Annotated in this window: 51 protein-coding genes and 2 pseudogenes (2 of these 53 only partly in view); 34 read left to right on the top strand and 19 right to left on the bottom strand. The window is 68.4% G+C overall.

From position 1 onward, the window contains the following. A protein-coding gene (locus OCQ_RS13250; protein ID WP_009957240.1) for a nuclear transport factor 2 family protein crosses the window boundary here: on the top strand, positions 1 to 501 show its 3' portion. The gene continues 9 nt to the left of window position 1, outside the view; 501 of the gene's 510 nt are visible here — the last part of the coding sequence; its start codon lies off the left edge, out of view; it ends in the stop codon at positions 499 to 501. Positions 502 to 514: 13 nt separating this feature from the next. On the opposite strand, the gene OCQ_RS13245 is transcribed toward OCQ_RS13250, so the two are convergent. The 3 genes from OCQ_RS13245 to OCQ_RS13235 form a co-directional block, all read right to left on the bottom strand. Beyond that, positions 515 to 1411, bottom strand: coding sequence for an alpha/beta fold hydrolase (locus OCQ_RS13245; RefSeq protein ID WP_407937420.1), 897 nt, complete (start codon positions 1409 to 1411; stop codon positions 515 to 517). A 53-nt stretch (positions 1412 to 1464) separates the two neighbouring features. Continuing rightward, positions 1465 to 2865: a WS/DGAT/MGAT family O-acyltransferase gene (locus OCQ_RS13240; protein WP_014380246.1), complete on the bottom strand. Its 1401-nt coding sequence runs from the start codon at positions 2863 to 2865 to the stop codon at positions 1465 to 1467. 183 nt (positions 2866 to 3048) lie between these two features. Next, positions 3049 to 3495, bottom strand: coding sequence for a nuclear transport factor 2 family protein (locus OCQ_RS13235; protein ID WP_009954238.1), 447 nt, complete (start codon positions 3493 to 3495; stop codon positions 3049 to 3051). Between the two features lie 270 nt (positions 3496 to 3765). On the opposite strand from OCQ_RS13235, the gene mbp1 reads away from it, so the two are divergent. Together mbp1 and OCQ_RS13225 are read left to right on the top strand one after the other, a co-directional pair. Further along, positions 3766 to 3999, top strand: coding sequence for a microaggregate-binding protein 1 (gene mbp1 / locus OCQ_RS13230; protein ID WP_009954239.1), 234 nt, complete (start codon positions 3766 to 3768; stop codon positions 3997 to 3999). A gap of 91 nt (positions 4000 to 4090) precedes the next feature. Beyond that, complete coding sequence (locus tag OCQ_RS13225; protein WP_014384839.1) at positions 4091 to 6337, top strand: molybdopterin-dependent oxidoreductase; 2247 nt, start codon at positions 4091 to 4093, stop codon at positions 6335 to 6337. Between the two features lie 26 nt (positions 6338 to 6363). On the opposite strand, the gene OCQ_RS13220 is transcribed toward OCQ_RS13225, so the two are convergent. After that, positions 6364 to 7209 carry an SDR family NAD(P)-dependent oxidoreductase gene (locus OCQ_RS13220; protein ID WP_014384838.1) on the bottom strand — a complete coding sequence of 282 codons (846 nt, stop codon included), beginning with the start codon at positions 7207 to 7209 and terminating at the stop codon, positions 6364 to 6366. Positions 7210 to 7460: 251 nt separating this feature from the next. Here OCQ_RS13220 and OCQ_RS13215 point away from each other — a divergent pair, with 251 nt between their 5' ends. Next, positions 7461 to 8459, top strand: coding sequence for an alpha/beta hydrolase (locus OCQ_RS13215; protein ID WP_014382688.1), 999 nt, complete (start codon positions 7461 to 7463; stop codon positions 8457 to 8459). A 103-nt stretch (positions 8460 to 8562) separates the two neighbouring features. Next, on the top strand, positions 8563 to 11256 hold the full coding sequence (locus OCQ_RS13210; protein WP_139826551.1) for an FHA domain-containing protein: 2694 nt from the start codon (positions 8563 to 8565) through the stop codon (positions 11254 to 11256). A gap of 11 nt (positions 11257 to 11267) precedes the next feature. Here the strand turns inward: OCQ_RS13210 and OCQ_RS26795 are convergent, their stop codons facing one another. After that, positions 11268 to 11432 (bottom strand): hypothetical protein, encoded by a 165-nt coding sequence (locus tag OCQ_RS26795; protein WP_008257199.1) that lies wholly within the window; start codon positions 11430 to 11432, stop codon positions 11268 to 11270. Between the two features lie 253 nt (positions 11433 to 11685). Here OCQ_RS26795 and OCQ_RS13205 point away from each other — a divergent pair, with 253 nt between their 5' ends. The 8 genes from OCQ_RS13205 to fadD1 are packed head-to-tail and all read left to right on the top strand — an operon-like array spanning position 11686 to position 19820. Further along, positions 11686 to 12864 (top strand): acyl-CoA dehydrogenase family protein, encoded by a 1179-nt coding sequence (locus OCQ_RS13205; RefSeq protein WP_014384835.1) that lies wholly within the window; start codon positions 11686 to 11688, stop codon positions 12862 to 12864. Positions 12865 to 12885: 21 nt separating this feature from the next. Beyond that, positions 12886 to 14019, top strand: a complete 1134-nt coding sequence (locus OCQ_RS13200) for an acyl-CoA dehydrogenase family protein (protein WP_014384834.1) — start codon at positions 12886 to 12888, stop codon at positions 14017 to 14019. Further along, on the top strand, positions 14012 to 14512 hold the full coding sequence (locus OCQ_RS13195; protein ID WP_014384833.1) for a MaoC family dehydratase: 501 nt from the start codon (positions 14012 to 14014) through the stop codon (positions 14510 to 14512). The genes OCQ_RS13200 and OCQ_RS13195 overlap by 8 nt, the downstream gene beginning before the upstream one ends. 7 nt (positions 14513 to 14519) lie before the next feature. Continuing rightward, complete coding sequence (locus tag OCQ_RS13190; RefSeq protein ID WP_014384832.1) at positions 14520 to 14975, top strand: MaoC/PaaZ C-terminal domain-containing protein; 456 nt, start codon at positions 14520 to 14522, stop codon at positions 14973 to 14975. Next, positions 14972 to 16174, top strand: coding sequence for a thiolase family protein (locus tag OCQ_RS13185; RefSeq protein ID WP_014384831.1), 1203 nt, complete (start codon positions 14972 to 14974; stop codon positions 16172 to 16174). The genes OCQ_RS13190 and OCQ_RS13185 overlap by 4 nt, the downstream gene beginning before the upstream one ends. 2 nt (positions 16175 to 16176) lie before the next feature. Next, positions 16177 to 16587, top strand: a complete 411-nt coding sequence (locus OCQ_RS13180; RefSeq protein ID WP_014384830.1) for a Zn-ribbon domain-containing OB-fold protein — start codon at positions 16177 to 16179, stop codon at positions 16585 to 16587. Next, positions 16584 to 18179: a flavin-containing monooxygenase gene (locus OCQ_RS13175; RefSeq protein ID WP_014384829.1), complete on the top strand. Its 1596-nt coding sequence runs from the start codon at positions 16584 to 16586 to the stop codon at positions 18177 to 18179. Before OCQ_RS13180 ends, OCQ_RS13175 begins: the two co-directional genes overlap by 4 nt. Positions 18180 to 18200: 21 nt before the next feature. Further along, positions 18201 to 19820 (top strand): fatty-acid--CoA ligase FadD1, encoded by a 1620-nt coding sequence (gene fadD1, locus OCQ_RS13170; RefSeq protein WP_014384828.1) that lies wholly within the window; start codon positions 18201 to 18203, stop codon positions 19818 to 19820. Between the two features lies 1 nt (position 19821). Here the strand turns inward: fadD1 and OCQ_RS13165 are convergent, their stop codons facing one another. Further along, positions 19822 to 20709 (bottom strand): DMT family transporter, encoded by an 888-nt coding sequence (locus OCQ_RS13165; RefSeq protein WP_014384827.1) that lies wholly within the window; start codon positions 20707 to 20709, stop codon positions 19822 to 19824. Positions 20710 to 20858: 149 nt separating this feature from the next. Here OCQ_RS13165 and OCQ_RS13160 point away from each other — a divergent pair, with 149 nt between their 5' ends. The 9 genes from OCQ_RS13160 (at position 20859) to OCQ_RS13120 (ending at position 30748) form a co-directional block, all read left to right on the top strand. Continuing rightward, on the top strand, positions 20859 to 21956 hold the full coding sequence (locus tag OCQ_RS13160; protein ID WP_014382685.1) for a ferredoxin reductase: 1098 nt from the start codon (positions 20859 to 20861) through the stop codon (positions 21954 to 21956). Between the two features lie 16 nt (positions 21957 to 21972). Then, positions 21973 to 23376, top strand: a complete 1404-nt coding sequence (locus OCQ_RS13155) for a fatty acid desaturase family protein (protein WP_014382684.1) — start codon at positions 21973 to 21975, stop codon at positions 23374 to 23376. Positions 23377 to 23454: 78 nt separating this feature from the next. After that, on the top strand, positions 23455 to 24732 hold the full coding sequence (locus tag OCQ_RS13150) for a molybdopterin-dependent oxidoreductase (RefSeq protein ID WP_014384826.1): 1278 nt from the start codon (positions 23455 to 23457) through the stop codon (positions 24730 to 24732). Beyond that, positions 24725 to 25255 (top strand): hypothetical protein, encoded by a 531-nt coding sequence (locus OCQ_RS13145; RefSeq protein WP_014384825.1) that lies wholly within the window; start codon positions 24725 to 24727, stop codon positions 25253 to 25255. Before OCQ_RS13150 ends, OCQ_RS13145 begins: the two co-directional genes overlap by 8 nt. Before the next feature lie 438 nt (positions 25256 to 25693). Then, positions 25694 to 27307: a class I adenylate-forming enzyme family protein gene (locus tag OCQ_RS13140; RefSeq protein ID WP_014384824.1), complete on the top strand. Its 1614-nt coding sequence runs from the start codon at positions 25694 to 25696 to the stop codon at positions 27305 to 27307. After that, a complete protein-coding gene (locus tag OCQ_RS13135; RefSeq protein WP_050782779.1) occupies positions 27294 to 28067 on the top strand; it encodes a class II aldolase/adducin family protein in 774 nt (257 codons plus the stop codon). Before OCQ_RS13140 ends, OCQ_RS13135 begins: the two co-directional genes overlap by 14 nt. Before the next feature lie 19 nt (positions 28068 to 28086). Beyond that, entirely contained in the window at positions 28087 to 29355 is a 1269-nt protein-coding gene (locus OCQ_RS13130; RefSeq protein ID WP_009952383.1) for an amidohydrolase family protein, read from the top strand. A gap of 104 nt (positions 29356 to 29459) precedes the next feature. Next, the gene (locus OCQ_RS13125) at positions 29460 to 29930 is read left to right on the top strand and encodes a GbsR/MarR family transcriptional regulator (protein WP_009952385.1); all 471 of its coding nucleotides are present in this window, start codon (positions 29460 to 29462) and stop codon (positions 29928 to 29930) included. Further along, positions 29927 to 30748 carry a class I SAM-dependent methyltransferase gene (locus OCQ_RS13120; protein WP_009952386.1) on the top strand — a complete coding sequence of 274 codons (822 nt, stop codon included), beginning with the start codon at positions 29927 to 29929 and terminating at the stop codon, positions 30746 to 30748. The genes OCQ_RS13125 and OCQ_RS13120 overlap by 4 nt, the downstream gene beginning before the upstream one ends. Before the next feature lie 3 nt (positions 30749 to 30751). Here the strand turns inward: OCQ_RS13120 and OCQ_RS13115 are convergent, their stop codons facing one another. Further along, positions 30752 to 31777: an NAD(P)H-dependent flavin oxidoreductase gene (locus OCQ_RS13115; protein WP_038536483.1), complete on the bottom strand. Its 1026-nt coding sequence runs from the start codon at positions 31775 to 31777 to the stop codon at positions 30752 to 30754. A gap of 76 nt (positions 31778 to 31853) precedes the next feature. On the opposite strand from OCQ_RS13115, the gene OCQ_RS13110 reads away from it, so the two are divergent. The 3 genes from OCQ_RS13110 to OCQ_RS13100 are packed head-to-tail and all read left to right on the top strand — an operon-like array spanning position 31854 to position 35719. Continuing rightward, positions 31854 to 33455 carry an arylsulfatase gene (locus OCQ_RS13110; protein WP_041785592.1) on the top strand — a complete coding sequence of 534 codons (1602 nt, stop codon included), beginning with the start codon at positions 31854 to 31856 and terminating at the stop codon, positions 33453 to 33455. A gap of 30 nt (positions 33456 to 33485) precedes the next feature. After that, entirely contained in the window at positions 33486 to 34718 is a 1233-nt protein-coding gene (locus tag OCQ_RS13105; RefSeq protein ID WP_014384821.1) for an FAD-dependent oxidoreductase, read from the top strand. After that, the gene (locus OCQ_RS13100) at positions 34715 to 35719 is read left to right on the top strand and encodes a Gfo/Idh/MocA family protein (RefSeq protein WP_014384820.1); all 1005 of its coding nucleotides are present in this window, start codon (positions 34715 to 34717) and stop codon (positions 35717 to 35719) included. The genes OCQ_RS13105 and OCQ_RS13100 overlap by 4 nt, the downstream gene beginning before the upstream one ends. Here OCQ_RS13100 and OCQ_RS26075 read toward each other — a convergent pair. Beyond that, positions 35707 to 36547, bottom strand: a pseudogene (locus OCQ_RS26075) (sugar phosphate isomerase/epimerase family protein). The gene OCQ_RS13100 and the pseudogene OCQ_RS26075 overlap by 13 nt on opposite strands. Continuing rightward, positions 36544 to 37128: a SecDF P1 head subdomain-containing protein gene (locus OCQ_RS27345; RefSeq protein ID WP_014711728.1), complete on the bottom strand. Its 585-nt coding sequence runs from the start codon at positions 37126 to 37128 to the stop codon at positions 36544 to 36546. The pseudogene OCQ_RS26075 and the gene OCQ_RS27345 overlap by 4 nt, the downstream one beginning before the upstream one ends. Positions 37129 to 37303: 175 nt before the next feature. Between OCQ_RS27345 and OCQ_RS13085 the strand changes: the two genes are divergently transcribed. The 7 genes from OCQ_RS13085 (at position 37304) to OCQ_RS13055 (ending at position 45686) form a co-directional block, all read left to right on the top strand. Continuing rightward, on the top strand, positions 37304 to 37987 hold the full coding sequence (locus OCQ_RS13085) for a TetR/AcrR family transcriptional regulator (protein WP_014384818.1): 684 nt from the start codon (positions 37304 to 37306) through the stop codon (positions 37985 to 37987). Positions 37988 to 38237: 250 nt separating this feature from the next. Then, entirely contained in the window at positions 38238 to 39443 is a 1206-nt protein-coding gene (locus OCQ_RS13080; RefSeq protein ID WP_014382673.1) for a cytochrome P450, read from the top strand. Beyond that, on the top strand, positions 39440 to 40276 hold the full coding sequence (locus OCQ_RS13075; protein WP_008257146.1) for a mycofactocin-coupled SDR family oxidoreductase: 837 nt from the start codon (positions 39440 to 39442) through the stop codon (positions 40274 to 40276). The genes OCQ_RS13080 and OCQ_RS13075 overlap by 4 nt, the downstream gene beginning before the upstream one ends. A 33-nt stretch (positions 40277 to 40309) precedes the next feature. Continuing rightward, the gene (locus OCQ_RS13070; RefSeq protein WP_009952401.1) at positions 40310 to 41278 is read left to right on the top strand and encodes an enoyl-CoA hydratase/isomerase family protein; all 969 of its coding nucleotides are present in this window, start codon (positions 40310 to 40312) and stop codon (positions 41276 to 41278) included. 19 nt (positions 41279 to 41297) lie between these two features. After that, entirely contained in the window at positions 41298 to 43649 is a 2352-nt protein-coding gene (locus OCQ_RS13065; RefSeq protein ID WP_014384817.1) for a CaiB/BaiF CoA transferase family protein, read from the top strand. Next, the gene (locus tag OCQ_RS13060; protein ID WP_014384816.1) at positions 43646 to 44407 is read left to right on the top strand and encodes an SDR family NAD(P)-dependent oxidoreductase; all 762 of its coding nucleotides are present in this window, start codon (positions 43646 to 43648) and stop codon (positions 44405 to 44407) included. Before OCQ_RS13065 ends, OCQ_RS13060 begins: the two co-directional genes overlap by 4 nt. A gap of 19 nt (positions 44408 to 44426) precedes the next feature. After that, positions 44427 to 45686, top strand: a complete 1260-nt coding sequence (locus OCQ_RS13055) for a hypothetical protein (protein ID WP_014384815.1) — start codon at positions 44427 to 44429, stop codon at positions 45684 to 45686. Positions 45687 to 45688: 2 nt separating this feature from the next. Here OCQ_RS13055 and OCQ_RS13050 read toward each other — a convergent pair whose 3' ends face one another. From OCQ_RS13050 to OCQ_RS13020, 7 genes and pseudogenes are all read right to left on the bottom strand, one after another. Beyond that, a complete protein-coding gene (locus OCQ_RS13050; protein ID WP_014384814.1) occupies positions 45689 to 47053 on the bottom strand; it encodes an HNH endonuclease signature motif containing protein in 1365 nt (454 codons plus the stop codon). A gap of 153 nt (positions 47054 to 47206) precedes the next feature. Then, on the bottom strand, positions 47207 to 48325 hold the full coding sequence (locus OCQ_RS13045; RefSeq protein ID WP_041784984.1) for a M24 family metallopeptidase: 1119 nt from the start codon (positions 48323 to 48325) through the stop codon (positions 47207 to 47209). Further along, on the bottom strand, positions 48315 to 49550 hold the full coding sequence (locus tag OCQ_RS13040; protein WP_014384812.1) for a M24 family metallopeptidase: 1236 nt from the start codon (positions 49548 to 49550) through the stop codon (positions 48315 to 48317). The genes OCQ_RS13045 and OCQ_RS13040 overlap by 11 nt, the downstream gene beginning before the upstream one ends. Beyond that, positions 49547 to 50719, bottom strand: coding sequence for an amidohydrolase family protein (locus OCQ_RS13035; RefSeq protein WP_014711720.1), 1173 nt, complete (start codon positions 50717 to 50719; stop codon positions 49547 to 49549). Before OCQ_RS13035 ends, OCQ_RS13040 begins: the two co-directional genes overlap by 4 nt. Positions 50720 to 50746: 27 nt before the next feature. Continuing rightward, positions 50747 to 51705: pseudogene (locus OCQ_RS13030) on the bottom strand (SDR family oxidoreductase). Beyond that, on the bottom strand, positions 51699 to 52922 hold the full coding sequence (locus OCQ_RS13025) for a cytochrome P450 (protein ID WP_014380226.1): 1224 nt from the start codon (positions 52920 to 52922) through the stop codon (positions 51699 to 51701). The pseudogene OCQ_RS13030 and the gene OCQ_RS13025 overlap by 7 nt, the downstream one beginning before the upstream one ends. A 20-nt stretch (positions 52923 to 52942) precedes the next feature. After that, positions 52943 to 53641 (bottom strand): TetR/AcrR family transcriptional regulator, encoded by a 699-nt coding sequence (locus tag OCQ_RS13020; protein ID WP_014382662.1) that lies wholly within the window; start codon positions 53639 to 53641, stop codon positions 52943 to 52945. Positions 53642 to 53779: 138 nt separating this feature from the next. On the opposite strand from OCQ_RS13020, the gene OCQ_RS13015 reads away from it, so the two are divergent. Both OCQ_RS13015 and OCQ_RS13010 read left to right on the top strand, forming a co-directional pair. After that, positions 53780 to 54256, top strand: coding sequence for a nitroreductase family deazaflavin-dependent oxidoreductase (locus tag OCQ_RS13015; protein ID WP_009952415.1), 477 nt, complete (start codon positions 53780 to 53782; stop codon positions 54254 to 54256). 313 nt (positions 54257 to 54569) lie between these two features. Beyond that, positions 54570 to 55694 carry a class I SAM-dependent methyltransferase gene (locus OCQ_RS13010; RefSeq protein WP_014384808.1) on the top strand — a complete coding sequence of 375 codons (1125 nt, stop codon included), beginning with the start codon at positions 54570 to 54572 and terminating at the stop codon, positions 55692 to 55694. Here OCQ_RS13010 and OCQ_RS13005 read toward each other — a convergent pair. The 3 genes from OCQ_RS13005 to OCQ_RS12995 form a co-directional block, all read right to left on the bottom strand. Beyond that, positions 55691 to 56149, bottom strand: coding sequence for a DUF2231 domain-containing protein (locus tag OCQ_RS13005; protein ID WP_014384807.1), 459 nt, complete (start codon positions 56147 to 56149; stop codon positions 55691 to 55693). The genes OCQ_RS13010 and OCQ_RS13005 overlap by 4 nt on opposite strands. Positions 56150 to 56190: 41 nt before the next feature. Next, entirely contained in the window at positions 56191 to 56826 is a 636-nt protein-coding gene (locus tag OCQ_RS13000; protein WP_014382659.1) for a hypothetical protein, read from the bottom strand. Positions 56827 to 56945: 119 nt separating this feature from the next. After that, a protein-coding gene (locus OCQ_RS12995; RefSeq protein WP_036396576.1) for a SigB/SigF/SigG family RNA polymerase sigma factor crosses the window boundary here: on the bottom strand, positions 56946 to 57671 show its 3' portion. It continues 84 nt past the right edge of the window; the window shows 726 of its 810 coding nt (coding positions 85-810); the start codon falls outside the window, past its right edge; the stop codon is at positions 56946 to 56948.

Raw genomic sequence — 57671 nt, 5'->3', positions numbered from 1 at the left:
GCCGACGAACTGTTGACACGGCTGTGCCGACTCGAGGACGAACGCGATATCGCCCGATTGATCGCGTCCTACGGTCCGGCGGTGGACGCGGGGGACGCCGACGCCGCGGCGCGGCTCTGGGCGACCGATGGCGGCTACGACGTCGAGGGTTGGCAGATGCACAGCCGGGCCGACGTGCGCGCCATGGTCAGCTCGGCCTCCCATCAGAAGCTGGTGGGTGGTGGTTGCTGCCACTTCGTCGGACCGGCGGTCGTGACGGTCGCGGGAGATTCGGCGGTGGCGGTCAGCGAATCGCTGGTTCTCGTGCGCGACGGCGAGAGTTACCGCGTATGGCGCTGCACGGCAAACCATTTCGAGTTGCGGCGCATCGAGAACCGTTGGCGGATCACCAAGCGTACGAGCCGTGTCCTCGATGGCAATCCCGGGGCCCACGCCTTGCTCACCGCGGGCCTGGCGGGTGCACCGGCACCGACATTGGGCGCCGGGGGAGACGTGGATTGAGGACGGTCCCGCGCTAGCCGCGCGAAAGGAACGTCAGCACAGTGCTTTCGAAGGCCTCCTTGGCCTCGATCATCGCCCAGTGCCCCGAGTTCGGGAAGATGTGCAGCTCCGCGTTGGGAATGGTGCGCATCGGGATCAGGGCCATGTCTGGCGGGCTGACCCGGTCGTCGCGTCCCCAGGTCAGCAGGGTGGGCGCGGTGAGCTTGTGCATGGTCGCCCACGGCAGCGGCCGGTCGGAGGCGGCCAGCGCGGCGTTCATCCCGGCGAACGCCGCCTTGCCGTACATGCGCCGCGCCGCGGCCAGGGTGTCGGGGTCGGTGGCCAGCTGCCAGCGCTCCTCGATCAGCTGCTCGGTGACCAACCCCTGGTCGTAGACCATCGACTTGAGCCAGTCGACCAGGCGCTGGCGCGTCGGGTCCTCGACGAATTCCTGCAGCAGCCGGATGCCTTCGCTGGGGCTGGGGCTGAAGATGTTGGTGCCGATCCCGCCGATGGTCACCAGCCGACCGACGCGTTCGGGATTGTGGGTGGCGAAGTTGATGCCCACACCGCCGCCCATCGAGTTGCCCACGATGTGCACCTTGGCGACGCCGAGCGCGTCCAGCAAGGGCGCGACGGTGCCGAACGCGGTGACCATCGGGTGTCCGCCGAAGTCGTCGCTGACCCCGAACCCGGGGAATTCCAGGATCAGGCAGCGGAATCGCTCGGCGAAGGCGGGCAGCACGCCGCGGAAGTTGCGCCACCCGGTGACCCCGGGCCCGGACCCGTGCAGGAACAACAGCACCGGTGCGGAATCGGGGGCCCCGCTGTCCCCAGTGTCGTAGTAGCGCAAAGCGCCGTTTTCCGTGCTGATTTCGCGCAGGTCTTGCTCTGCGAGAGGCTGTCGAAAAGTGTCTGCCACGGGTGTCACCCTGCCATGCCGCGGCGCCGAGGGGGGATAGGGTTCCGCTGAACGGGCGGCGGTCAGGTTCGGCCGCGGACCGGCGCGCTCGAATTCATCAGCTCTTTGAGGGCGACGGGGAAGGCGTCGGCCAGGTCCCAGAGGTCGGCCACGAGGTCGGGGCAGGAAATGATGCCGACGCCGAGACGGCGGCCCAGCGACATCACGGTGATGTTGAGCCCGGCGCCGGCGATGATCGGACCGAGCGGGTACATCGCGTCGAGCCGGCAACCCAAGAAGTAGAGCTGGTCTCGCGGCCCGGCCACGTTCGACATCACCAGGTTGTGCGGCGGCTTCTCGGGCAGCGGTATGCGGGGCAGCAGCTTCATCGCGGCACCGAACATGGTCTGCCCGGCCACCTGCGTCCAGTCCTGCAGCAGGGTCGGTCCCATCGCGGCGGCGTGGTCCTTGGCCGCGGCGTTCCCGCCGGCGATGCGGGTGAGGCGTTCGGCGGGGTCGGCGATGTGGGTTTCGAGCCGGCACAGCATCCAGGTCATCTGATTGCGGCCCGGTCGAGATGACTTGCCGCGCACGGACACCGGCACGCTGGCGACCATCGGAATATCCGGCAGGGCGTCGCGGTCCAGAAGGTACTGCCGCAGCGCCCCCGCGCACATCGCCGTCACCACGTCGTTGACGGTCACCCCGAACCGCTGTTTCACGGTTTTGACGTCCTCGAGGTCCACGCTCGCCAGGGCGATGTTGCGGCGTCGGGTGAAGCGGCCGTTGAACGCCGTGGGCGGCGCCGCGAACGGGGCCGCCATCGTGTGGCCGCCGGCGCGGGCGCGCAGGACCGTTTGCGCCAGCGTCAGTGCCGTGGCAGGCACCACCCGCGCCAGGCGCCACGGTCGCAACGCCGCCCCGATCAGACCGCCGGCGGCGATCTGCAATGGGTTCGCCGCGCCGGCGCGGGCGGCCGGTTCCGGCGGCGGCGGCGGGCAGTCGGGGGTGGGGCCGCACAGTTGCGCGAGCAGGTTGGCTCCGCCCACACCGTCGACCACCGCGTGGTGGGCCTTGAGGACGACGGACAGCGCGTCCCCGCCACGCAGCCCTTCGATCACCCACATTTCCCACAGCGGACGATCGCGATCGAGCGCCAGGCCGGCGACGTGGCCGCAGATTTCCGCCAGTTCTTCGCGCCCGCCCGGCGAGGGCAGCGCGACCCGGTGCAGGTGGCGTCCCAGATCGAACCGGTCGTCGTCCACCCAGACCGGATGGTCGAAGTTCAGTTGGTTATCGGCCAGCTTGAGACGGAATTCCGGGACGGCGTCCACCCGCTCCGCGAGCGCCTCACGAAAGCGCGCGAAATCGTAGCCGCCGGGCATGGTCGCGGGGTCGAGCTCCAGGACGCAGCAAACGTTCAGCGGCTGTGTCGGTGATTCGAGGTACAGAAAGAACGCGTCTAGCCCACTGAGTCGCTGCATACTCGCTCGTCTCTTGTGTGCGGCTCTGACCGCTGGTCACATGACCATCGGTCATCCCAACGCTCGTGGGGGATCCACGATCGGGGCGACCGCGATTTGTTGTGTGACGGTCTTTCTATAGCCACTGGGGGGCTTCCGGCAAACATTGCGCCGGACGCGGATCGGGACCGCGTTCTGCGAGGGCTAGCGTGCCATCGCCGAGTCGGGCGCTGCCCAGTCGGTGGACACCCGGCGGTGCTTGATCAGCCAGGTGCCACCCTCGGGCACCAGGACGTCCCGGTAGCGGCCGCAATGGTCGAGCCCAATGTGGGTGACGACGGTGAAGTACGACTTGACGCGCGCCTCGCCAGGTGTCACTTCGGTGAACAACACGTTCGCGACGTTATGGCGCACAATCGGTTTGACGCCGCCAGTGACATCGGCGTCGACGGCGACCTTTCCGGTGACGCCGCCCAGGAATTCCGCGATCGCCGATCGCCCGCGCAGCGGGTCGAACCCGCGGATCTCGAGCACGCCGTTCGGACAGAACGTCTCCGCGAGGCCGTCGAGCGCGCCCGCGTCGCCGGACCAGTTGTAGCGCGCCAAGGTGTCGCGGATCTGCTCACGGGCCACCAGTTCCCACGTTTCCACTGCTATGGTTCCTCCCGCCGCTGACCGGGGTGCAGCGATATCGGGCCTCAGCGTAACCGATACGGCCGGGACATTCCGGCGTCGTCTCGGCCGGGCATTGTCAAACACCCTGAACCGCAGGGGAATTAGATGCAACGGCCGGCGGTCCTTGCGCGGCGACCGCCCGACGCGTCGGCGCTGTGGCGAAGGCGACTCCCGTCGAAGGTTTTGGGAACCGACCGGCTGGGCAATAAGCGCTGAGCAAGACGCACGACAAGGAGGGGAGTACGTATGTCGGACAAGAGCGGTCCCGAGGAAGCCGTCGAAGGCGTCGTCGAGGGCGTCAAGGGCAAGGTGAAGGAAGTCGCCGGGGCGGTCGCCGGACGCGACGACCTGATGCGCGAAGGCCAGGCCCAACAGGACAAGGCCGATGCGCAGCGCGAGGCCGCCCAGAAGGAGGCCGAGGCCGAAAGCGCCCGAAAGGCCGCCGATATCAACGAAGCTCGCCAGAAGGCCGAACAGTAGCGACAGCCGGCGGTGGCCCGGTCACGTGGTGTCCGGGCCACCGCCGCTGTCACCACTTCCGCTACGGGCGGTAGCGCAATACAGTGGGTGGATGAAACCCGGCGAAGACGGCAGGCACCTGCGCACCTGCCCGTTGTGTGAAGCCATGTGCGGCTTGGAAATTCAGGTCGATGACGGCCTTGTCACCGGCATCAGGGGCAACCGCGACGACGTCTGGAGCCGCGGGCACCTGTGCCCCAAGGGCACATCGCTGGCCGCCCTGCACGACGACCCGGACCGCATCCGCGAGCCGATGATCAAGGTCGACGGTCAGTGGCAGGAGGTCAGCTGGGACGCGGCGTTCCGGCGCTGCACCGAGTTGCTGACGCCGGTGATCGACAAATACGGAATCGGCGCGGTGACCGCCTACACCGGTAACCCGCTGGCGCACTCGTTCTCGCTGGCCCGCTACGCGGGCGTGTTGATGGGCATGTCCGGGATGCCGATCACCTACTCGCCGGGCACGGTCGACCAATGGCCGAAGAACCTGTCCTCGCACCTGATGTACGGACTCTGGTGGAACTTCCCGGTGCCGGACATCGAACGCACGGACCTGCTGGTCATCATGGGCGCCAATCCCGCCGCATCGCAGGGCTCACTGCTGGCAGCGCCCAACGTGATGGGCCTGATCGACGCGATCCGCAAGCGCGGCAAGGTCATCGTGATCGACCCGGTGCGCACCCCGACCGCCGCGCGCGCCGACGAGTGGCTTCCCATCGTGCCCGGGACCGACGCGGCGCTGTTGCTGGCGGTCGCGCACACCCTCTTCGCCGAAGACCTCGCCCGTCCCGGTCCGCACCTCGCCGGCCACCTCGATGGGCTGGACACCCTGCGGCGGGCCGTCGCGGACTGGCCACCGGAACGCGTCGGCGCCGTCACCGGCATCGGCGAAGACCGGATCCGCCGGTTGGCCCGCGAACTCGCCGGCACCGACAAATCGGTGGTCTACGGACGAATCGGGTTGTGCAACCAGGAATTCGGCAGCCTCGCCAGCTGGCTCGTCGACGTGGTCAACATCCTGACCGGTCATTTCGACACCCCCGGCGGCGCCATGTTTCCCAGGCCGGCCGCCTGGTCGATCACCACGCAGCCCCTGCCCGGATTGGAGGGCGGCGCACCGGAATTCGGCCGCTGGCACACCCGCGTGCGCGGCGCCAAGGAAGTTCTCGGCCAGGCGCCGGTGTCGTGCATGGCCGAAGAGATCGCCACCCCGGGCGACGGCCAACTCAAGGCGCTCATCACGGTCGCGGGCAACCCGGTGCTGTCCACCCCCGGCGGCGACAAGCTCGACGAAGTGCTGCCGATGCTGGAGGCGATGATCTCCGTTGACCTTTGGCTCAACGAGACCACACGGCACGCTGATGTGATCCTGCCCGGACTGTCGCCGCTGGAGCAGCCGCATCACGACGATCTGATCCTGCTCTTCGCGATTCACAGCATCGCGAATTACTCCGCGCCCGTGTTCGATCCGGGCGATCGCCCGCACGAATGGGAGATCCTGATCCGGCTGACCGGACTGTGTACCGGCACGCCCGCCGAGGACGTCGACGTTGCGGCCATCGACGACGGCTTCTTCGATTACCTGGCCTTCACCCGCGGGCTCGACGGCGCGGAGATCCGCAAGCTCTACGAGCACGGCGGGCCGGAGCGCATGCTCGACCTCACCCTGCGCACCGGGCCCTTCGGCGACCAGTACGGCAAGAATCCGGGCGGGCTCACGCTGGACACGCTCAAGGCCAACCCGAACGGAATCGACTTCGGGCCCATGGTCCCCCAACTCCCCGACATCCTCGGCACCCCCGACAAGAAGATCCGGCTCGCACCGCAGTACCTGCTCGACGACCTGCCCCGGCTGGCCGCGCGCATGGAACGCCCCGCCGAACCGCTGGTCCTGGTGAGCCGCCGACACCTGCGCTCGAACAACACCTGGCTGCACAACGTGCCCGCGCTGATGAAGGGAAAGGACCGGTGCACGTTGCTGATCCACCCCGACGATGCGGCCCGGTGCGGCATCGCCGACAACGACATCGTGACGGTGAAATCGGAGGCCGGCGAGATCAGGGTGCCCGTGGAGATCACCGACGCCATCAAGCCGGGCGTGGTCTCGATGCCCCACGGCTGGGGACACGGCAAGCCGGGCACCCGCATGACGGTGGCCAACGGCTCACCGGGCGCGAACACCAACGTGCTGTCCCCGCCGACATTCGTCGACCAGCCGTCCGGCAACGGGGTGCTCAACGGCATCCCGGTGACGATCATCGACGATCAAGCCAGATTCCGTCCCGCGCAAGCGCTTTGAGGAAGCCGGCGGTTTACCAAGGAGTCTCAGGGGTCGACCGGCCGATTCGTCCACTCGCGGCCCGGCCGGCGTGACGAGCGGAACCATCCGCCGGCCGCGCCCGTTCCGCCATCGGTCGCGATGGTGTGGCCCGTGACGAACGACGACAGGTCCGAGGCCAGAAACAGGATCACGCGGGCCTGATCCTCGGGCTGGCCCATCCGTCCGACCGGCACCCACCGCGGCCATTGGGTGTGCTCCTCGGGCGACAGCCATTGCGAGTAGGGCACTTGAAGGGACTCGGTGACGTCGGGGGCGATCGCGTTGACCCGCACGCCGTGGTTGCCCACCTGCACGGCGAGGCTGCGGGTGAAGCCGATCAGGCCCGCCTTGAACGCGGCATACACCGGATCCTCCGGGTAGCCGCGCAGCCCCTCGACCGACGAGACGTTCACGATCGCACCGGCGTGCCGGTCCACCATGGCGGGCAGGAACGCCCGGGTGAGCAGGAAGACGTGGTGGAGGTTGATCCGGTAGAGCTCATCCCAGAGCCCCGGGTCGGTGTCGACGAAGTTTCCGGGGTGGCGCAGCCAGTGGCCCACGTTGTTGACCAGCACGTCGACCCGCCCGTGCTCGTCCAGCACCGTCCGGGCCAGGCCGGTGACCTGGTCCGGCGCCCGGACGTCGGTGACGACCGCCCGCGCGGATCCGCCGGCCGCCGTGATCGCGTCGGCGGTCGCGCCGCCCAGCTCGCCGTCGATATCGGCGATCACGATGTGCGCGCCGTGGCGGGCGAAAAGCCGCGCGGTGGCCGCGCCGATGCCGCCCCCGCCGCCGGTCACGACCGCGACCCGGTCGGCCAGCAACGGGCCCGGATGCTCTGCGTGTGTCATCGCTCATATCTTGGGCCACGCGGCGGCCCCGGCCACAGCCGGTCCGGCCCCATTCCGGCCGCGCGACATCGGCGATCGCGATCAACGGGTGGTACCCATCTCTGCCAGCGGCAAACAGTGACCTACGCGACGTTTGCTGCGCGCTGGATCCACCGGTAAGCCGGGTACCCGGTGTCCACTTAGGAGTTGATGACACAGTGAGCACAATCGATCCGGCCCGCATACTGCCGAGCGTGGCGACGACGCGGCGCATGCACCATCGGCATAGCCCCCAGTCGGTCGCCGTCTCGCTCGCCAGCCGGTTGATCGTGAAGAACGCGGTCCGCGCCTGGGCCATGACGCCCAACCTGCACTGGCCGCTGGAGTACGTCGACAGTTTTGCCGGGATGTTTCCCCGTCTCGGCTCCGCGGCGAGCACCGAACCGGTGCGTCTCGAGCACTGCGCCGCGGAGTGGGTTCGCGCTCCCGGCGTCTCGGGGGACCGGGCGATCCTGTACCTGCACGGCGGCGCGTTCCTCACCTGCGGCCTCAACACGCACCGCTCGATGGTGACCCGCCTGTCCAAGGAGGCCGACGCCGCCGTGCTCGCCGTCGCCTACCGGAAGTTGCCCGCACATCAGATCACCGACGCCATCGACGATGGGATCAGCGGCCTGCGGTGGCTGCAGGACCGCGGCTACGACGGCGACCGGGTCGTCGTGGCCGGCGACTCGGCCGGCGGATACCTGGCGTTCATGACCACGCTGTCGGCGATCGGCGAGGACATCATGGAGCCGGCCGGGGTCGCGACCATCTCGCCGTTCACGGACACGGATCCGGCACGAAAACTCAAGCACCGCAACGCCCGCAAGTGCTCGATGTTCACCCGCAGCGCGTTCTCGCGGTTCGCTAAGTACCTCGGCGACGCCCGGGCGGCGGAGGGCCGGGGCGAGTCCACGGTCGCCTCGCCGGTGGATGCCGACCTGTCGTCGTTGCCGCCGGTGACCATTCACGCGAGCTCGGACGAATTGTTGCTCGCCGACGCGGAACTGATGGCGAAGCGCCTGGAAGCCAGCGGGGTCCGATGCGATCTGCACCTGTGGGACGGGCAGATCCACGACTTCCCGTTGGCCGCCGACATCTTGCCGGAGGGCAGGCGCGCCATCAAATACCTCGGCGATTTCGTCAAGGACGTCACCCCCGCCGGGGACGCGGTCCGGAGTAGGGTCCGGAACGTGCGCCGCCTGCGCAGCGCCGCCGCGGCCGGTTGAAGCCGACGAAAGTAATTGTGCCGCAGGCTGATTCGACGGCCGGCGCCCGTATCCCGTTGCGCCGGGTGCCCAACTCGCGGCGCTGCCGTTACAGTTGGTCCTGATGAGCCCACCAGCCCCGCCTGCGCTGACCGTGCGGTACGAGGGAGCCGAGCGCACCTTCGCGGCAGGCAATGACGTCGTGATCGGGCGTGACCTTCGCGCGGACGTCCGCGTCGCCCACCCCCTGATCTCCCGCACCCATCTGATCGTGCGGTACGACCAGGGCCGATGGGTCGCCGTCGACAACGGCAGCCTCAACGGTCTGTACGCGAACAATCGCCGCGTCCCGGTCATCGACATCCAGGACGGCATGCGCGTCAACGTCGGCAATCCCGATGGCCCGGCGCTGACCTTCGAGGTCGGCCGCCACCAGGGTTCGGCCGGGCGGCCGCCGCTGACGACGTCGATACCCATCGTCAGCACGCCCGGCGCGCCCCTCGTGGGAGCGCCGCAGAGCCCGAGCGGCACGCAAACTTCCGCCCAGCCTCAGCAGCCGGCGTCTGCCTCATTCCGCCACTCGGCGCATCCGCCCACCACCACGCAGCCCAGCCACTCACCGAGCGGACCCCTCGCGAGCCAGCCGCCCAGCGGCCCGACCCCGAGCCATCCGTCGGGGCCGCAGACCCGCTTCCCGACCAGCGGCCCCCTGGCCGCGCCGCCCAGCGCGCCCCAGCCCGCGCCGCAGATCTACCGGGCGCCGTCGGCGGTACATGCGGCCCCGCCCACCACCGCGCAACCGGCGTCCCAGACGGGCCGCATCGGTGGCGACTCGTCGAACATCGCCACGTCGATGATGAAGATCCTGCGGCCGGGCAGGGCCGGGCTGGAGTCCACGCCGGGCGCGATCACGATCGGCCGCGCCAACGACAACGACATCGTCATCCCCGAGGTCCTGGCGTCACGCCACCACGCCACGCTGATCCCGGCGCCCGGTGGCACCGAGATCCATGACAACCGCAGCATCAACGGCACCTTCGTCAATGGCGCCCGCGTCGATTCGGCCGTGCTGCACGACGGTGACGTCGTCACGATCGGCAACATCGACCTGGTCTTCGCCGGCGGCACCCTGGCCCGCCGCGACCAGACCGCGACCGCGACGCGCACCGGCGGCCTCGACGTGCGCGGGGTGACGTGGACGATCGAGAACAACAAGACGTTGCTGGACAACATCTCGCTGACCGCCCTGCCCGGGACGCTGACCGCGATCATCGGGCCGTCCGGCGCCGGCAAATCGACGTTCGCCCGGCTGGTCGCCGGGTACACGCACCCGAGCACCGGCACGGTGGCGTTCGAGGGCCACAACGTCCACGCCGAGTACGCCTCGTTGCGCAGCCGGATCGGGATGGTGCCGCAGGACGACGTCGTGCACGGCCAGCTGACCGTGCAGCAGGCGTTGATGTACGCCGCCGAGCTGCGCCTGCCGCCGGACACCACCAAGGACGACCGCGCCCAGGTGGTGGCCCGGGTACTCGAGGAACTCGAGATGACCCAGCACCTGCACACGCTGGTCGACAAGCTCTCCGGCGGCCAGCGCAAGCGCGCTTCGGTGGCGCTGGAGTTGCTCACCGGGCCGTCGCTGCTGATCCTCGACGAGCCGACGTCGGGCCTGGATCCGGCGCTGGACCGGCAGGTGATGACCATGCTGCGGCAGCTGGCCGACGCCGGCCGGGTGGTGCTCGTCGTCACCCACTCGCTGACCTACCTCGACGTCTGCGATCAGGTTTTGCTGCTCGCCCCCGGCGGCAAGACGGCGTTCTGCGGGCCGCCCGGCCAAATCGGTCCCGCCATGGGCACCACCAACTGGGCCGACATCTTCAGCACCGTCGCCAACGACCCCGACGGCTCCCGGGAGCGCTACCTGGCGCGGACGGGCCCGCCCCCGGCGCCGCCGCCGGCGGAGAAACCCGCCGAACTGGGCGACCCCTCACACACCAGCCTGTTCCGGCAGTTCTCCACCATCGCCCGGCGCCAGATGCGGCTGATCGTCTCGGATCGCGGCTATTTCGTGTTCCTGGCGCTGCTGCCGTTCATCATGGGTTCGCTGTCGATGTCGGTGCCCGGCGATGTCGGCTTCGGCATCCCGAACCCGATGGGCGCCGCGCCTAACGAGCCGGGTCAGATCCTGGTGCTGCTGAACGTCGGCGCGGTGTTCATGGGTACCGCGCTGACCATCCGCGACCTCATCGGGGAACGCGCGATCTTCCTGCGCGAGCAGGCGGTTGGCCTGTCGACGTCGGCGTACCTGCTGGCCAAGGTGTGCGTGTACACGGTCTTCGCGATCGTCCAGTCGGCGATCGTTACCATCATCGCGGTGCTCGGCAAGGGCGCGCCGACCCAGGGCGCGGTGGCGTTGGGCAAGCCCGGCCTCGAGTTGTTCGTCGACGTCGCGCTGACGTGCGTGGCCTCCGCCATGCTGGGCCTCGCGCTGTCGGCCGTCGCCAAGTCCAACGAGCAGATCATGCCGCTGCTGGTGGTGGCCGTCATGTCACAGCTGGTGTTCTCCGGCGGGATGATCCCGGTGACCGGCCGGGTGGGGCTGGATCAGATGGCCTGGGCCACGCCCGCCCGGTGGGGATTCGCGGCGTCGGCGTCCACCGCCGACCTGACCAAGCTGGTGCCCGGGCCGCTGACCCCGAAGGACTCGCACTGGCAGCACACGCCGGCCAGGTGGTGGTTCGACGTCGGCATGCTGGCGCTCATCAGCGCCGTCTATCTGGGTTTCGTGCGCTGGAAGATCCGCCTCAAGGGCGGCTGATCGCTCGCGCGTCAGGCGCCCTTGCGGACCACTTGGTCGGCCGCGGCGCGCATCCGATCGGACAGTTGCAGAAGATTGTGCTCGCCTACGCCCAGGGGAAGGGTGTACGCCAGTTGTCTCAATTCGACGGCGTAGTTGCGCAAGTCCTCGCGGAGGCGCGTCTCAACAGTGGGCATGATTTCTCCCTCGGGCTGGGGCAGAGGGCCTGGTCCGCGTTGACCAACCGATCCGAAAATCTTCGCAGCCCGCGGCCGAATCCGCCAGAGCGTCGACGGGTTTTAACGGGAGTTTGACAGCGGTTTTACAGTGCGACCCCCGCCGTTCGCGACCGATGCGCGGCAGAATGCCCCGCGCGAACTCGCGGCGGCGTTACGCTGGCGCTGCTCGGTGTAACGGCATCGACGCTCCGAGAAAGGCATAGGCGCCGGAATGGATTTCGAACTCGACGCCGGGCAGCGCGCCTGGCTGGCCGAGGTCCGCCAATTTCTGCACGAGAACGTCACCCCCGCATTGCGCGCCGAGCTGGCCGCGCACGACTTGGAGATTCTCGACGGCGAGGTGGCGCGGTTCCGCCGCGAGATCGGCGCCAAGGGCTGGTTCGGGCTGAACTGGCCGCGCGAGTACGGGGGGCTGGGTCTGGGCGCCATTCACCAGCACCTGTTGATGAGCGAATTCGAGTACTGGGGCGTGCCCGGACCCGACCTGACCGTCACGTCGGTGGCGCCGATGATCATGCGTCACGGCACCGAGCGGAACAAGAGCGAGTGGCTGCCCCCGATCGCCCGGGGCGAAATGATCTGCGCGGTCGGCTATTCCGAGCCCGAGGCCGGGACCGACCTGGCGAGCCTGCGGACCACCGCGACCCGCGACGGCGAGGAATGGGTGATCAACGGGACCAAGATCTGGAACAGCGGCGCGCAGCGGGCCACGCACGAATGGCTCTGCGTCCGTACCGATCCGACGACCGCACGCCACCGCGGCATCTCGGTCATCATCGTGCCGATCGACAGCCCCGGCGTCGAGATCCGCCCGCTCTACGCGTGGTCGGGCTACCGCACCAACGAGGTGGCATTCCGCGACGTGCGGGTGCCGGCCACCAACCTCGTCGGCGAGGTCAACCGCGGCTGGACCTACATCACCGGCGCGCTCGACCTCGAGCGCGGCGCGCTGACCAACGCCGGAGACCTGCGCCGCGCCGTCGAGGAATTGCACGAACTTTCGCGCAGTCCGCGCCGCGACGGGACGGTGCCCGCCGACGACCCGTCGCTTCGCCGCCGGCTGGCGCAGGCCGAAGCCGACGTCGCGGTGGCCACGCTGATGGGCTACGAGGCGGCCTCGATCCTCGACAGCGGCGTCATTCCGACCGTCGAAGTGAGCGTCGAGAAGGTGTTCACCAGCGAGCTGCGCCAGCGCATCGCCGCCCTGGCGCTCGATCTCCTCGGCCCGGACGGCCTGTTGGCGCATCGCAGCGAACAGGCCCCGCTGGCCGGCAAATTCGAGCGGCTCTACCGGGCCGCCCCGCTGATGCGCTTCGGCGGGGGCACCAATGAGGTGCTTCGCGACATCATCGCCCAGCGCGGGCACGGGATGCCCTCCTATGGACGCTGACGGAAGCCTCGCACACCACCGATGAAGACGATCCCGTCCGCAGAGCAGCGGGAGTTCGCCGCGGCGCTACGCGCCCTGCTGGCCGCCGAGAACCCGGTCAGCCAGGTGCGCGCCCTCGACGAGCCGGGCGCGGACCGGCGCACGCCGGCGCTGTGGAAGGCGGTGGCCGACGCGGGGGTATTCGGGCTGGCCGTCGCCGAGGAGTACGGCGGCGCCGGTGGCTCACTCGACGACCTGGCCGTGTTCTACACCGAAGCCGGCCGCGCGCTGTGCCCGACGACCGTGCACAGCACCGTGCACGCCGCCCTCGCCGTCGACCAGCTCGGCTCCCCGGAGGCCAAGGCCGCTTGGCTGCCCCCGCTCGCGTGCGGCAGCGTCCGCGCCACCACCGCCCTCTGGAACGCCCGCGACGCCGCGCTCGTCGCCCCTGCGCTGCGCGCCGATCCCGATCCGAATCGGTGGCGGCTCAACGGAACCGCGGATTACGTCGCCGACGCCGATGTCGCCGATCTCATCGTGGTATCGGCCGCCTCGTCGCGGGGCGGAGCCGAACGCCCGCTGGTCTTCCTCGTCGACGCGCACGGCGGCGGTGTGACCGTCGAGCCGCTCGACATGGTCGGCGGGCACCGGGCGTTCACCGTCCGCTTCGACGACGCGGTCGTGGCCGGTGACGCCGTGCTCGACGGCGTCACCGTGCCGGGATTGCGCCGGCTGGCCAACACCGCGGTGGCGCTGGGATCACTCGACCTGGTCGGGGTCGGCCAGGCCGTGCTGGACCGCACCGTCGACTACACCAAGCTGCGTCACCAGTTCGGCCGGCCCATCGCCTCGTTTCAGGCGGCCCAGCATCTGATCGCCGACATGCACATCGCCCTGGCGGCCGCGCGATTGGCGGCGCACGCGGCGGTGTTCTGGCTGGGGCGCGGCCGCACCGCGAGCAGGGAGACCGCCATCGCCCGCATGCACGCGGCAACCGCGGCCCGGCTGATCACGCTCGACGCCCATCAGCTGCACGGTGGGATGGGCTATGTCACCGAGACGGACCTGCATTTGTGGAGCGAGCGGGCCCGCCTCGGTGCGACGCTCGGCGGCGGCGCCGACGTCGCGGCGTCGTGGCTTCGGGAAACCATGGGAGAAGGGAGCGCCGGTGAGTGAGGACAGCTTGATCGACGCCGAGTCGGCGTCGAGGGTGGGCACGGTCGCCGCCTCGGCGACCGGTGAGGTGACCCGGCGCGATTGGCAACGGTGGGCGGCCGCGGTCGGCGAGGACAACCCGTTGTATTTCGATCCGGAGTACGCCCGCGCCAACGGCTTTCGCGACATCATCTGCCCGCCGCTGTACCTGCAGTACGCGGTCCTCGGGGTGTCGCGGCTGGAGTCGCTGCGCCCCGACGGATCCTCCGGCGCGGTCTCCGGCAGCCTCGCGTTTCCCCGCGCCCCCAAGCGGATGGCCGGCGGGGAGAGCTTCACCTTTCACCTGCCGGCCTACCACCGCGACGAAATCGAAATGGTCCGCACCATCGAGTCGATCGTCGAAAAGCGAGGCCGCTCCGGCAGATTCGTCCTCGTCACCTGGCACACGGTGTACCGCAACCAGGATCGCGACCTGCTGGCCGAAGCGTCGACGTCGATGATCGCCCGCCCCTAGGAGCATCGTGACCGACCAGCAAGTGTTCTATGAAGACATCGCCGTCGGCGATCACATCCCCACGCTGACGGTGACCGTCGACGAAACCCAGATGTTCTTCTTTTCGGCCGCCACATACAACGGTCACCGGATCCACTACGACAAGGAGTGGGCCCGCGACACCGAGGGATACGACAACGTGCTGGTGCACGGTCCGCTGCAGGCGGCGCTGCTGGCCCGCGCCCTCGGGGACTGGGTCGGCGGGCGGGGCAGGCTGGTGACGTTCTCGGTGCAGAACCGGGCGATCGCCTATCCCGGTGAGGCGCTCAGTTTCGGTGGCGAGGTCACCGGCAAACGCCCGGGCGGCAATGATTTTGGGGGCTACGGCCTGGTGGATCTGGACATCGCCGGCCGGCGCGGCGACACGGTGCTGATGCCGGGCACCGCCGGCGTCGCGCTGCCGCTGCGGGGGAGCCGGGCATGAGCGGGCTGCGGGGAGAGGCCGCGATCGTCGGCATCGCCGAGCTGCCGGCCGAACGGCGCCCCACCCGCCCCGCGATGTTCACCCTCGACCAGTACGCGCTGCTGGCGAAGATGGTGATCGAGGACGCCGGTGTCGATCCGGGCTGTGTCAACGGCCTGCTGACCCACGGCGTCGCCGAGTCGGCCATGTTCGCCCCGGCCACTCTGTGCGAATACCTGGGCCTGGCACTGGATTTCGGTGAGCGGGTCGACTTGGGCGGGGCCACCTCGGCCGGCATGGTGTGGCGGGCCGCGGCGGCCGTCGAACTCGGGGCCTGCGAGGCCGCCCTGGCCGTGGTACCCGGCTCCGCGGCCGTGCCCCGGTCCGAACGGCGGCCCGCGCCGGAGCCGAATTGGTATGGGGCGTCCTCGGGCAACTACGGCTCGCCGCAGGCCGAGTTCGAGATCCCCTACGGCAACGTGGGCCAAAACGCGCCCTACGCGCAGATCGCCCAGCGGTACGCGGCCGAATACGGTTACGACCCCGCCGCGGTCGCCAAGATCGCCGTCGACCAACGCACCAACGCGTGCGCCCACCCCGGTGCCGTCTTCCACGGCACCCCCATCACGGTGAACGACGTGCTGGACAGCCCGATGATCGCCGACCCCATCCACATGCTGGAAACGGTGATGCGCGTGCACGGGGGAGCGGCGGTGTTGATCGCCAACGCCGACATCGCGCGCCGCGCCCGCCACCGCCCGGTCTGGATCAAGGGGTTCGGCGAACACATCGCCTTCAAGACCCCCACCTACGCCGAGGACCTGCTGTCCACACCCATCGCCCGCGCCGCCGAGCGGGCGTTCGCGATGGCCGGGCTGTCCCGGTCCGACGTCGACGTCGCCTCGATCTACGATTGCTACACCATCACGGTGCTGATGAGCCTGGAAGACGCCGGATTCTGCGCGAAAGGCAAAGGCATGTCGTGGATCAACGAACACGATTTGACCCATCGCGGGGAGTTCCCGCTCAACACCGCCGGCGGGCAACTGTCCTTCGGTCAGGCCGGAATGGCCGGCGGCATGCACCACGTGGTCGACGGCGCGCGGCAGGTCATGGGACGCGCCGGCGACGCGCAGGTGCCCGACTGTCACACCGCGTTTGTGACCGGCAACGGCGGCATCATGAGCGAGCAGGTCGCGCTGCTCCTGCGGGGGGATTAGCGATGGCCCGCCGCGACGATGCGCTCGTCCCCGAGCCCACACCGGTGTCCCGGCCGTTCTGGGACGGCCTGGCGCAGCACCGGATCCTGGTGCAGTACTCGCCGTCGCTTCGGCGGCACGTGTTCTACCCGCGCACGCTGGCCCCGGGGACCCTGGCCGACGATTTGGAATGGCGTGAGATCGACGGCGCCGCAACGCTGTACACCTTCACGATCGCCCGCCGGCCCACCGGCCCGCCGTGGGCCGACGCGCTGCCGCAGCTGCTCGCGGTGGTGCAGTGGGACGCCGGGCCGAAATTCAGCACCGAGCTGGTCGACGTCGATCCCGGCGACGTCCGGATCGGCATGCGGGTGGAGCCGGTGTTCTGCGATCTCGAAGACGGGATCACGTTACTGAGGTATCGGCCCGCATGACCGAAATGAGCGACGTCATCGTCATCGGTGCCGGGTTCGCCGGGCTGTACGCCGTGCACCGAGCCGCCTCGGCGGGGCTGTCGGTGACGGCGCTCGAGGCGGCGCCCGACGTGGGCGGCACCTGGTACTGGAACCGCTATCCGGGCGCACGTTGTGACGTCGAAAGTGTGGACTACTCCTACTCTTTCGACGAAAATCTGCAGCGCGACTGGCAGTGGAGCGAACGCTTCGCCGCCCAACCGGAGATCCTGGCCTATCTTCGGCACGTCGCCGACCGCTTCGACCTGCGCCGCCACTACCGGTTCGGCGTCGACGTCGTCGGCGCGGCCTTCGAGGGTGGGCGTTGGCAGGTCGACACCGCGACCGGACAAAGCCATGCGGCGCAGTTCCTCCTGTGCGCCACCGGGTGCCTGTCGGCACTCAACCGGCCCGATATCCCGGGCGTGCAAGACTTTTCGGGAGAGGTGTATTTCACCGCCGCCTGGCCGCGCGAGGATCCCGATCTGCGCGGCAAGCGGGTGGGGCTCATCGGCACGGGATCATCGGGGATCCAGGTTGCGCCGATCATCGCTTCGCAGGCCGAAAACCTGGTCGTATTCCAGCGATCCGCGAACTACACCATCCCGATGCCCAACCGGCCGTGGTCGGCCGACGAACAGCGGCAGATCCAGGAGCAATACCCCGAGCGGCGCCGCGCCTCGGCCTACGCGTCGGCGGGCACGCCGCACGGCAGCTACCACAAGAACGCCGTCGACACCGACCCCGAGGAGCGGGCAGCGGCGTTGTGGGAGCGTTGGCGCGAGGGCGGGGTTCTTTTCGCGAAGACCTTCCCCGACCAGACCCGCAACGCGTCGGCCAACGAGGTCGCCAGGAAGTTCGCCGAGGAGCGGATCCGGGAAATCGTCGCCGATCCCGCGGTCGCAGCCGACCTGATCCCGGTGGACCACCCGATCGGAACCAAACGGATCTGCACCGACGACGGCTACTACGCCACCTTCAACCGCGACAACGTGCGGCTGGTGAACCTGCGCCGCGAGCCCATCGAGGCGATCACCGCCGACGCCGTGCGGACCCCCGCGGCGACGTACCCCTGCGATGTGCTGGTGTTCGCGACCGGGTTCGACGCCATGACAGGCGCGTTGACGCGGATCAACCCGCGCGGGCCGCGGGGGGAGCGGCTGCGCGAAATCTGGTCCGATGGCCCCCTCACCTTCCTCGGCCTGATGGTGCCGGGCCTGCCGAACCTGTTCACGATCAGCGGGCCGGGCAGCCCGTCGGTGTTGGCGAACATGGTGCTGCACGCCGAAGTTCAGGTCGATTGGGTCATCGAGCTGGTGCGGGCCGCGCGGCGGCGCGGCGTCAGCGAGATCGAACCGAGCCGTGACGCCGCCGTCGCCTGGACCGAGCAGGTGGCCGAAGCGGCCGAGCAGACGCTGTTCCCCCGGGCGGCATCGTCGTGGTACCTGGGCGCCAACATCGAGGGCAAGAAGCGAGTCTTCATGCCCTACATCGGCGGGTTTGGTACCTACCGTCGGCACTGCGATGACGTGGCGGCCCGCGACTATGCCGGGTTGGTGATGACGACCCGATGACAGCACGGAGGAAGTGAGACGGTGCCGGAGACGGTTCAGCAGCTGTTGCGGCAGCGCAGGCACGAGGACACCCCCGCGATCGCCCACGGCGAGAAGACGTGGACCTGGCGCGAGCACCTCGCCGAAGCCGAGGCCGAAGCGGCTGCCCTGATCTCGCGCGCCGACCCCACCCGGCCGCTGCATGTCGGTGCCGCACTGGGCAATTCACCGGCCATGCTGCGGGCGATGGCCGCGGCCGCGCTGGGCGGCTACGTGCTGTGCGGCCTCAACACGACCCGCCGCGGACCCGCGCTGCTCGCCGACATCCGGCGCTCGGACTGCCAGATCCTGCTGGTCGACCGCGATCACCTGCCCCTGCTGGAGGGCCTGGATCTCAACGGAATTCAGGTTTTCGACGTGGACGGGACGAGTTACGCCGAGGCGGTGACCGCGGCGCCACCGCTGACCCCGCACCGCGAGGTCGCCGCCGCCGACACGCTCATGATGATCTTCACCTCGGGGACGAGCGGTGACCCCAAGGTGGTCCGGTTCGCGCACGGGATGGCCATCATGTGCGGCGCCAGCCTGATCTTCCAGTACGACGTCACCGCCGCCGACGTGTGTTACCTGGCGATGCCGCTGTTTCATTCGAACGGCGTCGCCGCGGGGTGGGCGGTGGCCATCGGCTGCGGCGCCACCATGGTCCCCGCCAAGTTTTCGCCGTCGCGGTTCCTCGAGGACGTGCGCCGCTACCGCGTGACCTACCTGAACTACGTCGGCAAGCCCCTGGCGTTGATCCTGTCCACCCCGGAGCGTCCCGACGACGCCGAGAACACCCTGCGGGTGGCCTTCGGCAACGAGGCGACCGATCGCGATATCGCCGAATTCGCAAGGCGTTTCGGTTGCCGGGTGGTGGACAGCTTCGGATCCAGCGAGTTCGCGGTGATCGTGGTCCGAGAAGACGGCACCCCGCCCGGTTCCATCGGCAAGCCTTACCCCGGGGTGAGCATCTACAACTCGACGACACTGACCGAATGTGACGTCGCGACGTTCGACGCGCACGGGGCGCTGACCAACTTCGATGAGGCCGTCGGCGAACTCGTCAACACCCAGGGCGCGGGACCGTTCGCCGGCTACTACAACGATCCCGGCGCCACGGCCGAGCGCATGCGCCACGGCATGTACTGGTCGGGCGATCTGGCCTACCGGGACGCCGACGGCTGGATCTACCTGGCCGGGCGGACCTCCGATTGGATGCGGGTGGACGGCGAGAACTTGGCCGCCGCACCGATCGAGCGGATCCTGGCGCGGATGCCCGGCATCAGCCAGGTCGCCGTCTACGCCGTGCCCGACGACCAGGTCGGCGACCAGGTGATGGCCGCGATCGTGCCGCGCGCCGGGGCGGAACTGACGCCGGACGATTTCGGGAGATTCCTGGCGTCGCAACCCGATCTGTCACCCAAGGCGTGGCCGCGCTACGTGCGCATCAACGACCAGCTGCCCGCGACCGCGACCAACAAGATCCTCAAGCGCGCGCTCATCGCCGCGGGCCCCAGCGCCGAGGGCGCTGTGTTGTGGACGCGGCCCGCCCGCGGCACCACCTACGCTGCGGCCGACGAAAACGCCGACGGCCGTTCGGCATCCACCATCGCCGGCGCCTGAATCAGCGGCCCGAGACAGCGTCGGCCCCACCGGCCTCGCTGGGCGCCGGCGCTTCCCCGAACCGCGCCAGCACCAACGTCGCCGCCACCGCGACGGCGAATCCCGCGATCACGAGCCCACCGAGCCCGTCGCGCGCCGTGTCACCCAACCACGCCACCCCCACGAACGCCGGCGCGAGGGTTTCGCCGACGACCATGCCCGCGACCGCCGTGGTCACGGATCCGCGATGCAGAGCCGAGGTGAGCAACAGAAATCCGGCGGCGCCACCCGCGGCCGCCGCGTACAGGGCGGGGTTGGTGTAGAACGACCGCGTGGTCGGATCGATCACGTCGATCAGGCGCACACCGACCTCGACGACGCCGAAGCCCGTCCCGGCACCCAGCCCCAACGCGAGCGCTCGCGCGCGGTCGGGCAGACGCCCGGCGGCGAAACCGGCGATCAGTACCGCGGCCACCACGCCCAGGAGCGCCCAGCCGAGCCCGGCCGGGGCGTGTCGAAAATGCCCGGGCCCGGCGGCCACAGCGAGGGCGACGAGGCTGGCGCAGACCACGCCGACGGCGCACCACTCGACCGGCGACAACCGGGCCGACAACACCCACGCGGCGACGACCCCGGTGACGGCGATCGAGGCGGCCAACGCCGCGGCGACGACGTAGATCGGAACCAGCCGCAGCGCGGCCACCTGAAGGACAAACCCGACGACGTCGAGGCCGATCCCGACCAGGTAGCGCCACTGCCGGACGGCCCGCAGCAGCAGCACGGCGTCGACGCCCGAGCCGCTGCCCGCTTCCACCGATCGCGTCCCCGCCGCTTGCAACACGGTCGCGGTGCCGTAACAGAGCGAGCAGCCCAACGCGAGCAGAAAGCCGATCAACACACCCACCGACACTAGCCGCGCAGGGCGCCGTCCCCGCCCAACACCGAATGGTGAACGGATAAGCGATGCCGATATGCGCATTTTGCATATGTGTAACCATGTGTCCCAAGCAGATTCAGATTGGCGGTTTGGGTCGGTGTACAACTGTGTACTCCGTTGTTATGGCTGAACGCGGTGCCCGGCCCCACGTCCCACGCGGGCGTCGGCTGTTCCTGCGCGCGGTGCGGCGATTGTTCAGCCCGCTACAGCCCGACGACTACCTGGAGATGATCAATCCGCTGTGGACCACCAAGGAGCTGCGCGGAAAGGTCGAGCGCGTCGAGCCGCAGGGCTCGGAAGCGGCCAGCGTCCTGATCAGGCCGGGTTATGAATGGCCTGGTCACCAGCCCGGGCAGTACGTGCGGCTCGGCGTCGTCATCGACGGGGTCTACCACTGGCGCGCGTATTCGCTCACGTCGGATCCGGTGCCCGAAGACGGGCTGATCAGCGTGACGCCCAAGAAGGTGGACGGGGGTGTGGTGTCGCCGTATCTGGTGCAACGGATCCAGCCCGGGGACTTGGTCCGGCTCGGCGAGATCGAAGGCGTCTTCACCCTGCCCGAACCGCTGCCGCCCAAACTGCTGTTCATCAGCGCCGGGAGCGGCATCACCCCGGTGATCAGCATGCTGCGCAGCCTCGACCATCGCGACGCGTTCGGTGACGTCGTGGTCATCCACTCCGCGCGAACCCGCGAGCAGGTGATGTTCCTGTCCGTCCTCGAAGACCTCGACCGCCGGCACCCCGGCATGCGGCTGGATCTGCGTTTGACCTCCGAGCGGGGCAGGCTCAAGCCGGACGACCTGGACGACGCCTGCCCGGACTGGCGCGAACGCGAGACGTTCAGCTCGGGTCCCGGCGACATGCTCGACGCGCTGATCGAGCACTGGGAAGGCAACGCCGACCGCGAACGAATGCACTTCGAACGGTTCCAGCCCAAGATCGGTGGCGACGCCAACGCCGGAGAGGGCGGCACGGTGTGCTTTCTCGACAGTGAGAAGTCCGTCGAATGTGACGGCGGCACCTCGATCTTGGAGGCGGGGGAGAAGGCCGGCCTCAATCTGGCCCACGGCTGCCGAATCGGCATCTGCCACACCTGCGTCGGGACCCTGAAGTCGGGCAAGCTGCGTGACCTGCGCTCGGGTGACGTCATCGAGCCCACCGAACAGGACGTCCGAATCTGCATCAACACCGCCGAAGGCGACGTGAAACTCGCACTGTGATCGAAAGGAGCGGCCGGTGACCTCCGTCGCGGAAAAGACGATGAAAAGCCCCCTTGAGCGCCTGAGCGAACGAGAGCTCGAAAAACTCGCCAAGGAACTCGATGCGATCCATGACGAGGTGTTCGCCGATCTGGGCGAGCGGGATCGGCGCTACATCAAGACGGTCATCTCGGTACAGCGACAGATCGTGGTGGCCGGCCGCATCCTGCTGCTGGGATCGCGTTCGAAAACCGCGTGGATCCTGGGAACCGCCTGCCTGGGAATGGCCAAGATCCTCGAGAACATGGAGATCGGCCACAATGTGATGCACGGCCAATGGGATTGGATGAACGATCCCGATATCCATTCCTCCGTGTGGGATTGGGACACCGCCTCGACCGCCGAGGCGTGGAAGCATTCCCACAACTACATCCACCACACCTACACCAACATCCTCGGCAAAGACAAAGACCTCGGCTACGAACTCCTGCGCATCGATCCCGCGCAGAAGTGGGCCCCGCGGTACCTGTTCCAGCCGATCTCGAACCTGCTGCTGACGCTGCTGTTCGAGTGGGGTGTGGCGATCCACGACATGGACATCGAGGCCATCCGGCGCCGCGAGAAGCCCTGGTCGGAGGTGCGCAAGGACCTGCGCGGCATCAGCGGAAAGGCGCGCGCGCAGATCATCAAGGACTACCTCGGCTGGCCGTTGATCAGCGCCGGCGCCTTCGCGCTCGTTCAGCTGGCCGCACGCGGCAGGCTCGATCAGCCCCCGCGGTCGCGGGTGGGCAAAGCGCTGCGCAGGGCCGGTGGCGGTCGCCTGGGCTCGGCGGCGGATCTGCTGGACAAGCTCTTGCCGGGGGTGGAAAGCACCTATCTGCGGACCCTGGGCGCCGACGCGCTGGCCAACGTCATCCGCAATGTGTGGGCGCACGCCATCATCTTCTGCGGCCATTTTCCCGACCAGACCTACACTTTCACCCCCGAAGAGGTCGAGAACGAGACGCGCGGCGGGTGGTATGTACGCCAGCTGGTCGGCGCCGCCAACATCGAAGGCAGCCCGCTGTTCCATGTCATCAGCGGCAACCTCGGCTACCAGGTGGAACACCACCTCTATCCCGACATGCCAAGCAGCCGCTACTCGGAGATCGCGCCGAAGGTCAAAGACATCTGCGAACGCTACGAACTGCCGTACAACTCCGGCCGCTTCTCGAAGCAGTGGTTGATGGTGCACCGCACCATCTTTCGATTGGCCTTCCCCGGTGGGAAGCCGCGGCGCAAACCGGGACCGTACCGAAGCCCGACCGACCGGCCGGGGATGCAGCGGCCCAGCGAGGGCGCCCGCTTCCGCGAACGTGTCCCGGCCGAACACCCGGCCGCGGGCCCCGAACACGAGTCCGGCGGCGTCGCGGTGCAGCCGCCACCGCGCGGCAACGACTGACCGCACCCTCGGTTCGCGCCGCTCGGCGAGGATCAGCGAAATGAACCGCTATCGCCGGCCCCTCGTGAATGATGATCGATGGTGCATCTCATTCGGACCGCCAGCGGCCTACCCGCGCGGCTGTGGCGCAGCCCGCTGCGCGGACCTTGGCTGACAGCGGTATTCGGCTCGGTGCTCTTGGTGACGCTGCCGATCGTCATCCTCACCGGCCTGCTGTCCTACATCGCCTACGGGCCGCGACTCGGCCAGGCCATCCCGGGCGACGTCGGCTGGCTGAAGTTGCCGACCTTCGACTGGCCCACCGATCCGTCGTGGCTGTACCGGCTGACCCAGGGACTCCACGTCGGGCTCGGTTTGGTGTTGATCCCCGTGGTGCTCGCCAAGCTGTGGTCGGTGATACCGCGACTGTTCGTGGTGCCGCCCGCACGGTCGGTTGCCCAACTGCTGGAACGGGTTTCGCTGCTGATGTTGGTCGGGGGCATCCTGTTCGAGATCGTCACCGGCGTGCTGAACATCCAGTACGACTACATTTTCGGATTCAGCTTCTACACCGCCCACTATTTCGGCGCCTGGGTCTTCATCACCGGCTTCGTCGTGCACGTGGCGATCAAGAGCCGGCGCATGTGGTCCGGTTTGCGCTCGATGCCGCTGCGCGAGGTGCTGCGCACCGCACGCGCCGATACCAAGCCGCAGCCCTGGCAGCCCGACTCCCTGGTCGCCGCCGACCCCGGCCCCGCGACGATGAGCCGCCGCGGCGCGCTGGCACTGGTGGGCGGGGGCGCGCTGTTCCTCGCGCTCATCACCGCCGGTCAAACCGTCGGCGGGTACGCCCGGCCCGCCGCGTTACTCCTGCCGCGCGGGCGCAGCCGAGGCAACGGGCCCAATGACTTCGAGGTCAACCGGACCGCGGCGGCCGCCGGCATCTCGCCTTTGGACACCGCCGACCGATGGCGGCTAACGATGACCGGTGGCCCCCGGCCGGTGACCGTCGACCGCGCCGCGCTGCTGGCGATGCCGCAACACACCGCCGTTTTACCGATCGCCTGCGTGGAGGGCTGGTCGACCACCCAAACGTGGAGCGGGGTGCGGCTGGCCGAACTCGCCCGCCTCGCCGGTGTGCCCGCGCCGGATTCGGCGCGCGTGTCGTCGCTGGAACGCTCCGGCGCCTTCGCCGGCGCCACCCTGCAGGGCAACCAGGTGCGGCACCCGGACGCGCTGCTGGCGCTGCGGGTCAACGGCACCGACCTGTCGCCGGACCACGGCTTTCCCGCGCGCATCATCGTGCCCGCGCTGCCCGGCGTGCACAACACCAAATGGGTGGCCGCCATTGACTTCCGCACGGCCGCCCATGCGTAACGCGTTCGCGAGGCTCTACGGGTCCCACCCGCTGCACCTGCTGACGATGATCGCCGGATTCGCGGTGCTGGGCTACGTGGTCGCCACGGTCAAACCGGCCACGCTGTGGAACCCCGACGTGTGGTGGCAGTCGATCGTCGTGTGGTTCGCCGGGGCCGTCGTCGCCCACGATCTGGTGTTGTTCCCGGTCTACGCGGGCCTCGACCGGCTGCTGTCCCGCCGAGCGCCGCGCCCCGGTCCCGACGTGCCCGTGCTCAACCATCTCCGGGTGCCCGCGCTGGGGGCGGGCCTCACGCTGCTGGTGTTCCTTCCCGGCATCATCAGGCAGGGCGGCGCCACGTACCGGGCGGCGACCGGCCAGACCCAGGACCCATTCCTGGGTCGGTGGCTGTTGTTGACCGCGGCGATGTTCGCGGTCAGCGCCGCAGCCTATGCCATCCGGACGGCAAGGGCGCGGCAGCGGACCCGGGCGCGGGAAATGGCGCCCCGGACAACGAATCAACGCCCCGGCGACGGGCCTTAGAGGATTCTTGGTGACTCCTTGGAGTGTCCTTGCGGGTGCGCGCGCGTCCCGTGTATCTCCATTCGGCTAACTACACTCCCGCCCCGTGGGGAGCCGAAACGAAAGAACAGGAGCCACGTTCTGCGCGGGGGTGGCCGCGTTCGTCCTCGCGCTGGGCTCCTCGGCCGGCAGCGCGACAGGACCGACAACGTCAGCAGCTTTGTCCAGCCCCCTGCCCGTTTCGCAAAGCGATCCCGACGGCGTGCAACCCACCGGTGGAAACGGGTGCATCATCGGCCTCAATTGCGGGTGCCTGCATAACTGCCACAAGCCGCGGGCCCACCCTCCGAATGTTCCCGCCAAGACGCAGCGCTCCACTCCCGCCCCGAGGAATCCCTAGCCGGCTGTTTCTCGGCGGGAGCGAGACCGGGCCCCGCGTCGCTTCCTATCATTGACCGAATGAGCGCCGGCGGGCTGGATATCGAGTCGTCGCCGGCATTCTCCGAACAGGACCCGGCCCGGTTTCGCGAGGCCGGCTGGTGGTGCGATACGACGCTGTCGGACGCCGTGCGCCGCAACGCCGCGCAAACCCCAAACCGCCTCGCCTATGTCGACCACCCCGAAGCGTCGCTGACATGGCGTGAATTCGACGACGCCGCAACACGTTTGGCGCAGTCCCTGGCCGGTGCCGGCGTCACGCGCGGGGACCGGGTCGCGGTATGGCACCGTGACTCCGCGGCCATCCACGCCCTGTTCGTCGCCATCGAACGCTGCGGGGCGGTGGTCGTCGGCGTCGGCGCACGGGCCGGCACCCGCGAGGCCACAGCGATACTGCGCAGCGCCCAGCCGAAGGCCCTGATCAGCGATGAGCCCCACCGCGAGGCCGCCGCGGGCGTCGCCGATGAACTCGGGCTGCCGGCGCTGCTGCTGGACCGGACCCTTCGCCTGGACGTCGGCGCGAAACCCACCGCGCTCACGACCGACGCCCGCCTCGGCCCCGACGACGTTTTCCTGATCAATTCCACCTCCGGGACCACGGGGCTGCCCAAGTGTGTCGTGCACACCCAGAACCGTTGGCATTACTTCCACCAGAAGGCCGTCGCCAACGGGCTGCTGGCGCCGGACGACGTCTTTTTGCCGGTGATACCCACGCCGTTCGGGTTCGGGCTCTGGACCAGCCACACCACACCGATCTACCTCGGCGCCACCGCGGTGCTCCTGGACCGGTTCACCACCAAAGCCACCTGCGAGGCCATCGCCCGGCACAGGGTCACCGTATTATGCTGCGTCAGCACACAATTGACCATGCTGATGGCGGACCCGGCCAGCCGCGAACGCGACCTGAGCTCGCTGCGCGTCGTCTACACCGGCGGCGAGGCGTTGCCGTATCGCCCGGCGGCCGAATTCGAGGAACTCACCGGCGCCAAGATCCTGCAGTTCTTCGGCTCGAACGAAACGGGGATGCTCAGCGCGACCACCGTCGACGACTCCCGCGAACGGCGGCTGCGCACCGGGGGCCGCATCATCCCCGAAATGTCGGTCCGCCTCTTCGACGGCGACCGCGACGTGACCGACACGGGTCGGGGCCAGCCCGCGTGCCGGGGCCCGGCGACCAGCCTCGGTTACCTCGGCGGCACCGACCACGACAAGCTGTTCACCCCCGACGGGTGGATGCGCATGGGCGACATCTGTGAAATCGACGCGGACGGCTATCTGCGGGTCACCGGGCGCACCTCCGACTTCATCGTCCGTGGCGGCAAGAACATCAGCGCAAGCCAGGTCGAAGACGCCGTGACCACCCACCCCGCCATCGCGGTGGCCGCCGCGGTCGCCATGCCCGATCCGGTGTTCGGCGAGAAGGTCTGCCTTTACGCCGAACTCACCGGCTCCGCCACCATCGACCTTCCCCAGCTCGTCGAACACCTGCTGGCGCTGGGAGTTTCCAAGGAACTGCTGCCCGAGCGCCTCATCGTTCTCGACGAATTGCCCCGCTCGTCGGGCGGAAAGATAGCCAAAGGCCGACTTCGCGAGGATATTGGAGCCAGGATGGAGGCTGGTCATGAACGCACCTGATGCACGCCGTGGCGGGCTGGAAGTCTGGGCGCCGTCAGTGGTTCCGCCGATCGGCGTCGAGCTGTCCCACGAGCAGGCGCTCGCCATCGCGTTCCGCCACCTCGCCGGCATCGGCTTCGCCGAAAACATGGCCGGACACATCACCTGGCAGCTCGACGGCCAGACGAACATGTTCGTCAATCCCTGGGGCCTGTGGTGGCAGGAGGTCAGCGCCTCCGACATCTGCGTGGTGGACGCCGACGCGCGCGTGGTCCGCGGCCGCTGGGACGTCACCCCGGCCATCCACATCCACACCGAACTGCACCGCGTCCGCGACGACGCCCGCGTGGTCATCCACAACCACCCGTACTACGTATGCGTGCTCGCCGCGCTGGGCAGGCTGCCGGAGCTGGTGCACCAGACCGGGTCGCTGTTCCTCGACGACCTGTGCCTGGTCGAGACCTACGACGGCGAGATCGACAGCCCCACTCGCGCCGCGGATCTCGCGGCCCGCATCGGCGGGGCCAACCTGACCATCCTGGCCAACCACGGCGTCATCGCGACCGGCCGCAACCTGCCCGAGGCCGTCTACCGCGCGGCCTCGATCGAACGGGTGTGCAAGCTGGCCTACGACGTCATGCTCACCGGCAAGCAGCCGGTGGCCATGCGGTGGTCGGATATGGCCGGCATGCAACGCTCGCTGATCGAACGGGCCGCCGACGTGTACTGGGCCGGGGCCGCGCGGATGACGATCAAGGCCGACCCCGACGTCCTGACCTGAGCCACAAGGAGTTTGACGCGTGAAATCGATCGACGAGCTGGCCACCGACCTGAACTTCACCACGGCGAAGACCGGCACCGAACGTTCGGTCACCTTCCTGCCCGATCCGCCCCGGGCGCGACGCCGCTACACCGTCATCTCGGTCGACGACCACATCGTCGAACCCCCCGACACCTTCGCCGGCCGGCTGCCCCGAAAGTTCGCCGACCGTGCGCCCAAAGTCGTCGACACCGACGCCGGGGGCCAGACCTGGGTGTACGACGGCCGGGAACTGCCCAACGTCGGCTTCAACGCGGTGGTCGGGCGGCCGGTGGCGGAGTACGGCTTCGAACCCGTCCGATTCGACGAGATGCGCAGGGGCGCATGGGATATCCACGAGCGCGTCAAGGATATGGACCTCAACGGGATCTACGCCTCGCTCAACTTCCCCTCGTTTCTGCCCGGCTTCGCCGGACAGCGGCTGCAGCAGGTGACCACCGATCGCGACCTCGCGCTCGCCTGCGTCCGCGCCTGGAACGACTGGCATTTCGACGTCTGGGCGGGCTCGTACCCCGACCGCATCATCGGATGCCAATTGCCGTGGCTGCTCGACCCCGAGCTCGGCGCGAAGATGATCTACGAGAACGCCGACCGCGGCTTTCACGCCGTGACGTTCAGCGAGAATCCGGCGATGCTCGGCCTGCCGAGCATCCACACCGACCACTGGGATCCGATGATGGCCGCGTGCGCCGAGACCGGCACCGTGGTCAACCTGCACATCGGATCGTCCGGGTCGTCGCCGTCCACCACCGCGGACGCGCCGCCGGACGTGCAGGGCGTGCTGTTTTTCGCCTACGCCATCTCCGCGGCGGTCGACTGGTTGTACTCGGGGCTGCCCAGCAGGTTCCCCGACCTGAAGATCTGTCTGTCCGAAGGCGGAATCGGTTGGGTGGCAGGACTGCTCGACCGCCTCGACCACATGCTCAGCTATCACGCGATGTACGGCACCTGGCAAGCGCTCGGCGAGCGCCTGACCCCCGCGGAGGTGCTGGTCCGCAACTTCTGGTTCTGCGCGGTCGAGGACAAGTCGTCGTTCGTCCAGCGCGACCGGATCGGCGTCGACAACATCATGCTGGAAGCCGACTACCCGCATTGCGACTCGACGTGGCCGCACACCCAGCAGACCATCCACGAACAGATCGGCGACCTGCCGTCCGACGTCATCCGGAAGTTCAGCTGGGAGAACGCATCCCGCCTGTATCGGCACCCGGTGCCCGCCGCCGTGCAGCGCGACCCCGAGGCGTTCTGAGCCCGGCAACCCAGACCCCTTGATCACCGCCGGGGGGGGTTCCGCCAGCGTCCCGCTTGGTATAAGTTACGTTTAGTACGTACTGAACGAACGGGATGGAGCGTATGTCACCCGACGAGGCCGAGTTCGTCGACCGCCTCGGGCTGTTCTTCGAGTTGCTGGGCGCCACCCGCACCATGGGCCGGGTCTACGGGTGGCTGCTGATCTGCGATCCGCCGCAGCAGTCGCTGACCGCGCTGGCCGCCGCGTTGTCCGTGAGCAAGGCGTCGATCAGCACCGTCGCCCGGCAACTGCTCGAAGGTGGCATGGTCGAGCGGTTGCCGAGCCCGAACCGCCAGCACCTCTACCGGGTCACACCGGGCGGGTTCACCAGCGTGCTGGAAACCCAGCTGTCCCTGATGCGGCTGGGGATTGAACCCGCCGAATTCGCGCTGTCCGTGCTGGACGAGGACCGCGCCGAACAACGGCAACGCGTGGAGGACTTCCGCGATTTCTGCGAGTTCTGCACGCGGGCCTACCGCGACCAGCTCATGGAAATGTGGACCGAATACCGCGCGAAGAGGAAGCAGCGATGACCGCAACGGACAAAGTCGATTTCAGCTCGGTCGCCTGGGGATCGGTGGAATGGACGAATCTCGTCACACTGTATCTGCGCGCATGCGAAAGCCGTTCGAAGCGGCCGATTCTGGGCGACACGGTCGCCGCGGACGCGGTGGACCGGATCAGCTACGACTTCAAGCGCATGCGCCGGAGCACCATGCCCGCCTCGAACCAATACCTGGTCGCGCTGCGCGCCAAGAAGTTCGACGACTGGTGCGCCGATTTCCTCTCCCGCCATCCCGACGCCGTTGTCCTGCACCTGGGTTGCGGCCTTGACGGCAGGGCTTTCCGGCTCGACCTACCGCCGTCGGTTTCCTGGTTCGACGTTGACCAGCCCAGCGTCATCGGGCTGCGGCGGCAGCTCTACGACGACACCGAGCGCTACCGGATGATCGGCTCGTCGGTGACCGAGCTGCGGTGGCTGGACGACGTCCCCGCCGGGCGTCCCACCCTGGTCGTCGCCGAGGGCCTGCTGATGTATCTGCACGAAGAGGAAGTCCGGCGGCTGCTGCAGCGCCTGATCGACCGATTCCCCGGCGGTGAAATGCATTTCGATACGCTGTCGGCCCTGGCCCCGTTGCTGTCCAAGGTCTTCACCAGGGGCATCATCACCTGGGGCATCCGCGACGCGCGCCGTCTTGCGGCCTGGCATCCCCGGCTGCGGTTCCTCGAGCAGACCCCCGCGCTGGCCGGCTACGAGCACATCCCGTCGGCCGCGGTGCGGATGATCTACGCGCTGACGTGGGTGATCGGCGGGCGCGGCTACGACGTGCTCAATCGTTTCGAGTACTGAACCTCACAGGTCGGATGCCAGCCGGCGCAGAATGTCGGTCGCGGGCTCGGCGGTGGCTTGCCGGAAACCGGTGCCCGCCCACAGGTGTACGTAGTCCGGCTTTCCCGCCGCGGCGGCCGCCTTGCGCAGCGGGCTGGTCAGGTGGTGGATGGCGGGATAACCCGGGGGCGCCTCGGCTTCGTGGGCGTCGATGAACGCGTTGCGCAGGCCCCTGGCCGGCCGGCCGGTGAAGGCCCGGGTCAGCACGGTCTCGGTGTACGCGGGATCGGCCAGCGCCGCCTGATGAGTGGTCGACGCGCCGCTTTCGGTGGCGCGCAACAGCACCGTCCCGACGGCGGCCGCGGCCGCTCCCGCCCGGATCACCTCGGCCACCGCGGCCGGCGTGGCGAGCCCGCCGGTGGCCAGCACCGGCAGGGGAACCGTCGCCACGACTTGGCTGACGAGGTCGACGATCGGGACCGGGGTCAGCGGCCGCGACGGCGACAGGGTGCCGGAGTGGCCGCCGGCGTCCGCCGCCTGCACCACGAGCATGTCGACGCCGGCGTCGCGTGCCTGCTCCGCCTCCTCGGCCGTGGTGACCGTCTGGACCACCACGCTCTTGGCCCGTTGCAGCGCCGCGATCACGTCGCGCGGCGGAATGCCGAACGTGAACGACACCATCGGAACCGGATCGTCGAGCAGCAATTCGATCTTCGCGTCGAAGCTGTCGTTGTCCTCGACGGGCTCGGACGGCAGCGTCAGGCCGAACTGGTCGGCCTCGGCCTGGATGATCGCCGCGTACTCCCGGTAACGTCGCGGATCGACCGGCACCGGGTTCGGCGCGAACACGTTGACGCCGAATGGGATCCCTTCGGCGCGAAGGGCTTTGATCTCGGCTTCGACGGCCTCCACGGTCTTGTAGCCGGCGGCCAGCATGCCCAGGGCCCCCGCACGGGTGGCGGCCGACACCATGGCCGGGGTGGTCGGTCCGCCCGACATGGGGGCCGCAACCAGCGGTATGGACATCCCGAACTGCGCCAACATCTCCATGCCTCGACAATATCGGCCGCGATCGGCGGTGCGGCGGCATTACACCGTGAGCACCGACCTGGCAGGATGCTTGAGCGTGAAGCGCCCCAACTTCCTCGTAATCGTCGCGGACGACCTCGGGTTTTCCGACATCGGCGCCTTCGGCGGCGAGATCGAAACACCCAACCTCGATCGGCTGGCCTACTCCGGGATCCGGCTCACCGATTTCCATTCGGCGCCGGCGTGCTCGCCGACCCGGGCGATGCTGTTGACCGGGACCGACCATCACATCGCCGGCATCGGCACGATGCTCGAAGTCGCGTCCCCGGGATTTCGCGGCGCCCCCGGCTACGAGGGCTACCTGAACGACCGGGTCGTCGCGCTGCCCGAACTCCTGCGCGACGCCGGATATCTGACGCTGATGTCGGGCAAATGGCATCTGGGCGCCACCATCGACAGGTCGCCGTGGGCACGCGGCTTCGAGCGCTCGTTCGCGCTGCTGCCCGCCGGTGCCAGCCACTACGGGGGAGCGGGCGCGCGCGGGTTTTCGCCGGTGCCAACGCTTTACACCGAGGACGACAAGTTCGTCACCGTCGGCGACGACTTCTACTCGTCGGACTCCTACACCGACACCCTGCTGCGGTACCTGGACGAGCGCGCGGCCGACGACGACCGTCCGTTCTTCGCCTACCTACCGTTCCAAGCGCCGCACTGGCCGCTGCAGGCGCCCGACGAATCCGTCGCGAAATACCGCGGCCGCTACGACGACGGACCTGACGCGCTGCGCGAGGAGCGACTGGCCGCCCTCAAGCGGCTCGGTCTTTGCCCGCCCGACGTCACCGCGCACCCGGTGGTGGCCGACGGCGCGCCCGAGTGGGCCGACATGACCGACGAGCAGCGTGCGCGCTCGGCCCGCAGCATGGAGGTCTACGCCGGGATGGTGGACCGGATGGATTACAACGTCGGCAGGGTGATCGACTACCTGTCGGCCAGCGGCGAACTCGACGACACCGTGGTGATCTTCCTGTCCGACAACGGCGCCGAGGGCGCGATCGTGGAGGCGATGCCGCTGCGCGGCGCCGAGATCGCCGCGCAGATCGAAAAGCATTGCGACAACAGCCTCGACAACCTCGGCCGGCCCACGTCCTTCATCTGGTACGGGCCGCGCTGGGCGCAGGCGGCCACCGCGCCGTCGCGACTGCACAAGGCGTTCACCACCCAGGGCGGCATCCGGGTGACGGGTTTTGTCACCTGGCCGGGATTCGCGCGGCAACAACAGATCGGCACCGCGTTCAGCACCGTGATGGACGTCGCGCCAACCCTGCTGGAGCTGGCCGGCGTCGCGCACCCGGGCACGTCCTACCGCGGCCGCGAGGTGGCCCCCATGCGCGGCCGCTCGCTGGTGGAGTATCTGACCGGCGCCGCGGAGACCGTGCACGACGCGGACACCGGAACCGGCTGGGAGTTGTTCGGCCGCCGAGCCATCCGGCAGGGCGACTGGAAGGCACTGCACCTGCCGGCGCCGTACGGCCCGGGTGACTGGCAGCTCTACGATTTGGCTTCCGATCCCGGCGAGATTCACGACCTGGCCGCGTCGCATCCCGACAAGCTGGCCGAGCTGGTGGCGCTGTGGGATCGCTACGTCGAAGAAACCGGCGTGATCCTCGAACCCGTCTCCGTGTTCGACACCGAACTCTAGGGAGCGGTCGCCACCTATGCTGGGGCGTTGATGGTCGAAACAACCACCTGCGCGGTCGTCGGCGGTGGCCCGGCGGGAATGGTCCTCGGGCTGTTGCTGGCCCGGGCCGGTGTCGAGGTCACCCTGCTGGAAAAGCACGGTGACTTCCTGCGCGATTTTCGCGGCGACACCGTGCATCCCACGACGCTGCGGCTGCTCGACGAGCTGGGCCTGGGGGAGCGGTTCGCGCGATTGCCGTTCAGCAAACTCCGCCGGGGCACCTTCGAATCCAACGGGCACTCGGTCACCTACCTCGACTTCGAACGGCTCCGCCAACCCCATCGCTACATCGCCATGGTCCCGCAATGGGACCTGCTCAACCTGCTCGCCGAGGCGGCCCGGGCCGAACCGAGTTTCACCCTGCGGATGCGCAGCGAGGTCACCGGCCTGCTGCGCGACGGCGGCCGGGTCGTGGGCGTGCGCTACGACGGACCCGACGGGCCGGGCGAACTCAGGGCCGAGTTGACGGTGGCCTGCGACGGCCGCTGGTCGATCGTGCGGCAGGAGGCCGGACTCACCGCACACGAATACCCGGTGAACTTCGACGTGTGGTGGTTCAAGCTGCCACGCGACGGCGCCGCGGACCACTCGTTCCTGCCGCGCATCGGGTCGGGCAAGGCGCTGGCCGTCATCCCGCGCGAGGGCTACAACCAGATCGCCTACCTGGGGCCCAAGGGCGGCGACGCCCAGTTGCGCGCGCGGGGGGTCGAGGCCTTCCGCCGCGACGTGTGTGCGCTGCTGCCCGACATGCCCGAGTCGGTGGCGGCGCTCGAATCCATGGACGAGGTCAAGCACCTCGACGTGCGCGTGAATCGGCTGCGCCGCTGGCACACCGACGGGTTGCTGTGCATCGGCGACGCCGCGCACGCGATGTCCCCGCTCGGCGGCGTCGGCATCAACCTGGCGATCCAGGACGCCGTCGCGGCCGCCACCCTGCTGGCCGAACCGCTGCGCCGGCACCGGGTCACGGGCCGCGACCTGGCCGCTGTGCGCCGCCGCCGCGCCGTTGCCACCGTTTTGACCCAGGCGGGCCAGCGCGTGCTGCAGGCCGCGCTGGTGCGGGCGGTGTTTCGCGGCGCGGATCCCGCCCCGCCGCGATGGGTTCTCGGCGTCGTCCGGCGACTGCCGTGGCTCTCGGTCGTGCCGGCCTACTTCGTCGGAGTGGGGATCCGGCCCGAGCATGCGCCGGGCTTCGCCCGCCGGCCGCCCGGTGCGGCACCATGACGCCGCCAAAGCGCGAAAACCCGTTGCGGATCGGCATTTTGGGGGCGGCGCGCATTGCGCCGATGGCGTTGATCAACCCCGCCAAGGAGAATGCGGACGTCGTCGTCGCCGCCGTGGCCGCCCGCGACGTGACCCGCGCGCGGGCCTTCGCCGCGCAACACGGCATCGCGACCGTGCACGGCGATTATGACGCGCTGATTGCCGACCCGGGCATCGACGCGATCTACAACCCGCTGCCCAATGGTCTGCACGGCCGGTGGACCAGGGCGGCGCTGGCCGCGGACAAGCACGTGCTGTGCGAAAAGCCGTTCACCGCCAACGCGATCGAGGCCCGCGAGATCGCCGAACTGGCGGACGGATCGGATCGCGTGGTGATGGAGGCCTTTCATTATCGCTACCACCCGCTGACCCTGCGGGCCGAGGACATCATCGCCTCCGGGGAGTTGGGCACGCTCGAACGCGTGGAGGCGGCGCTGTGCTTCCCGCTGCCGAAGTTCTCCGACATCCGCTACGACTACTCGCTCGCCGGCGGTGCGACCATGGATGCCGGCTGCTACGCGGTTCATATGGCGCGCACGTTCGGCGGCCGGTCCCCGGAAGTCGTGTCCGCTCGCGCCACGTTGCGTGACGCGCGCGTCGACCGGGCCATGACGGCCGAGCTGCGGTTTCCGGCCGGCCACACCGGCCGGGTGCGCTGCTCGATGTGGTCGCCGCGCTTACTGCAGATCAGCGCCCGGGTGATCGGTGAACGCGGCGAGTTGCGCATCGTGAATCCCGTGATGCCGCAGGCATTTCACCGCCTCTCGGTCCGGTCGGCGAAGGGCAGACGCACCGAACACTTCGGCCGCCGCGCCTCCTACGCCTATCAGCTGGATGCCTTCGCCGCGGCGGTGCTGCGCGGCGCGCCGATCAAGACGACCCCGCACGACGCGATCGACAACATGACCGTGATCGACGCGATCTATTCGGCCGCCGGTCTTCCGCTGCGCTATCCGGTCTGAACGCCGGCCAGCAGCCGGCGTGCCGCCTCGACGCAGGGGCGCAGCCGTTCGATCGGGCTCACCCCGGCCAGCGCCCAATGATCGTTGCGGGACCTCGATCTCGATGACGATGTCGGCGGGCAGCGCGGCCAGGATGTCGCGCAGGGGCAGGTCGCCCTCGCCGGGCACCAGGCGCTCGAACATGGCCTCCTCCAGGTAGTTGTCCATGCGCGGCCGCAGCGTCGTGTCGTTGAGTTGGGCATAGCCGATGCGCCCGGGGTCGACGGCCGCCAGCTCGCTCGCCCCGGAACCCGAGCGCATCAGGTGCATGGTGTCGACCAGCAGCCGGAATTCGCTTCGCCCAACGTATTCCGCGGCGGCCAGGCCGGCGGGGAGGTCACCGATGGTCAGTCCGGGCACCGGTTCCACGACGGTACCGATGCCGCGCTGGGCGGCAAGTTCGGTCAGCGCCGCGAACTGGTCGAGGGTGCGCGGAAGGTCGGGGTCGAGGCTCACCACGTTGATCCGCGGGACGCCGAGTTCGGCCATCACGTCGAGGTCGGGCCGCAGCGCGTCCACGTCGGCGCCGGGGCGCACGAGGAATCCGTCGCCGAGCGAGATGGTTACGCCGCGATCGTCCATCGCGGCGAGCAGATCCTTCCTGAGCGCGGCGTCGTCCTTGAGGGAGAAGGCAGGGTAGCCGAGTGGCACCAGCGGCATGCCCTGGATGGCGGCCGAGATGCGGGGGCAGCCTAGCTCCGCGGCCAGCTCCACGAACTCGATTGGGGGAAGGCCGAACACGCTGAGCATGCCGAGCGCGAGGCGATCGGGACGCCCCGGCGCGGTCACGCGGGACGACCCGCCAGCTGGGCCAATTGCGCTGCGCCCTCGGCGGTTGGGGTGGTCAGCACGATCCGTCCGGAGGTGACCTGCTCCTCGATGATCGGTGCCTCCAGCACCAGATTGTCCCGGATGAAGGCGACGTGGTCTTTGACATGCTCGGCGGTGAACGACGCCCATGCCGCCGCCGACGGCGGGTCGAGCACCAGGGTCACCTGGTAAAAGTCGGCCGTCAGGGCCTTGGGCGGGTCCACGTGTATCAGCCCGAGCTGCATGGTTTCCGGGCCCAGGGTGTACACGTTGGCCCGGGCGAGGTCGCAGGTGGTGAGGGCGTCGGTCGGGGCCACCGGGACGTTCGGACCCATGTCGGGGCACTTGGTGGCGGGCGTCGTCGGGTGTGACTTCGTCACCGGCCGAACGGGCAGCGGCGCCACCTTCACGATCGGCGGCGGCGCGGGCGGCGCGGCAGAAGTGGTGGGCGCGTTGGTGATTGGCGGGCCGGACGGCGCGGGCTTGTGCGCCGAGTGGCAGCCACACGTCATTGCCGCAAGTAGACCGATGGACCCAAGCCAGGCGACGGCGTTGCGCACGCGAACTCGACGGGGACTCATCGAAGCACACTCTACCCACGTATCCGGTGAATCCTCGGAACTCTTGCACCGCAGTTTCTTTGGCGCCGTGGTGGGCGGTGCCGCCGAAGGGGGGAGATATGCCATCCTTTACTGACACTACGAATATAGAGTAGTGTCTCGATCCTGAATAACAATGGATAGACGACGAAAGCCTAATCCCGTCGAGCGCCGCCGCGATTTATGCGATGCGGCGATTCGATTGTTGGCCGATGACGGGGCCAAGGGGTTGAGCCATTTGAAGGTGGACCGCAAAGCGGGCGTGCCGGACGGCACGACGTCGTTCTATTTCCGCACCCGCTCGGCGCTGCTGCGGGCCGTCGCGGAACGTTCGGCCGAGCTCGACCTCGCCGAACTGCAGGCGATCGCGGACAGCTCCGACGCCGGCAGTGAGGCTCCCACACCCTCGCGGTTGTCGCAGGTCGTCATTCAGGCCGGCAGCGACCCGCAGCTGTACCGGACCAGGGCCCGATACGAGCTGACCATGCAGGCCACCCGCGATCCCGCGCTCGCCGCGATCCTGCAGCAGGCCACCGACGAGTTCACCAAGCTGCACCGGGAAATCCTCGTACAGCTCATGCCGCACGGCGCGGAACTGGACCCGGCCGTCGTCGAGGATCTGAGCAACGTCACGCTGACGTTCATCAACGGCCTGCTGCAGCGGTTCGCCCACGGCGACCGGATCGTCGACAGTGCCGAGCAGCTCGACGGGGTGCTGTCGGCGATCGCGGCCGGAATATTGCGCAGTTCGGACAAGGGTCGGCTCACCCAGGCGGGCGGTCTGCGGGTGCTGCGCGGCGGGGCGCCCGGACCCCGATGACAGCCCCGACCGAATCCGGCGCGCGGACTTCCGGCCCTTGCCAGAGCACCCGCAGTATGGTTCTCTACGACAATAGAGTGAGTCGACGTTCATGCGCCGTTTTCAGCCGAACTTGTGCACATGTCGAAGCGACGCAATTAAGCGGAGTGTGTAAATTGCCCCGGACCGAATCCAACGCTGCAACGCTGGCAGCGCGAGCCCTGGTGCGGGTAATGCGGGTATCCAAAACTGCAGCGGTAGGAGGGGTTTCGTGACGGCGAGCACCGACAGCCATGTTCGTTTCGATCCATACGACGTCGGGCTGATCGCGGACCCGTATCCGATGTTCGCGCGATTGCGCGACGAGGCGCCGCTGTATTACAACGCCGAGTTCGACTTCTACGCGGTGAGCCGCTACGCCGACGTCAGCAAGGCGCTCGTCGATCACGAGACGTACAGCTCCGCGCGCGGCGCGATCCTGGAGCTGATCAAGGCCAACCTCGAAATCCCGCCGGGCATGTTGATCTTCGAGGACCCGCCGATTCACGACGTGCACCGCAAACTGCTGTCGCGAATGTTCACCCCGCGCAGGATCGCCGCGCTCGAGCCGATGATCCGCGACTTCTGCGCCGCGCTCCTGGACCCGCTGGTGGGCTCGGGACACTTCGACTTCGTCACCGACCTGGGCGCGCAGATGCCGATGAAGGTCATCAGCATGTTGCTCGGCATTCCGGAAGACGACCAGGAGTACATCCGCGACCGGGGCAACGCGCAGCTGCGCACGGAGGCCGGCAAGCCGATGGACGCGGCCCAGCGCGGCCTGTCGGTCGGCGAGCAGTTCGAGGCCTACATCGACTGGCGCGCGGAGCATCCGTCCGACGACATCATGACCGAACTCCTCAACGTCGAGTTCGTCGATGAAAAGGGTGTGAACCGGCACCTCAGTCGCGAAGAGATCCTCGTGTACCTCAACGTCGTCGCCGGGGCGGGTAACGAAACGACCACACGGCTGATCGGTTGGTCCGGAAAGGTTCTCGCCGAGCACCCCGACCAGCGCCGCGACCTCGTCGAGAACCCCGCGCTCATCCCGCAGGCGATCGAAGAGCTGTTGCGCTACGAGCCGCCGGCCCCGCACGTGTCCCGATACGTGACCCGCGACGTCACGGTGCACGACCAAACGGTGCCCGAAGGCAGCGTGATGATGATGCTCATCGGATCGGCGTGCCGCGACGAGGCCCAATTCGGGCCCGACGCGGGCGAATTCAACATCCATCGCGCCGTCCGCCCGCACCTCACCTTCAGCATGGGCACGCACTTCTGCCTGGGTTCGGCGCTGGCACGCCTGGAGGGCCGCGTGGCGCTGGAGGAGATCCTCAAGCGATTCCCCGAGTGGGAGGTCGATTTGAGCAAAGCCACCCTCAGCCCGACCTCCACGGTGCGGGGCTGGGAATGCATGCCGGCGCTGGTGTCACGATGACGGGCCGGGTAGAAGGGAAGGTAGCGTTCATCAGCGGTGCGGCCCGCGGCCAGGGCCGCAGCCATGCCGTGCGCCTGGCGCAAGAGGGCGCCGACATCATCGCGATCGACGTCTGCGGGCCGATCGAGAACCTGGCGTATCCCCACTCGACGCCGGAAGACCTCGACGAAACCGCCGACCTGGTCAAGGCTCTCGACCGGCGCATCGTGACCGCGCAGGTCGACGTCCGCGACTACGACGCGCTGAAGGCGGCCGTGGACAGCGGGGTGGAACAACTCGGCCGCCTCGACATCATCGTCGCCAACGCGGGCATCGGCACGTTCGGCAACAAGCTGCACAAGATCCGCGAGAACATCTGGCGCGACATGATCGACGTGAACCTCTCCGGCGTCTGGCACACCGTCAAAGTCGGTGTGCCACATATCATCGCCGGCGGGCGCGGCGGTTCGGTCGTGCTGACCGGTTCCGTCGGATCGCACAAGGCCATGGCCCACACCGGCCACTACATCGCCGCAAAGCATGGCGTGCTGGGCCTGATGCGGGCCTTCGCGGTCGAGTTGGGGGAGCACAGTATTCGGGTCAACTCGGTACACCCGAGCCAGGTCAACACCCCGATGACGATCAATGAGGTGACGTTCCGGTTGTTTCGGCCCGACCTGGAGAATCCCGGGCCGGACGATTTCGCGCCGTTCTCGCAAATGATGCACACGTTGCCGGTACCGTGGGTCGAAGCGGTCGACATCAGCAACGCCGTCCTGTTCCTCGCGTCGGACGAATCTCGTTACATCACAGGCGTTTCGCTACCTGTCGACGCGGGCGCTCTGCTCAAGTAAGCGTTAACAACATTCAACTGAAGGAAGAAGACTATGCCCGAATACGACTATGAAGAAATGAAGAAGGAAGCCGAGCAGTACATCAAGTTCGAAAAGGACAAGAAGAACCGCATCGCCTACATCACCTTCGACCGCCCCGACGCGCAGAACTCCACCACGCTGGGAATGCGGCAGAACTATGCCGATCTGATTCACAAGTGCAACGTGGACGACGACGTCAAGGTCGTCGTGATCCGCGGCGAGGGTGAGGATTTCGGGAGTGGCGGCGACCTGCCCGAACAGCGCGGGATGCTGGAGAATCCGGGCATGCCGCTGCTGCACGAGCTCGCGATCAACGACGACGACGTCAAGTACCCGCCCGGCGGCTCCTACCGCTACCTGTCCACCGTCACCGACTTCTACGCCAAGGCGCGCGCCGGAAACCGGCCGCTGCAAGAGCTTCGGAAGATCAGCATCATCGAGGCCAAGGGCTACTGCTACGGCTGGCACTTCTACCAGGCCGGCGACGCCGACCTGGTGATCTCCTCCGACGACGCACTGTTCGGCCACCCGGCGTTCCGCTACGTGGGCTGGGGCCCCCGGCTCTGGTGGTGGGCCGAGACGATGGGACTGCGCAAGTTCTCCGAAATGCTGTTCACCGGAAGGCCGTTCAGCGCCAAGGAGATGTACGACTGCGGCTTCGTCAACAGCGTGGTGCCCCGCGACAAGCTGGAAGACGAGACCCTCAAGTACGCGCTGGCGTGCTCGAAGGCCCGACCGACCGACACCGTTGCCGTACAGAAGACCTTCCTGGAGCTCTACAAGCAGCACAAGGGTGAGTACTTCGGCAGCCTGCTGACCGGCATGGTCGAGGGTATGTTGCCGATGATCGCCAACGACGCGCAGGAGGTCGACCTGACCGCGGGCACCTTCGAGAAGGGCCTCAACAACGTGGTCAAGGACAACGACATGAACTTCCCGCCGGAATGGCGACTGAGCCGCTCCGGGCGCGCGAAGCCCTGACCGCCTTGCGAGGGCGCACATGTCGGCGCTGACGGCCTTCAGGGTCATCGAGCTGGCGGGATCGGTCGCGGGGGAGTATTGCGGAAAGTTGCTGGCCGACTTCGGTGCCGAGGTGATCAAGGTCGAGGCGCCCGGGCGCGGCAGCCCGACCCGGGCCATGGCGCCCCGCCTCGCTGAGGGCTGCGAGGGCAGCGCATTGTTCGCCTACCTCAACACGAACAAGCGCTCCGTGGTTCTCGATGCGACCTCGCGAGCCGGCGCCGAGAGCCTGGATCGGCTCATCGGCGGCGCCGACGCGGTCATCGACGACGGCGCCACCGATGGGGCGCAGCGGCACCCGGGCGTGGTGTTCTGCTCGATCACGCCGTTCGGTGAGAACGCCCCGGCCGAGTACGCGAATGCGAAGAGCATCAACGTGTTCCACGCCAGCGGCTGGGGCTACCACACCCCTAGCCATCCGGACCCGACCAGGCCGCCGCTGCGGGGGCCCGGCCGGTTCCTGGCCGACTACGAGGCGGGGCTGGAGGCGGCGCTGTGCGTCGCGGCGGCGTTGTTCGGGCGCCTGCACTCCGGCGGGGGCGAGGCCATCGACGTCTCGCAGCAGGCCGTGCTGGTCTCGCGTGCCGATTGCATTCTGGGGCGCCTGGTCACCGGCGAAGTCCCCGCCCTCGGCACCCGCGACGACTACGACCAGCAGGGCCCCGCGTCGTTCTTCGCCTGCGCCGACGGCTTCGTCTATCTGTACATGACCAGCCGCGCCCACTGGCTCGGCGTCAAACAGCTGATGGGGTGCCTGGATTGGCTCGACGACTTCGACGACGACTGGCTGGAGTTCTCCGTGATCCCGGACAAGGTCGCGGCGTTCCAGCGGGGATTCGCGGCGTGGGTCCGCGACCTGTCCAAGGAGACGGCGGCCGACGAGGCGCAGCGACTCGGTGTGCCCCTGGTGCCGGTCAACGAGGCCGCCGACCTGCACCGCGCGCCCCAGTACGTCCACCGCGGCTTCTTTTCCACTGTCAGCCACCCCGTGTTGGGTGACGCGGCGTACCCCACGGTGCCGTACCGGTTCGGTGCGACCCCGGCGGAAATCGTCTCTGCGGCACCCACTCTCGGTCAGCACACCGCGTCGGTCCTCGGTGGACTCGACGTCCCCCACGCTCCACCGGCGGCGAAGGCGGCGCAGCTCAAGCCGCCGAGGGCACCGCGCGGTGGCCCCCTGCAGGGGGTGCGCGTCGTCGAGCTCACCAAGGTGTGGGCCGGTCCGTATGCCGGCAAGCTGTTGGCGCTGTTGGGCGCCGAGGTGATCAAGGTCGAAACCGCGGCGCTGCCCGAGGAGATGCGCGCCTACGGCGGCACCGACATCAACCACGCCCCGTTCTTTCTCAGCATCAACCCCGAGATCCTCAGCGTGGACATCGACATCAAGTCCGCCGAGGGCATGGCGCAACTGCGGGAGCTGATCGCCCGCAGCGATATCGTCATCAACAACCTGCGGCCGGGCGCGATGGAGCGCCAGGGCCTCGGGTATCAGCAGCTCACCGAGATCAAACCCGACATCATCTCGGTGTCGATCAAAATGTGGGGCAACGACGGACCGCTAGGTCATCAGACCGGCTACGCGCCGTGCTTCGCCGCGCTCGCCGGGCTCGCACCGCTGGTCGGCTACCCCGGTGGACCGCCGCTCGGAACCAGCATGCGCTACGGGGATTCCACGGTCGGCGCGGCGGCCGCCTACGCCGCCGTGGTGGCGCTGCTGCACCGCGAGCTCAGCGGCGCAGGGCAATTCGTCGACGTGTCGGCCGTCGAAACCCTCTCGTCGATGATCGGGGACTGCCTGCTGGAACACAGCCTCACCGGGCGACGACGCGGGCCCGACGGCAACCACCACCCCGACCTGTGCCCGCACGGCTGCTACCCGTGCGCGGCGGGCTCGTGGGTCAGCGTGGCCGTCGCCGATGACACCGAATGGCAGCGGTTGTGCGGAGTGCTCGGTGCCGCCGCGCTGGCCGGCGACCCCCGCTACGCCACCCCAGACGACCGCCAGCGGCACGCCGAGGCCCTCGACGCCGATCTCGCCGCGCTGACCCGCCAGCTCGATGCCGAGGAACTCGCGCATCGGCTACGGGCGGCGGGAGTCCCGGCCACCAAGAGCGCCACCGCCATGGATGTGGTTGGCGATCAACAACTCTGGGACCGCGAGCTGTATCGTTTCGTTTCGGACCATCGCGAAGGCCAGCGGCCGGTGCTGGGACCGTCCTGGCGGATGGCGCGCAACCCCGCGCGGATCGCGCGCGGTGCGCCGGATCTGGGCGAGGACACCGACTACGTTCTACACGAGATACTGCGCACCCAACCGACGGGCGGATCATGACGACATTGGCGCACACCGCGGCCCTGGTGACGGGCGCCAGCAGTGGCATCGGAGCGGCGACGGCCAAAGCGCTGGCCGCCGAGGGAGCGGCGGTGGCTCTCCTCGCGCGCCGCGCCGACCGGCTGGCGGAGCTGAAAGGCGAGATCGAATCCGCCGGTGGCACAGCGCTCGTCGTCACGGCCGACGTCACGGACGCCGATCAGGTCGCGGCCGCCGTGGGGCGCACAATCGCGGAGTTCGGACGGCTCGACACCCTGGTGAACAACGCCGGCCTGATGCAATCGGCGCCCGCGACCGAAGCACCGCTGCAGGACTGGGACAACATGGTGGCCGTCAACGTGCAGGGCGTCCTCTACGCGACCCGCGCGGCGCTGCCACACCTGATCGACGCCGCCGCCGACTCGCCACGCGGCGTGGCGGACCTGGTGACCATCAGCTCCACCGCCGGGTGGGTGGCCCGGCCGAACACCGCCGTGTATTCGCTCACCAAGTTCGGGGTCAACGCGTTCAGCGAAGGCATCCGCCAAGAGGTGCTCGGCAAGCGGGTGCGCGTCGGCGTGGTGGGCCCGGGAACGGTGGATACCGAGATCTTCAGCCACCTGGCCGAATCCTCGCGGGAGGCCTTCGAAAAGCAGACGTCGGGCATGGTCATGCTGCGGCCGGAGGACATCGCCGACGCGGTCCTGTTCATGGTGACCCGCGATCGCCGGGTGGCGGTGAACCACATGCTGGTGCGCGCGGCCGAGCAGACCTGGTAGCGGTGTGAGTTCGCATTGGGTGGTCGGTGATCAGTACGGATTGCCGATCCCGGCGGACCCCGCGACCCTGCTCAGCGGTGGAGCTGCGTTCCTTACGAAGGCCTTTCGGGCTTCGGGCGTCCTCGCTGACAACAGCGTCCTTCGCATCAGCGACTACCGCGAGATCAGCGGCGGCAGCACCGGACGCAAGGTGGTGCTGTCGGTCGAATACGACCGTGCCGCGCCCGATCTGCACACCGAGCTGTTCGTGAAGTTCTCCCGCGATCTCGACAATCCGGTGCGCGACTGCGGAAAGACACAGATGGAGCCCGAGGTGCGCTTCGCCTCGCTGTCCCGCGCCCCGGAATTCCCGATCGCCGTACCCTGCCCGCAGTTCGCCGACTACCACCGCCCCACCGGCACCGGCCTGCTGGTCACCGAGCGAATCAAATTCGGCGGCAACGGAATCGAGCGCCAATACCACAAGTGCCTCGACTACGAGATGCCCGAGCCCCTAGGGCACTACCGAGCGCTGCTGACCGCGCTTGCGCGCCTCGCCGGCACGCATCGCTCCGGTCGGCTGCCCGCGGAATTGACCGCTCACTTTCCGTTGGACGTGCGGGCCGCGACGGTGGGCGAACGCGCGCCGCTGTCCGCGGAGAAGCTGGACCGGCGGGTGAGCCAGCTCGCCGAATTCGCGCAGACGCATCCTGGGCTGCTGCCGACCAATGCCTGCTCGCCCGAATTCCTGGCCCGCCTGCGCGACGACGCGCCGCGCGTGGCGCTCCACGAGCAGGCGATCGCACACCAATTGGCCGACGACTCCGACTATGTCGCGCTGTGCCACTGGAACGCCAACATCGACAACGCGTGGTTCTGGCGCGACACCGGCGGCACGTTGCACTGCGGCCTGATGGACTGGGGATGCGTCGGCCAGATGAACCTCGGCATGGCGCTGTGGGGAGCGATGTCCGGCGCCGAGACCGACATGTGGGACACCCATCTCGACGATCTGCTGCAACTGTTCGTCACGGAATACGAGCGCTGCGGCGGTCCGCAGCTCGAGGCTGGCCGGTTGCGTCGGCACATGCTGCTCTACGCGGCCGCCATGGGGGTCGCCTGGCTGCTGGACGTGCCGGCCTTGATCCGCAAGCGATTCGACACCGTGCCCGGCACCCGGAAGGATCCGCGCATCCGGGACGACGAAGGCGTGCGCGCGCCGCTGCAGATGCTCTCGAACCTGCTGAGCGCGTGGCAACGTCATCGCGTGGGGGACCTACTCGATGACGTGCTGCCTTAGCGTCAAACCGGGTCGTCATCTTCGTCGTAATTCAGGAATCGTTCGGGGTGATGGAAGGCGTTGGTGCGGGGTTGTCCGTGGTCGAGGTGGGCCGGTGGGAGCCATTCGGTGTCGCCGCGGGCGTTTTTGCGGGTGGTCCAACCCTTTTCGGCTAGCCGGTTATCCGGTCCGCAGGCCAGGGTGAGGTCGTCGATGTCGGTGCGATGCGTGGTGGTCCAGCCGCTCACGTGGTGGACCTGGCTGTGATACGCCGGCGCGTCACAGCCCGGTTTCGTGCAGCCCCGGTCCTTGGCGTACAACATGATTCGCTGAGCGGGAGAGGCCAGCCGCTTGGTGTGGTGTAACGACAGAGCCCTGCCGCGATCGAAGATCGCCAAATAGTGGTGGGCGTGGCTGGCCATGCGGATCAGATCCGACATCGGCACCAACGAGCCCCCGCCGGTGATACCTTTACCTGCCGCGGCTTCTAGCTCCTGCAGGCTGGTGGAGACCACGACCGACACGGGTAGCCCGTTGTGGCACCCCAACTCCCCGGAGGCCAGCAGGGCGCGCAGCCCGACGAGCAGACCGTCGTGATTGCGCTGGGCTGGGGTACGCAAGTCACGGCGCACTGCATCGTCATCGGGAACCTCATCGATGAACGGAACGTCGTCGTCAGGATTGCAGGCGCCGGGGGCGCCCAGCTTGGCCAGCACGGGTTCGAAGGTGGCGCGCGCCGCGGGGGTCAGATAGCCGCGGATGGGTGACATGCCGTCGTATTGCTGGGCGCCAATGGTGATGCCGCGCTTGCGGGCACGCTCGCCGTCTTTAAGTTTGCCGTCGGGGTTGATCCAGCCCATCAGCCGGTGGGCGTATTTCTGCAACTCATCGGGGCGAAAGCCGCGGGCCTGCTGCGCCAAATCTTGGTCGGCGTGCTCCTGGATGCACGGGTCGACCCCGGACGGCAGGTTGGCAAAGAAACCGCGGATGACCCGCACGTGTCCGTCGCCGATCAATCCTTGGCGTTGGGCGGCCGCTGTGGCGCTCAAGGTGGGGGCCAACACCTCCCCGGTCAACGCCTGACGTTCCCCGAGATCAGCGGCTTCGTCCACCCGGCGGCCGGCCTCGGACTTGGTGATGCGTAACCGATCGGCCAGCGCACAACGCAGGGTGCCACCGAGTTCTGTCGTGGTGGCCTGGGCGCGCAGCTGATTGATCAACTCATGCTGGGGGGCGCGCAGCCGGCGCGCAACGCGTTCGATGCGCTCGAGCGTGCGCAACCGTTCCGGGGTGGTGAACACCTCAAAGGACAACGCGCACAACCGGTCCAGGTCGGCATCGATCGCGTCGAAGACCTCGACGATCTCATCCCGACTGCTCGAACCCATGCCCCAAAGTGTAGGAACGGCCACCGACAGAAAACCCGGGATTGTGACCACTGAAACCACAGTGACACAAGGAATTTCGATATACGTTTTCGATATCCGTAATCGCGCCCTCGCCCGCGGGGCCGGGAAGGGCGCCCGCAATCGCAGGCTCGCCTAAGCCCAAGCGGGACTGCCGGTCAGCACATCGACGCCGTCCTCGGTGATGTGGACGGTGTCGCGGCGGAACACCGCGCCGACGCCCTGCCGCCACACGTAGCCGGTGATGGCCAACACCATGCCCGCCTCGAGTTGGTCGTGTTCTCCCGCGGCCAGCAGCGCAGCGGACACGACGGGCGGGTCGAAACCCAACCCCAGCCCGTGTGCGACCGGCATCGGCGGTATCGGCTCACCGACCGCCTCATAGGCGGCCAGCAGATCTCTGGTGGGCGCGCCGGGGCGACAGGCGGCAAGCATCTTGTCGTACAACGCGTTCGAGCGGGCGAAGAGCTCGCGCGCCTCGCCGCTGACAACATTGCCGGCCGGCCACGTGCGTCCCACCTCCGCGACGTAGCCGTCCGCGAGCGCACCGGCGGCGAACGCGACGAGATCGCCCGACCGGATCTCGTGCGCAGACGCGCGGCGCCACGGCTGTTCCCGCGACGTCACCCACGCGGCGTCCTGGGTGGCCGGCGTGCTCACCCCGCCGGCAGCCATCGCCTCCATCATCACCCCCGACAGGGTCCGCTCCGACGCGCCCGGCGCCAATTCGGCCAGGGCAGAGGCGAGCCCGCGTTCGGCGACACGAAGGGCCGCCCCCATCGCGGCGATTTCGTCGGGCGTCTTGATGCGCCGCGCCGCGCGCATCGCCGGCTCGGCGTCGACCAGTTCGGCGTTGGGGAACGCCTCGGGCAGCAGCGCCGCGAAAGTCGGTGTGATCGCGTCGGTTCCGACCCGCCTCGCCGACTCCGCGCCGTCGACCTTCTTCAGCACGTCGATGAGCGTCATCGGATTCCAGGCCAGCCCGTAGAGGTGATCGTGGTCGATCTCCTCCGGGACCCCCTCATCGTCGGTGCTGTTGAGGTAGATGTCTTGAGTGGCACGCACCAGCACACACATCGGACCGAACGGCCGTGTCCCGGCGATCCACAGCTGCGGCGCGCCGGTGACGTACCGAATGTTGGCCTGCCGCCCGAGCACCAGGATGTCCAGACCGTGCTCGTCCATCTGGGCCAGCGCCCGTTCCCGCCGCCCGGATCTCAACGCCCCGGGGTCGGGCAGAACTTCAGTCGCCATAGGGGGTGTAGGGGTAGTCGGTGATCGGCACGTAGCCGTCCTTGGTGATCACCACGATCTCCTCACTGCGATAGCCTCCCGTGCCGTCCTCCCACATGACCGGTTCCAGGACCAGCACCATGCCGGGCGGAAAGACGAAGTTGTCGTCGAATTCCTCGCCGAGATCCGTTCCGATCATCGGCGCCTCGGCGGGGTAGGTGCCGATGCCGTGGCCGAGATAGAAATGCGGCAGCCACGGCTTGCGGCCACCGTTGGCCGTGATCGCCGCGCGCGCCAAATCACCGGACGTCGCACCGGCTTTGGTCACCGCCAGCACGGCGTCCAGGACGGTACGCCACTGCCGGAACTGGTCCTGCTGCCGCGGCGTCGGCCGTTCGCCGACCACCCAGGTTCGGCCGAAGTCGGAGCAGTATCCGTGGTAGGTGATGCTGATGTCGGTCCACAACACATCGCCGGCCGCCAGTTCACGAGCGGTGGGCAGCAGCGGCAGCGCGAGATCCCCGTGCGTCGTCCACACGCCGGCCTCCCGGGACTTCGGCATCACCTGCCAGATCGCCTCCAGCATGTTGGTGGTCGCGCCCAGCTCGAATGCGCGACGGACGAAGGTGGCCGACAGGTCGATCTGGCGCACCCCCGGCACCAGCGCGCGCTGCACATCGACGATGGCCTGTTCGGTGATGCGGGCCGCCCTGCGCAAGCAGGACAATTCGTCGCGGGTCTTCACCAACTGCGCGGCGCCGACCACGATGGCTGCGTCCGTCGGCGGGCCGGCCGGGAAAAGCCTGGGCGCCGCCCGCCGCATCGCCCCGGTGAGTTCGTCGACGGCGACGCGGGCTCCCGGCGGGACGATCCCGGCCAGCCGCCGCGCGAAATCCTCGACGCCGTGGTCGAATTCGAGGTAGGCGGGGCCGTGCAGGTGGTCGTCGGGCACCGGCGCTTCGGCGGACGCTCCGCTGCGGAAGGGCATGAAGAGGTGCGGGTGCACGTCGTCGGCGAGCACGACCGCGACGGGGCGCTCCACGTGTGACAGCCCCGCATCCAGCAGCGGCCAGCTCGCCCCCGTGGCGTAGCCGACGTAGCCGTTCAGCAGCAGGATCAGCGCGTCGACGCCGTACTCGGCCATCGCCGCGCGCAGCCGCGCGCCGGTCTCCGCGCGCATGCGGGCCCAATCCGGCTCGTCGGGGATGTCGAGCACCGAGCCGACGGCGCTCGCCGAATTCGTCATGCGGAGATCCCCAGGAATTTCTTGATGTTCCCGCCGACAACGCGCACGGCATCCTCGGGACCGACGGCGTCGACCACGGCGGCCAGCGATCGCTCCGAATAGCCGAAAGTGCTTTCGTTGTGGGGATAGTCCGACGACCACATCACCTTGTCGATGCCGATCTCGTCGATCTGCCGCAGCCCCAGCCGATCGACCATGAACGAGGCGCACATGTGCGTGTCCCAGTAATCGCGGACGTCACGCTCGGGCTGGTGGGCGAGCATGTGCCGATACGAGGCCAGCACGTGCTCGGCGTCCTGCAGCGCCGTCGGCACCCAGGCGATCCCACCCTCGAACCAGCCGACCCGCAGCCCCGGATGCCGGTCGAGGATGCCGCCGAAGATGTACTTGGAGAACATCTCTCGGAACGAGTCGATGTTGACCATCATGGCCACCGCCACGCTGTTGACCTCGCTGGGGAACTTGGGCTGACTTTCGCCGATGTGGTGCGTGACGGGCAGGCCGGCCGCTTCGATCTCGTCCCACACCGCGCTCATCTCGGCGCTGGAGTAATCGATGGGCCGGCCGTCGCGGTCGTTGCCCGGACTGATCGGCATCAGAAACGTGGTGAGCCCCAGCGACTTCAGCTCGCTGAGCGTGCGGCAGGCGCCGGCTGGATCCCACCAGTTGATCAATCCGACGCCGTAACAGTGCCCGTTCGAGCGTTCCTGGACCTCGGCGATGTGCTCGTTGTAGACGCGGAAGATCCGCTCGCGGATGGCGTGGTCGGGATGGTGGAACAGCGCGAGCACCGCATTCGGGAACGCCAGCTCCTTGTCGACGCCGTCTTCGGCGAGCTCACGAACCCGGGCCTCGACGTTGTTGGTGGCCGCCCCGGCGAGGTCGTCGTACTGCATGAGCACCGCGCTGAAGTCGCCGACCACCATCGACTGTCCGGGCGGGCCGAGTAGATACGCGCCGTCCTCATACCAAATCCGCGGCGCCTGATCCTTGAGCTCGTCGGGGAAGCTCTCGTAGAAGATGTCGTCGGCCACCGAGATGTGATTGTCGGCGGAGAAGACCTCGGTGCCGGCCGGCAGGCCGGTGCTGAACTCCGCGGCGTGGCCGCGACGGTCCTTGGGCGCACCGATCACGCCCTCGGGGTAGAGGGTTGGGGCTGGGCTGGACATCATCGTCCCTTCCTCGGGAATCACTCATCATTGTGCGCCTGGGTCGGGGTACGTGACGCCACTGAGCTCTTCGGAAAGCTGCCACAGCTGTCGCATGTCGGCTTCGCTGCGCGCCAACCGGGGAACTCGAGCGAAAGTGACCCCACCCCTGACCGTTTCGTAGAAACCGCGCGGCCCGTAGTACTTACCGCCCTGCGCATCCGGCGACACCGCGGCGTAGAGGGTCGGCTTGATGCCTTCGTCGACGTCGAGCCACATGAACGGCATCACGCGCCAGGTCAGCTGCGTCAAACGCGCCTGCAACGTCGGCTTGGCGCGGCCGTACGAGGCGCCGCTGAGCAGGTTGGTCTTGGTCAAACCAGGGTGCGCGGCGTTGGACATCAACCCCCACCCGCCCCGGCGGCTGCGCCGATCCAATTCGACGGCGAACATCAGTTGCGCCAATTTGGCGACCCCGTACGAATGCATGGGCTTATAACCCTGTTGCGCATTGACGTCGCCGAAGTCGAGCTTGCCCTGGGTCGCGGCGAGGCTGCTGACCGTGACCACCCGCGCGGATCCCGCCGCCCTCAGCAACGAGAGCAGCCGACCGGTCAACGCAAAGTGCCCCAGATGATTTGTCCCGAACTGCAATCGAAACCGTCGCGGGTCTGCTGCCGCTGTGGCGGCGTCATGATGCCGGCGTTGTTGATCAGGACGTCGATCGGGCGGCCCTCGGCGCTGAGCTGTTCACCCAGCGCCGCCACGCTTTCCAGCGACGACAGGTCGAGTTGCCCGATGGTGAGCTTGGCCTGCGGTGCGTCCCGGCGGATGTCGGCGACCGCCCGTTCGCCCTTGACCCGGTCGCGGACGGCCATCACCACGTCGGCACCCGCGGCGGCCAGCCGCTTCGCCAGGCCGAAGCCCAAACCGCTGTTGGCCCCGGTCACGACGGCGAACCTGCCCCGCAGATCGGGAACACTCAGCGCGAGATCGGGTTTCACCATGTCACGGGCAGCTCGTAGAGGCCGTAGGCCAACGCGTCGTGCTTGAACGGAAGCTCATCCAGCGGGACGGCGAGCCGCAGCGTGGGGACGCGGCGCAGCAGCGTGGGCAGAACGATCTGCAATTCCATGCGGGCCAGCTGCTGGCCCACGCACTGGTGACGACCGTAGCCGAACCCGACGTGCGGCCCGTCTTCGCGGAGCAGGTCGAGGCGGTCCGGGTTGGGGAACTGGCGCTCATCCCAATTCGCCGGGGCGACGTCGAGGATGATGCCATCGCCGGCGCGGATCGTCTCGCCGCCGATCTCGATGTCCTCGACGGCGATTCGCCGCTGTCCGGTCTGGATGATGCTCAGGTAGCGCATCAGCTCCTCGACCGCGGTGGCGATGACCTTCGGGTCATCGGTGTCGCGCAGCAGCGCCCGCTGATCGGGGTGCTCGAGCAACGCGGCGATGCTCAGGCTGATCATGTTCGCGGTGGTCTCATGGCCCGCGATGAGCACACCGGTGGCCAACTGCGCGGCCTCGCGCACGCTGATCTCGTCGGCGTTGACCCGCTCGGCGAGGTCGGACACCAAATCCTCTGAGGGGCTTTGCATTTTCGTCCGAACCAGGTTGGCCAGATACTTGGCCAGCGAGGCGGCGCCCTGGGCGGTGTCCTCCTCGGTCGCGTAACGGCCCATGCCGCGCTGGGCCTGGGTCTGGAAGAACTCCGCATCCTCGTACGGCACACCCAGCAGTTCGCTGATGACCAGCGAGGGCACCGGCAGCGAGAGGGTGCTGACGACGTCGCCCGGCTTCGGCCCGGCCAGCAGGGCGTCGATGTGGTCGTCGGTGATCTTCTGCACCGCCGGCCGCAGCGCTTCAACCCGCTTGAAGGTGAACGGTTTCGACAGCATCCGGCGAAACCGGGTGTGCTCCTCGGCGTCGGAGGTGAACACCGAACGCGGGCGCTTGTGCACCGTGGCCAGCATGCCCTCGTTCCAGTGCGGATAACCGGGCAGGCGGTCATCGACACTGGTGCGGGAGTCGGTGAACAGCGCGCGGATCGCGTCGTAGCCGTGGATGAGCCACGGCGTGCTGCCGTCCCAGATCCGCACCCTGCTCAGCTGCTTGCCGGCGTTGAGCTCCAATACCTTCGGAGGCGGCGCGAACGGACACCCCGGCGCCCGCGTCATCGGAAACTCCGGGATATCGGTGGCGGTGGATCCTTCGGTCATCGTGCTCCTCGGTGTTCGGCCTACGCGGTTGTCGGTGATGTCGGGCCGCCGGCCGCGGCCACGTGGACGGGCGCGCGCCACAGGCCGACGATCGCGTCGATCAGCCCTTCGGCGGCGACCGGCCAGGCTGAACGGGATCGCGGCCCGTGCTCGGCCAGCGCGCCTTCGTGCTCGGCGCAGGTGTGCATCAGCAGATTGCGCACCATCACCATTCGCTCGGCACGCACGCGCTTGGGTAGCTCGGGGAGACAGCGGTCGATGCCGTCGAGCGTCTGCACCAGTAACGGCGATGCCAGGGCGTCCTTGGTGACCACGTGGCGGTACGTGGGATCGGCCATCGCCTGGGCCGCGAACCGCGCATACCAGGTCGGGGTCCCCAGGGCGGACAGGTGATCGGTCAGCGGGCGCACCAGTGCGCCCACCCAGTCCCGCAGCTCGGCGGAGTCGCCGACCGCGGCCAGCATGTGCGCGCGCAGCTCCTCGATCGGCTCGCGGTGCTTGGCTTCGATCGCGCGCAGCAGGTCGACCCGGGTCCCGAAGTGGTAGCACGCCGCGGCGTTGTTGCCCTGCCCCGCCGCCTCGCTGATCTGCCGGTTCGACACGGCATACATTCCGCGTTCGGCGAACAACACCTCGGCGGCCGACAAGAGCGCCTCTCGGGTTCCCGTCGACCTTTCGGAACGAGCGATCCGCTCGGCGGTCATCGCCTCAGTGAACACCGGCCGCCTTGTTAAATCAAGCAATTTATTTAGTTGCGGGACCGTGGAATCGGGCGCAGCGACCCGAAACCCGGGGTGGTCGGGGATAGTTCACCGAGCTGATGCCCGGCCGCGGCGTGCCGCGATTACAGTCACCGCATGAATCCGCTGCGGCGGTTGGCTCACAACCCGACCGTCTACCGGTTGCTCCTGCGCAGCGGACCGCCGATCGTCGAACGCTTCGAGTCGCTGCTTCGGTTCATGACGAGCGGGCGCATCGGCGTCCTGGACCTCGTCGGGCTGCCCAACGTGCGAATCACGACCTCGGGCCGCAAGACGGGTCTGGCCCGTGGCGCGACGGTGCAGTATGTCCCCTTTCGCGGGGGGCTCTTGCTGGTCGGATCGAACTGGGGGCGCGACCGTCACCCGTCGTGGTCGGCGAATCTCAAAGCGGCACAACGCGTCACCGTGCGCCGGCGTGGCCAACGGTTCGTGGCGAGGGTGCAGCTGCTCACCGGCGCGGAGCGCGACGAGGCGTGGGGCGCGGTGCTGGACCATTGGCCGAACTATCGGGTGGCCCAAGGTCTTGCCGGCCGGCGCCAATTCCGGCTGTTTCTTCTGGCGCCGCTTACCTGAGCTGGCCGGAGACCCTAGTTAATCGCCGACATTTTTAGCCGGCAGCGGTCACGAGGGCCGGCGGGAGAGGGCATCGGACGGTCCGTCGAATGCCAATTCGATGCGCCGCCGCCGGCGAATTTCGCTCCGTCAAAACCGTTAGCCGATTCCGAAAGCGGACCTCGGTGTGCGGTCGCCTCGCGCCGGATCCCGCGCGGCCGCTTATTGCTTAAACGCCCTGCTAGCAACGCGCGGCGCGGGCACCGCAACGTCGGCTCTTGACGAAATTGGCCGCGGGATGTCTAATCCGGACGAGAAATCGGGAGGCTGACCGGTGGTCGCAATCGACACGCGAACCGTGGATCGGACGGGGCTTCACCGCATATGGAAAGCGATTCTTATCGGCATCGCATGCATTGTGTTTGCGGCGTGCTACTTCAGGCCCGTTCTGCTCATCGGGGTCGCCCTGATTCTTCTGTCGTTTGTGTGCGCGCGCGGGGTCTATAAGGGCCGGGATCGGTATATCCCCAATTTGTATGCGCGGGACATCGAAGTTTATGACGATGCCTATCGTTCGTTTATCGGTCGCACGCTCGCCGAACTGCGTCAGTGCAAGATCGGGGGCCACACGCTGTTGTGGGAGGCCTCGCGCCTGGCGCCGCCAAGCGCCGATCACCCCGACGAATTGCTACTCGACCTGGGCGTCTGGGCCGGCTGGTCGACGCGGCTCATCTCTGACGCGTCAGGCCGCACGGTGTACGGATTCGACACCTTCTCGGGCCTCGTCGAGGACTGGCCGATCGACGACCACACCGTCATCAAGCGCGGCGCCTTCTCCCTGGCGGACCCGGTGGCCAGACGTTTCCTCCGGGACACCGGAGTCAGCTTGCACGACGGGGTGCCCGACGCGCTCGGCCGCAAGGTGGAGTTCATCAGGGGAAGCACCTACGAGACGCTGGCCCCGTTTCTGGCCGAGCGACCGGGCGCTGCCATCCGGCTTTTTCACATGGATCTGGATACGTATGAGAGTTGCCTGCACGCGCTGGAAACCTGCAAGGACCGCTTCGTCGAGGGATCGATCCTTGTCTTTGACGAATACCTGGTCACCAACGGCGAAATGCTGGCGTTTTACGAATTCCAGAGCAAGTACGAGTTGCAATGGCACTACCGCGCTTGGGGCCTCGAAGCGTGGGAGATGAACCTCGAGATGGTGACCGCGCGCCCGAAACGCGCTGTCTACTACCTCATCACGATGGCCCTGCATTGGACGATCGGCGGCGGCAGCTACGCGTGGACGATTTTCCGCAAAAGGTTTTGGCGATTTTGGCTGGGCGCGCCGATCGCCGACATGCTTTTCATGCTGGGCGCTGCCGGGCAACGCAAGTCGGTCAGCCTGGAAATCACCGGGCTGGGCAAACTCGATCGACGCCGCCCCGCAGACCACAACGAGTTCGTCTAGCCGCCCCAGACGGCGTGGGCGCCGGCGTCGCCCACGCGGTAAATCTGCAGGGTCGACGCGATGCCGGTCGCGAGCACCACGATCGCGACGACGGCGTGGAGTACCACGCGGCGCCGATCGGATCGGCGTTCCACGATTCGGAGCGCGACGAGCAGTACGGCGACCACCAGCAGCGCGGCCGAGAAGTAGGTCATGACGCCGCCCCGCGCGGCGTGTTCGCGCAGGATCGGGCTGGGGTTGGCCTGGCGGTCGTAGAGCCACGCTCCGGCGTCGATGGTGATGGGCGTCAACACCAACGTGACCGCCGCGAGGATCAGCGTGAGCCACATCAGTTGCCCGCGCCGGGCGGCCGGCCACAATCCGCACACGATCTCCAGCGCGGCGGTCAGCGGAACGAGCACCAACACGAAATGCAGCAACAGGGCGTGAGCCGGCATCCCGTTGATGACGTTCATGGCGTCCCCTCGGCCACGGTCCGCTCGGGTCTGCGCGGCGCCTAGCCGCCGAGGCCCTTCTTGATGGCCGCGTCTTGCTTCTGGCCGACATCGCTGACGAAATCTGGCGGGGCCAGCGTGTCGGTCGGGCCGTCGAACTGCAGCGTGGCAAGCGCCCGCCCCTCGGTGAAGAGCAGGATCACCACACCCTTACTGCGGTCGGGTGCGTTTCCCATCAGCATCGTTCCGCCGGTCCCGACGTTCGACGGTTGCGTGGTCGGATCTTTGACGACGCCGCCCTGCTGGCCCTTGGCCGCGTTCAACGCGTTCGTCGCCGCCTCGGGATCGTCGTAGACGGCGATGGTGACCTTGATGGCATGGCTGCCGTCGTCGTCCTTGAAGGTCGTTTCGACGCCCGGCTTCCCGTTGGGATTGCTGGTCGGGGGAGCGGCGGTGAAGGGAACCGGCGCGCTGATGTCGCTGGCCTGGATGAGCAGCCTGGCGTAATCGTTGGGCTGTGCGGGTCCTGCCGACGACGGCGGCGCCGAGCTGGCGCCGCTGGGGGCCGAGGTTGCCGAGGTGGGGGATCCGGTCTTCGACGTCGATGGTTGCGACTTGTTGTTGCCGCAGCCGGCCACCGACACCGCCAGTGCCGTCGTCGCCGCGACACCCGCGATCAGCGCTCGTGAAATCCTCATCGCATCGAGCTCCCTTCCAGGTCTTCCCGGCGACAACGTCGGGCCCGTCCTTCGAATCGCACAGTACATTGCTCCGCGGCGGGGGACGCTGCGGAGCAATGTACTGGGTGCCGGACGGGCTACTCGAGTTGGTCGCGCAGGCAGCGCAGCGTGTTTGCCAGGATGCGCGAGACCTGCATCTGCGACACCCCGATCCGCTCCGCGATCTGGCTTTGCGTCATCGATTCGAAGAACCGCATACGCAAGACGTCGCGTTCGCGTGGCGGCAGGGTGGCAACGAGGGCCCGCAGCGCCTCGCGGTTGGTGATGTGCTCGATCTGCGGATCGATGTCGCCCACCGAGTCGGCCACCGAGCGCGGCGTTCCGGAACTATCGGCGCCCAGCGGTGCGTCGAGGGAATCGAGCCGGTAGGCATCGCCGGCGACGAGGCATTCGACGATCTCCTCCCGCGGAACCTCGAGCATCTGCGACAGTTCGCCCGCGTTGGGCGCGCGCCCGAGCTGCTGGGCGAGATCGGCGGTCGCCCTGCTGATCTGCACGTGCAGTTCGCGCAACCGCCGCGGGACACGCATCCCCCAGCTGTAGTCGCGGAAATAACGCCGGACCTCGCCCATCATGGTGGGGACGGCGAAACCGATGAAGCTGGGGCCCTTCGCAGGGTCGAACCGGTTGACGGCGTTCATCAGGCCCAGGCGCGCGACCTGAATCAAGTCCTCGAGACCCTCGCCCCGGCGGGCGAAGTGGCTGGCCACGTGGTCGGCCAGCGGCAGGCAGCGGGCGACGATGTATTCGCGCTGGCGGGCGTACTCGTGCGACTCGGCCGGCATGCGATGCAGCGCCACGAA

Source organism: Mycobacterium paraintracellulare, assembly GCF_000276825.1.
Classification (GTDB): Bacteria; Actinomycetota; Actinomycetes; order Mycobacteriales; family Mycobacteriaceae; genus Mycobacterium; species Mycobacterium intracellulare.
This window is presented reverse-complemented; position numbering and strand designations above follow the sequence as displayed.

What these genes read in the sequence shown, in the direction of transcription:
- OCQ_RS13240 (WP_014380246.1), bottom strand. Translation starts at nt 2,865, where the DNA reads ATGCAGCGACTCAGTGGGCTAGACGCGTTCTTTCTGTACCTCGAATCA.
- mbp1 (WP_009954239.1), top strand. Translation starts at nt 3,766, where the DNA reads ATGTCGGACAAGAGCGGTCCCGAGGAAGCCGTCGAAGGCGTCGTCGAG.
- OCQ_RS13225 (WP_014384839.1), top strand. Translation starts at nt 4,091, where the DNA reads ATGAAACCCGGCGAAGACGGCAGGCACCTGCGCACCTGCCCGTTGTGT.
- OCQ_RS13220 (WP_014384838.1), bottom strand. Translation starts at nt 7,209, where the DNA reads ATGACACACGCAGAGCATCCGGGCCCGTTGCTGGCCGACCGGGTCGCG.
- OCQ_RS13215 (WP_014382688.1), top strand. Translation starts at nt 7,461, where the DNA reads ATGCACCATCGGCATAGCCCCCAGTCGGTCGCCGTCTCGCTCGCCAGC.
- OCQ_RS13210 (WP_139826551.1), top strand. Translation starts at nt 8,563, where the DNA reads ATGAGCCCACCAGCCCCGCCTGCGCTGACCGTGCGGTACGAGGGAGCC.
- OCQ_RS26795 (WP_008257199.1), bottom strand. Translation starts at nt 11,432, where the DNA reads ATGCCCACTGTTGAGACGCGCCTCCGCGAGGACTTGCGCAACTACGCC.
- OCQ_RS13205 (WP_014384835.1), top strand. Translation starts at nt 11,686, where the DNA reads ATGGATTTCGAACTCGACGCCGGGCAGCGCGCCTGGCTGGCCGAGGTC.
- OCQ_RS13200 (WP_014384834.1), top strand. Translation starts at nt 12,886, where the DNA reads ATGAAGACGATCCCGTCCGCAGAGCAGCGGGAGTTCGCCGCGGCGCTA.
- OCQ_RS13185 (WP_014384831.1), top strand. Translation starts at nt 14,972, where the DNA reads ATGAGCGGGCTGCGGGGAGAGGCCGCGATCGTCGGCATCGCCGAGCTG.
- OCQ_RS13180 (WP_014384830.1), top strand. Translation starts at nt 16,177, where the DNA reads ATGGCCCGCCGCGACGATGCGCTCGTCCCCGAGCCCACACCGGTGTCC.
- OCQ_RS13175 (WP_014384829.1), top strand. Translation starts at nt 16,584, where the DNA reads ATGACCGAAATGAGCGACGTCATCGTCATCGGTGCCGGGTTCGCCGGG.
- OCQ_RS13160 (WP_014382685.1), top strand. Translation starts at nt 20,859, where the DNA reads ATGGCTGAACGCGGTGCCCGGCCCCACGTCCCACGCGGGCGTCGGCTG.
- OCQ_RS13150 (WP_014384826.1), top strand. Translation starts at nt 23,455, where the DNA reads ATGGTGCATCTCATTCGGACCGCCAGCGGCCTACCCGCGCGGCTGTGG.
- OCQ_RS13145 (WP_014384825.1), top strand. Translation starts at nt 24,725, where the DNA reads ATGCGTAACGCGTTCGCGAGGCTCTACGGGTCCCACCCGCTGCACCTG.
- OCQ_RS13140 (WP_014384824.1), top strand. Translation starts at nt 25,694, where the DNA reads ATGAGCGCCGGCGGGCTGGATATCGAGTCGTCGCCGGCATTCTCCGAA.
- OCQ_RS13135 (WP_050782779.1), top strand. Translation starts at nt 27,294, where the DNA reads ATGAACGCACCTGATGCACGCCGTGGCGGGCTGGAAGTCTGGGCGCCG.
- OCQ_RS13125 (WP_009952385.1), top strand. Translation starts at nt 29,460, where the DNA reads ATGTCACCCGACGAGGCCGAGTTCGTCGACCGCCTCGGGCTGTTCTTC.
- OCQ_RS13120 (WP_009952386.1), top strand. Translation starts at nt 29,927, where the DNA reads ATGACCGCAACGGACAAAGTCGATTTCAGCTCGGTCGCCTGGGGATCG.
- OCQ_RS13115 (WP_038536483.1), bottom strand. Translation starts at nt 31,777, where the DNA reads ATGGAGATGTTGGCGCAGTTCGGGATGTCCATACCGCTGGTTGCGGCC.
- OCQ_RS13105 (WP_014384821.1), top strand. Translation starts at nt 33,486, where the DNA reads ATGGTCGAAACAACCACCTGCGCGGTCGTCGGCGGTGGCCCGGCGGGA.
- OCQ_RS13100 (WP_014384820.1), top strand. Translation starts at nt 34,715, where the DNA reads ATGACGCCGCCAAAGCGCGAAAACCCGTTGCGGATCGGCATTTTGGGG.
- OCQ_RS13085 (WP_014384818.1), top strand. Translation starts at nt 37,304, where the DNA reads ATGGATAGACGACGAAAGCCTAATCCCGTCGAGCGCCGCCGCGATTTA.
- OCQ_RS13075 (WP_008257146.1), top strand. Translation starts at nt 39,440, where the DNA reads ATGACGGGCCGGGTAGAAGGGAAGGTAGCGTTCATCAGCGGTGCGGCC.
- OCQ_RS13070 (WP_009952401.1), top strand. Translation starts at nt 40,310, where the DNA reads ATGCCCGAATACGACTATGAAGAAATGAAGAAGGAAGCCGAGCAGTAC.
- OCQ_RS13065 (WP_014384817.1), top strand. Translation starts at nt 41,298, where the DNA reads ATGTCGGCGCTGACGGCCTTCAGGGTCATCGAGCTGGCGGGATCGGTC.
- OCQ_RS13060 (WP_014384816.1), top strand. Translation starts at nt 43,646, where the DNA reads ATGACGACATTGGCGCACACCGCGGCCCTGGTGACGGGCGCCAGCAGT.
- OCQ_RS13050 (WP_014384814.1), bottom strand. Translation starts at nt 47,053, where the DNA reads ATGGGTTCGAGCAGTCGGGATGAGATCGTCGAGGTCTTCGACGCGATC.
- OCQ_RS13045 (WP_041784984.1), bottom strand. Translation starts at nt 48,325, where the DNA reads ATGGCGACTGAAGTTCTGCCCGACCCCGGGGCGTTGAGATCCGGGCGG.
- OCQ_RS13040 (WP_014384812.1), bottom strand. Translation starts at nt 49,550, where the DNA reads ATGACGAATTCGGCGAGCGCCGTCGGCTCGGTGCTCGACATCCCCGAC.
- OCQ_RS13035 (WP_014711720.1), bottom strand. Translation starts at nt 50,719, where the DNA reads ATGTCCAGCCCAGCCCCAACCCTCTACCCCGAGGGCGTGATCGGTGCG.
- OCQ_RS13025 (WP_014380226.1), bottom strand. Translation starts at nt 52,922, where the DNA reads ATGACCGAAGGATCCACCGCCACCGATATCCCGGAGTTTCCGATGACG.
- OCQ_RS13015 (WP_009952415.1), top strand. Translation starts at nt 53,780, where the DNA reads ATGAATCCGCTGCGGCGGTTGGCTCACAACCCGACCGTCTACCGGTTG.
- OCQ_RS13005 (WP_014384807.1), bottom strand. Translation starts at nt 56,149, where the DNA reads ATGAACGTCATCAACGGGATGCCGGCTCACGCCCTGTTGCTGCATTTC.
- OCQ_RS13000 (WP_014382659.1), bottom strand. Translation starts at nt 56,826, where the DNA reads ATGAGGATTTCACGAGCGCTGATCGCGGGTGTCGCGGCGACGACGGCA.